Annotated in this window: 33 protein-coding genes; 14 read left to right on the top strand and 19 right to left on the bottom strand. The window is 44.7% G+C overall.

Going from position 1 to position 57,671, the window contains the following annotated elements:
• Window positions 1–9: 9 nt before the first annotated feature.
• The 6 genes from QWZ17_RS11300 to QWZ17_RS11275 all read right to left on the bottom strand — a co-directional run bounded on the left by QWZ17_RS11300 (window position 10) and on the right by QWZ17_RS11275 (window position 19,671).
• The gene (locus tag QWZ17_RS11300) at window positions 10–186 is read right to left on the bottom strand and encodes a hypothetical protein (RefSeq protein ID WP_290305314.1); all 177 of its coding nucleotides are present in this window, start codon (window positions 184–186) and stop codon (window positions 10–12) included.
• Between the two features lie 24 nt (window positions 187–210).
• Window positions 211–4,191 (bottom strand): Pls/PosA family non-ribosomal peptide synthetase, encoded by a 3,981-nt coding sequence (locus QWZ17_RS11295; RefSeq protein ID WP_290305313.1) that lies wholly within the window; start codon window positions 4,189–4,191, stop codon window positions 211–213.
• A gap of 171 nt (window positions 4,192–4,362) precedes the next feature.
• On the bottom strand, window positions 4,363–4,692 hold the full coding sequence (locus QWZ17_RS11290; RefSeq protein WP_290305312.1) for a hypothetical protein: 330 nt from the start codon (window positions 4,690–4,692) through the stop codon (window positions 4,363–4,365).
• A gap of 231 nt (window positions 4,693–4,923) precedes the next feature.
• Complete coding sequence (locus QWZ17_RS11285) at window positions 4,924–6,885, bottom strand: OmpA family protein (protein ID WP_290305311.1); 1,962 nt, start codon at window positions 6,883–6,885, stop codon at window positions 4,924–4,926.
• A 13-nt stretch (window positions 6,886–6,898) separates the two neighbouring features.
• Window positions 6,899–7,900 (bottom strand): PorP/SprF family type IX secretion system membrane protein, encoded by a 1,002-nt coding sequence (locus QWZ17_RS11280; RefSeq protein WP_290305310.1) that lies wholly within the window; start codon window positions 7,898–7,900, stop codon window positions 6,899–6,901.
• A 62-nt stretch (window positions 7,901–7,962) separates the two neighbouring features.
• Window positions 7,963–19,671: a T9SS type B sorting domain-containing protein gene (locus QWZ17_RS11275; protein ID WP_290305309.1), complete on the bottom strand. Its 11,709-nt coding sequence runs from the start codon at window positions 19,669–19,671 to the stop codon at window positions 7,963–7,965.
• 294 nt (window positions 19,672–19,965) lie between these two features.
• Between QWZ17_RS11275 and QWZ17_RS11270 the strand changes: the two genes are divergently transcribed.
• The gene (locus QWZ17_RS11270) at window positions 19,966–22,545 is read left to right on the top strand and encodes an NACHT domain-containing protein (RefSeq protein WP_290305308.1); all 2,580 of its coding nucleotides are present in this window, start codon (window positions 19,966–19,968) and stop codon (window positions 22,543–22,545) included.
• Between the two features lie 151 nt (window positions 22,546–22,696).
• Here QWZ17_RS11270 and QWZ17_RS11265 read toward each other — a convergent pair whose 3' ends face one another.
• A complete protein-coding gene (locus tag QWZ17_RS11265) occupies window positions 22,697–24,457 on the bottom strand; it encodes a PQQ-dependent sugar dehydrogenase (protein ID WP_290305307.1) in 1,761 nt (586 codons plus the stop codon).
• A 442-nt stretch (window positions 24,458–24,899) separates the two neighbouring features.
• Here QWZ17_RS11265 and QWZ17_RS11260 point away from each other — a divergent pair, with 442 nt between their 5' ends.
• The 4 genes from QWZ17_RS11260 to QWZ17_RS11245 all read left to right on the top strand — a co-directional run bounded on the left by QWZ17_RS11260 (window position 24,900) and on the right by QWZ17_RS11245 (window position 30,822).
• Window positions 24,900–26,207, top strand: coding sequence for an amino acid permease (locus tag QWZ17_RS11260; RefSeq protein ID WP_290305306.1), 1,308 nt, complete (start codon window positions 24,900–24,902; stop codon window positions 26,205–26,207).
• Between the two features lie 250 nt (window positions 26,208–26,457).
• Window positions 26,458–29,256 carry an outer membrane beta-barrel family protein gene (locus tag QWZ17_RS11255; protein WP_290305305.1) on the top strand — a complete coding sequence of 933 codons (2,799 nt, stop codon included), beginning with the start codon at window positions 26,458–26,460 and terminating at the stop codon, window positions 29,254–29,256.
• A 4-nt stretch (window positions 29,257–29,260) separates the two neighbouring features.
• Entirely contained in the window at window positions 29,261–30,034 is a 774-nt protein-coding gene (locus QWZ17_RS11250) for a GLPGLI family protein (protein WP_290305304.1), read from the top strand.
• A 128-nt stretch (window positions 30,035–30,162) separates the two neighbouring features.
• Entirely contained in the window at window positions 30,163–30,822 is a 660-nt protein-coding gene (locus QWZ17_RS11245; protein ID WP_290305303.1) for an NAD-dependent epimerase/dehydratase family protein, read from the top strand.
• A gap of 465 nt (window positions 30,823–31,287) precedes the next feature.
• Here QWZ17_RS11245 and QWZ17_RS11240 read toward each other — a convergent pair whose 3' ends face one another.
• The 4 genes from QWZ17_RS11240 to QWZ17_RS11225 are packed head-to-tail and all read right to left on the bottom strand — an operon-like array spanning window position 31,288 to window position 35,414.
• On the bottom strand, window positions 31,288–32,076 hold the full coding sequence (locus tag QWZ17_RS11240) for an SDR family oxidoreductase (RefSeq protein WP_290305302.1): 789 nt from the start codon (window positions 32,074–32,076) through the stop codon (window positions 31,288–31,290).
• 24 nt (window positions 32,077–32,100) lie between these two features.
• Window positions 32,101–33,360 carry an L-fucose:H+ symporter permease gene (gene fucP, locus QWZ17_RS11235; protein ID WP_290305301.1) on the bottom strand — a complete coding sequence of 420 codons (1,260 nt, stop codon included), beginning with the start codon at window positions 33,358–33,360 and terminating at the stop codon, window positions 32,101–32,103.
• A gap of 9 nt (window positions 33,361–33,369) precedes the next feature.
• Window positions 33,370–34,242 (bottom strand): fumarylacetoacetate hydrolase family protein, encoded by an 873-nt coding sequence (locus tag QWZ17_RS11230; protein WP_290305300.1) that lies wholly within the window; start codon window positions 34,240–34,242, stop codon window positions 33,370–33,372.
• On the bottom strand, window positions 34,242–35,414 hold the full coding sequence (locus QWZ17_RS11225) for a glycoside hydrolase family 172 protein (RefSeq protein ID WP_290305299.1): 1,173 nt from the start codon (window positions 35,412–35,414) through the stop codon (window positions 34,242–34,244). The genes QWZ17_RS11230 and QWZ17_RS11225 overlap by 1 nt, the downstream gene beginning before the upstream one ends.
• Before the next feature lie 400 nt (window positions 35,415–35,814).
• Between QWZ17_RS11225 and QWZ17_RS11220 the strand changes: the two genes are divergently transcribed.
• The 3 genes from QWZ17_RS11220 (at window position 35,815) to QWZ17_RS11210 (ending at window position 37,862) form a co-directional block, all read left to right on the top strand.
• Window positions 35,815–36,387 carry a Crp/Fnr family transcriptional regulator gene (locus tag QWZ17_RS11220; RefSeq protein WP_290305298.1) on the top strand — a complete coding sequence of 191 codons (573 nt, stop codon included), beginning with the start codon at window positions 35,815–35,817 and terminating at the stop codon, window positions 36,385–36,387.
• A gap of 181 nt (window positions 36,388–36,568) precedes the next feature.
• Window positions 36,569–37,285, top strand: a complete 717-nt coding sequence (locus tag QWZ17_RS11215; RefSeq protein WP_290305297.1) for a pirin family protein — start codon at window positions 36,569–36,571, stop codon at window positions 37,283–37,285.
• A 262-nt stretch (window positions 37,286–37,547) separates the two neighbouring features.
• The gene (locus QWZ17_RS11210) at window positions 37,548–37,862 is read left to right on the top strand and encodes a hypothetical protein (RefSeq protein WP_290305296.1); all 315 of its coding nucleotides are present in this window, start codon (window positions 37,548–37,550) and stop codon (window positions 37,860–37,862) included.
• Window positions 37,863–37,888: 26 nt separating this feature from the next.
• Here QWZ17_RS11210 and QWZ17_RS29650 read toward each other — a convergent pair whose 3' ends face one another.
• The 5 genes from QWZ17_RS29650 to QWZ17_RS11190 form a co-directional block, all read right to left on the bottom strand.
• Window positions 37,889–38,182, bottom strand: coding sequence for a type II toxin-antitoxin system RelE/ParE family toxin (locus tag QWZ17_RS29650; protein WP_353959485.1), 294 nt, complete (start codon window positions 38,180–38,182; stop codon window positions 37,889–37,891).
• Window positions 38,182–38,421 carry a hypothetical protein gene (locus QWZ17_RS11205; protein WP_290305295.1) on the bottom strand — a complete coding sequence of 80 codons (240 nt, stop codon included), beginning with the start codon at window positions 38,419–38,421 and terminating at the stop codon, window positions 38,182–38,184. The genes QWZ17_RS29650 and QWZ17_RS11205 overlap by 1 nt, the downstream gene beginning before the upstream one ends.
• 131 nt (window positions 38,422–38,552) lie before the next feature.
• A complete protein-coding gene (locus QWZ17_RS11200) occupies window positions 38,553–39,281 on the bottom strand; it encodes an MIP/aquaporin family protein (RefSeq protein ID WP_290305294.1) in 729 nt (242 codons plus the stop codon).
• Window positions 39,282–39,431: 150 nt separating this feature from the next.
• The gene (gene glpK / locus QWZ17_RS11195; RefSeq protein WP_290305293.1) at window positions 39,432–40,934 is read right to left on the bottom strand and encodes a glycerol kinase GlpK; all 1,503 of its coding nucleotides are present in this window, start codon (window positions 40,932–40,934) and stop codon (window positions 39,432–39,434) included.
• Between the two features lie 154 nt (window positions 40,935–41,088).
• Window positions 41,089–42,663, bottom strand: coding sequence for a glycerol-3-phosphate dehydrogenase/oxidase (locus tag QWZ17_RS11190; protein WP_290305292.1), 1,575 nt, complete (start codon window positions 42,661–42,663; stop codon window positions 41,089–41,091).
• A 125-nt stretch (window positions 42,664–42,788) separates the two neighbouring features.
• Here QWZ17_RS11190 and QWZ17_RS11185 point away from each other — a divergent pair, with 125 nt between their 5' ends.
• A complete protein-coding gene (locus tag QWZ17_RS11185) occupies window positions 42,789–43,556 on the top strand; it encodes a DeoR/GlpR family DNA-binding transcription regulator (RefSeq protein ID WP_290305291.1) in 768 nt (255 codons plus the stop codon).
• A gap of 16 nt (window positions 43,557–43,572) precedes the next feature.
• Here QWZ17_RS11185 and QWZ17_RS11180 read toward each other — a convergent pair whose 3' ends face one another.
• Together QWZ17_RS11180 and QWZ17_RS11175 are read right to left on the bottom strand one after the other, a co-directional pair.
• Window positions 43,573–44,184 carry a hypothetical protein gene (locus tag QWZ17_RS11180; RefSeq protein WP_290305290.1) on the bottom strand — a complete coding sequence of 204 codons (612 nt, stop codon included), beginning with the start codon at window positions 44,182–44,184 and terminating at the stop codon, window positions 43,573–43,575.
• Between the two features lie 381 nt (window positions 44,185–44,565).
• Window positions 44,566–47,235 (bottom strand): DUF7133 domain-containing protein, encoded by a 2,670-nt coding sequence (locus QWZ17_RS11175; protein ID WP_290305289.1) that lies wholly within the window; start codon window positions 47,233–47,235, stop codon window positions 44,566–44,568.
• 542 nt (window positions 47,236–47,777) lie between these two features.
• Between QWZ17_RS11175 and QWZ17_RS11170 the strand changes: the two genes are divergently transcribed.
• From QWZ17_RS11170 to QWZ17_RS11150, 5 genes are all read left to right on the top strand, one after another.
• On the top strand, window positions 47,778–50,744 hold the full coding sequence (locus QWZ17_RS11170) for a type I restriction endonuclease subunit R (protein WP_290305288.1): 2,967 nt from the start codon (window positions 47,778–47,780) through the stop codon (window positions 50,742–50,744).
• Window positions 50,737–52,020, top strand: a complete 1,284-nt coding sequence (locus tag QWZ17_RS11165) for a restriction endonuclease subunit S (RefSeq protein ID WP_290305287.1) — start codon at window positions 50,737–50,739, stop codon at window positions 52,018–52,020. The genes QWZ17_RS11170 and QWZ17_RS11165 overlap by 8 nt, the downstream gene beginning before the upstream one ends.
• Before the next feature lie 6 nt (window positions 52,021–52,026).
• Window positions 52,027–53,148 carry an AAA family ATPase gene (locus QWZ17_RS11160; protein ID WP_290305286.1) on the top strand — a complete coding sequence of 374 codons (1,122 nt, stop codon included), beginning with the start codon at window positions 52,027–52,029 and terminating at the stop codon, window positions 53,146–53,148.
• Between the two features lie 10 nt (window positions 53,149–53,158).
• Window positions 53,159–54,787: a type I restriction-modification system subunit M gene (locus tag QWZ17_RS11155; RefSeq protein WP_290305285.1), complete on the top strand. Its 1,629-nt coding sequence runs from the start codon at window positions 53,159–53,161 to the stop codon at window positions 54,785–54,787.
• Window positions 54,788–54,865: 78 nt separating this feature from the next.
• Window positions 54,866–55,882, top strand: a complete 1,017-nt coding sequence (locus QWZ17_RS11150) for a virulence RhuM family protein (RefSeq protein ID WP_290305284.1) — start codon at window positions 54,866–54,868, stop codon at window positions 55,880–55,882.
• Window positions 55,883–56,458: 576 nt separating this feature from the next.
• On the opposite strand, the gene QWZ17_RS11145 is transcribed toward QWZ17_RS11150, so the two are convergent.
• Complete coding sequence (locus QWZ17_RS11145; protein WP_290305283.1) at window positions 56,459–57,037, bottom strand: ankyrin repeat domain-containing protein; 579 nt, start codon at window positions 57,035–57,037, stop codon at window positions 56,459–56,461.
• Window positions 57,038–57,671: the final 634 nt, after the last annotated feature.

The raw sequence follows: 57,671 nt of genomic DNA, 5'->3' as shown, positions 1-57,671 counted from the left end.
AAGCTGAATTTACGAAAACAAACCGTGGGTTATTTCTTCGGTTTCAGAATCGGCATAAAAATAAAGCACTACACTCTGCGGACCATCAGTTATAGTCAATATATCCTCGCGCTTTATATTATTTTCATTAACAAATCTCACCAGGCGGCTATGCAATGCAAATTTCTCCGATTTTAAAATAATCATATTCTTTTATTTATTGTTTTGTAATTAACTCAACGCCCTTATCGGGCTGCCTGTCCACTCGGTTCCCGGTGCAAGCTGCTCGCCTTTCATAATCAATGATAGAGGTTCCAGTTTCACATCATCACCAATTTGGGTATCGTACAAAATAATGCTGCGGGTACCAATGCTGGTACGCGCGCCTATGCTTACGGTGCCTACTTTCATCACCCTGTCTTCAAACAAATGCGTTTGCGGACCACAATCTTCGTTCAACGCGGCATCGTCACCAATGGTAACCATATCATGTTCGGTAATATCGGTAGTATTAAGCCATACGCGTTTGCCTATTTTAACACCAAACAACCTTAAAAACATAGGCAAAAACGGTGTGCCTTTTAAAAACTCTAAAAAGAAAGGAACAGCCAGCGCTTCGTAGGTGCTGGTTACGGCTTCGCTGCGCCAAACCTTATGCGTCCACATTGGTTTTTGTTCTACCTTGTACTTGCCAACAAAAACCCACTTCATAATCACGGTAACCAGCAAGGCCGGCATGCCCATATAATACAGGTAATAAAAAGGCAGTTTGGGCATCTGTGCCAGGATTTGCATGGGCGTACGATCTTTAAGCAAATCGTGAAAATAGGCTATCAACAACACACTACAACAAATGATTACCGTTTCTGGCAAAATGATGCGGATGGTTTCAATAGTACCACGGGCAATTTTGCGCCCCCATGATGGTGTTGTGGTGAGCGATGCCGGATACTCGCCGCTGCTTTGCCTGCGCGGCAACGCGATAGCCGGTGAGCCAAACCAATCACCCAAGGGGTTATCGGCCTGCTGCTCAATGGTAGGTGGTACAGATAGTACCCCAATCAGCATGTTATCGCCCAGGGTATATCCTTGCGGAATTAGCGCGCTGTTGCCCACAAAACTACTGTTACCTATAGTAGTGTTATTTAAGATAAGCCTTTGCGCCCGGATGTCTTCCTCGCCCAAAGTCACCGCATCGGCAATGAATGATTCATTGCCGATGGTAAGCATGGTGTGTGTTACGTTGCTTGCAGTTGATATCTCGGTATTTTTTCCAATTTTGGCTCCTAACATCCTAAAGAAAAACGAAACAAATACGGTAGCGTAAACCGGGTGCAATACAATAAGTGCTACAGAAATCATTTGATCTGATAGCCATTTACGTACGTAAGTGCTGCTATATACCGGGTAAGTACCTGGTTTAATTCCCCATAACAGCAACCTTGATAACAACACCGTTTCAAAAGCATAAATCACGATGTACAACAGCGTAAGTAGCGGTATATGGATAAAATAACTGAAATTATAATCTGGCGCGTTTAAGTCCAAATAGTTCAAGATTTCTATCACGGGCAACAGCGGCAGCAATACCACCACCGGGAAAATAATAAGCAGCAATGAATATAAAACGCCGTAAGTTTTAATTTTCAAAAACTTAGCCTGGAATGGCTGTGGTAATTCTTCGGGTTTGGCATCGTGCGATTTTTCGGCCGGGCTTCCTTTCCAAACTTCATAAGCCTTAATGGTTTTGCCGCTTTGCAGGTGACTCAGATCCTGCAACTCGGTCCAGTCTTCCATAGCCCCGCTGCCCGATATTACCGCGTTGCTGCCTATATAAGCATGAGCACCAATTTTTATACTCGTAAATTTAATGAGGCCATTCTCTACCGTAACGTTATCCAATACCACGCCCGAGCTAAGGCTGGCGTCGCTGTCAATCTGTACCAGGTCATAAGCACCTACGGTTATGGAGCTTATCTGCGCGTCTTTAGCTATGCGCATTCCCAATAGCCTTAAATATAAAGGGTAAATGGGGGTTCCGTTCATGAATTGCGCTGGAGATAATTTCAACAGGTTATCTACCAACCAATATTTAAAATAATACCAGCCCCAAAGCGGGTGTTCGCCCTCTTTAACCCTGCCCAATAACAGCCATTTAGCCGCTATACCCACCATCGATAAAAACGGTGGCACCAGGCAATATAAAAACAAAGCGGTAACTAAAGCTACGGTACGGTTATCCCGCCCGCTTTCTGTACCCGCCACCACGTAATAATAGCCCAGGTAAGGGATAATAATTTGAATGGCAAATAGCCCGTATATAACCAATAAAGAAAAGCCCTGCGCAATGCCGCATAGCCAATACCGCAATGATGATATGGCATGAAAAGGCTCTTTTTTTACATGCGCTTTCTGTTCAATAACCTTTTCGGCAACCTCCCATGTATTGATGAGGTTTTTAACAGGCCTGTTGGTATAAATATCTTTTAACGATGCATGCTGTACGCCGGCCTCCTGCCTCAACCACGATGAAAAACTTGCGGCCAGTAAAGAATGTCCACCCAGATCTGTAAAAAAATCAGATTCGGGCGTGATCTCCCTGCCGGGGAAAATATGGTTTAACCCGGCCATTACCTTCACGGCCAATGGATCGGTAGCATTGATCTTTACTTCTTCCTGTGCTTTAACCTCCAACAACGCCTGTGGCACCGGTAAACCTTTCCTATCTATTTTACCGCTTGATAGGCGTGGTAGTTTATCGAGCACCACAATAACCAAAGGCACCATATAAGGCGGTAATACCTCGGCCAATTTGGTGCGGGCATGGTGTTCCTCCAATACATAACCGGCTTTTAAAGTCACATAACCCACCATTTGATCCTGCCCGGTAGCATCTTTTTTTAACGCCACCGCTGCCGTTGCCACTTCATCTAATTGGTTTAGGCGAGCCTCAATTTCTCCCAGTTCTATCCGGTAACCGCGCAGTTTCACCTGGTCGTCCAGGCGGCCGTGAAAGTCGATACTGCCGTCAGCCTGCATTACTACCGCATCGCCGCTCAGGTAAATACGGTCGCCGGGCAAATCAACTAATGATGACGGTTTGCTCAGAAATTTTTCGGCAGTCAGTTCCGGGCGATTAACGTATCCTTCACATAACCCCGGGCCAGAAATAATCAATTCGCCCTGCTGCCCTACCGGTAACAGGTTAAACTGAGGGTCGATAACCGCAAGATTATAGTTCGGCAGCGGACCGCTAATGGTTATCTTTTCGCCGGGCTTCAGCGCCACCATGGTTGAAGTAACCGTAGTTTCTGTTGGCCCATAGCTGTTATAAAAAACGTTTTTGCCGGGCTTGCTCCACCGGTTTAAAACCGCGGTTGTACAGGCTTCGCCACCGGCATTAACCATACGCAGTAACGGAATATCATCATCAATTACAGCCAATAAGCTGGGTACGGCATGTAAAATGGTGATCTTTTGCTGTCTTAAAGTTTCGCTCAGCTCGTCGATGGATTTTGCCGTAGTAGCATCGGCCACCCAAATTGTAGCACCGGCCAGGTAGCTGATGTAAGTTTCCTCGCACCACATATCAAACGATACGGAGAAACCCTGGTAAACCCTGTCATCAGCCTTAATACCAATCACATTTTGTTCGGAGCGGATCAAGTGGCAAATATTGCGATGCAGTATCGGTATACCCTTTGGCTTGCCGGTACTGCCAGATGTGTATAGCACGTAAGCCCGGTCATTTGCTGTAGGACCAGCCGGCAAAGTAAATTCCTCGTAGTTTTCCTGCATGGCAGGTACAGTAAATACCGGGATTGGAAGATTTGGCACTCCATCACTAAAACAGGCTGAAGCTCCTACCTCCTGCAAAACAATCTGCAGGCGTTCTTCGGGCATTTCACGATCAAGCGGAACATAGGCCGCGCCCGATTTTACAATACCTAAAATTACGGCATGCAATTCTAACCCGCGGGTATGCCAAACGCCAACGGAATGTCCGGGGCCAATCCCTTGGGTTGATATAAAGTAAGCGATATAATCGCTCCATTCATTTAATTGCGCGTAACTTACCTGCTTATTGCCAAAAACAAGCGCGGTTTTATATTGATGTTGAGCAGCGGCATTTCTAAATATATCTGCAACAGTTTCGTTTTTAATAAGTTCCGGCATATCGACGCCGGTTAACAAGCTTTTGGATATCATCATAAATAGGTTGCAGAAAAGTACATTTAAATTTGGATAAGGTTTTATATTTTAACAACTATATCGCCAATATGACCAATTAGTCATGCCGATGGTTTAAGCCGTAAAAAACTAAAACAAAAAAGCCAGTACAATCAAACTTGCCTGGCTTTTACTTATTATCCAAATCCATACCTATTCGTAAAATTTTGCCGCTATGGCTTTAAAAACTAATGCATCTTTATGTTTCACAAGCAGCTTCATCCACCAAAACTGAAATTTGCGGGGATAGGCCACCCGCTCGGTAAAATCGGCCCGATGCAAATCTTCCATGGCCAGTAGCTTATACATCACTTTGCGCGAATGATCAACAACCGCGTGCGAGCGTTGGGTGTAACCCAACATTCGGTTTATCTCGCGGTTGGTTTTGCCAATCAGTATATATTCAAATATCTCCAAATGAAGGTTTGAAAAACCCTTGGTTTTAAGCAGTGGTCTGCTTTGCGAAACTCTGTCGTGATTCATGTTTTTTGTGTTGAGGGATTATTTAATTTGATTAATTATTTCTTCGCGAGAATCAAGAGTCAAGAATCAAGAGTTAAGACTTTTTCCCTGTCGCTCTTTTTTATCTGTTCATCATCATCGTCAATGTTTTGCTCCTGATGCTTTATTTGTCTATATCTTTGATTGTATCTTATTTATAACCTACTTCCAAAAGAGTCTTGATTCCTGATTCTTGACTGTTGATTCTATTTCCTACTCTATTTTTAGTACCTTAAACTCTGTACGCCTGTTTAACTGCCGCCCTTCCGGATTGTCCTTGCCATTGGGTAAAGAGTTTGGCGCTATCGGGCGGCTTTTGCCGTACCCCTTGGCATAAATGCGGCTTTCATCAATACCACTGGCTATAATGTAATCCACACATGATTGGGCGCGGGCCTGCGATAGTTTCAGGTTATATTTATCAGATCCTATTGAATCTGTATGCGCGCTTAGCTCAACCTTTATTTTAGGGTTATCTTTTAATATGGTTACCAGTTCGTTCAGTACTGTTTTTGATTCTTCGCGCAGGGTTGCTTTGTTAAAATCGTAAAGCACGTTTTTGATCACTATAGGTTTATCAACCACAAAGGCTTGCAGGCATATATCAGGGTTATTTAGCGTATCGCCATTCATTTGGCCGCTGCCCGGCGCAGGCAATACTTTGGTGAAATAACCTTGTTTTTCCAAACTGATCTGAATTGGCCTTTTAGATGTAACCGTAAAAGCATAACGGGCAGTGTTATCGGTCACCACGCTTTTCATGATTTGTTTAGTTAAAGAGTCAATAAAGCTCACCTTGACACCTGGCAGCCCTTTGTGCGTATCGCAATCAACCACCAAACCACTCAGAATATGCTTTTTATCCACACCTTCAAACAGATTTAAACAACAATCAGATTCGCGGTCGCTGCTGATGTAAAATTTATTGCTGTCGTCATGATCGGGCAGGTAATACAAATCATCCTTTGCCGAATTCATCGGGTAACCTAAGTTTTTCGGTTCGCTCCAGGTATTATTGTTATTCCAGCTATCGTAAAAATCAAAACCACCTAAGCCAACAAACCCTTTTGAACTGTAAATGAGTCTTTTATTTACCGCATCATAATAGGGAGCCTGCTCATCCTGTGGGGTATTAATGGTAGTGCCCAGGTTGGTAGAGTTAACCGCGTCGCCGCTTGCATCCAAATCACTTACCCAAATATCATCGCCACCCTGGCCTCCCGGTTTATTAGATACAAAGTACAGTTGCTTACCATCGGCAGTAATAAAAGGCTGTATAGAGTTAAAACCGTCGGCATTCACGTTGGTGCCCATTTTTTGGGGGCTCCCCCATTCGCTGCCGGTAAGCTGGCTGTAGTAAATACCGTGTATTATTTTACTGCCATCTTTATACCAGCGGGTAAAATACATCCGCTGCCCATCTGGGCTAAAAGCCGGTGTGCCGTATTCAATGTTCAGTTTACTGGCATCGTTCTTAAAGTCGATAGCTACCGGATCATTCGGCTTATCTTTAGCTATAGTATAAACCCGGTTTAGGTGTTTACGTTCGTTTTTAAGGAAGCGCGACGATGTGAAATAACGATTACCATCCCGCTGAATCATGGCGTAATCAGACCCGTCCGAATCATAGGCCCCCGCCATTTTTTTTACTTCTATCAGCAAAGGGTATTGATACTGCTCTTTAGCGAAACGACAATTTTTAATTTCCTTTTCAGCCATCAGCTTGTACTTGCTATCGCCGGTATAGCTTTGGTTAAATTGCTCAAGCTGCACAATAGCCTCATCAAAATGTTGATTGGCACGCATACACACGCCATACCAAAAACGGGCTAAAGGGTATTCGGCCTCGTAATTTTCATTAATTACATTGTAGTACCAGCCCTCGGCCTCCAGGTAATTTTCATAAAGACGATATGAATCTGCCAGTTGATAGCAGATGTATGCCCTATCTGTCGATTTGATGTTTTTATCGGCCTTACTATCGGCATGGTACGGAATGGCCTGCTTTTTAACCAGGCTTAAGCCTTCGGCAGCTTGTTTATAATAATAAGCTGCCTCGTAGTAGTCTTTATTGTTAAAAGCCTTATCGCCAAAGGCACGCGGACTGGCCTTATACTGGGCCTTTGCCGCAATAATGGAGATAAGCAGGAGTGTGGTAAAAAATATCTTCTTCATGGATTTGGGAGATTTATAACCTTGGACAAACGGGTTCTGGTTCCTGAATCCGTTTGCGGAATACGTAGCTGATTGACAACTCCAACCCACCCTGGCTTGCGGTAGCCCGGCTTAGCGACGAGGTATTGAAGTCATAACTGGCACCAATAATCATACTGTTTACATGGTAGCCAATATTAGCAATAGCGGCATCCTGAAAGCGGTACATACCGCCAAATATTAAACCCTTATCATCGGGCATTTTCAGTTCGGCATAGGCCCCTACGGCTTTTTCCTGGGCTTTTTGCTGGCGCATGTAAATGGCGTGTGGTATTACATCAAAAAGGTCTGACGCTTTTATACGCACACCGCCATGTACGGTATATCGTAACGGCAGCTTGCTCTGGCTGCCGTCAACAGCGAATGGGTCTTTGGAGCGGGCCAGGTGTCCTACACTTACTCCCCCGAATAAGTTGGCATTATGCAGTGGATCACCGTCATAATAAAAGACACCCGCGCCCGCGTCAAAGATGGTGGCATTCGTATTTAAAAAGTTTTCGTTGCTTGGTAAGGTGGGGTCAAAGCCGCTGTTTGGATTATACTGGCTGCCAAACTGGGCTTTTGAGGGATCAAAGCTGCGGTTAATAACACCGGCGTTAATCCCGAAGCTTAATTTTTTATACCCATCATTTGATATCGCTATGGCATACCCAAAAGTACCGTAAGCGGCAAAATAATTGTAGCCTACATCGCCGGCTGCCTGGTTCAATACGTTAAACCCCACACCTACTTTATCGGTAGGGCGATAGTCTAACGAAAGCCCTTCGGTTTGATAAGCGTTGTTGATAGTGGCGTATTGATTTTTAAAATTGGCGTTAACCCGCAAATCACCATTAATAACACCGGTTAAAGCCGGATTAAGGTATATTGGATAGGCATAGTACTGCGAAAAATGCGGATCTATCTGAGCCTTTACGCGGCTGGTAAGCCCCATTTGAAGCACCACCGCCATCATCATCAAAAGTAATTTTTTCATAGTATAGGTTATTTATATTGATGTTGATTATGTGCCCCAATAGCTTGGGGCACATAATACTTTTATCTTAACAGTGTTACGGTTCCCTTCATTTTTATCGGCTGCCCATCGGTTGTTAAGCCGGTTAGGTAGTAAACATATACACCAACAGGCTGGGCGTGCCCTTTATAAGTACCGTCCCATCCGGCCGATTTATTGGTGGTGCGGAACTGTAGTTCGCCCCATTGATCGTAAATAGAGAAGTTTAAACTTTGAATGGTATTACCAAACACCTGCAATAAATCGTTATTGCCGTCCCCATTTGGCGTAAACACATTCGGTACAAAAATTCCGTTACCAAATGGATTATTGGTGGTAGCTGTAGCCTTGGCCGAATTATCGCCCAAACCACATGGGCCTACTGCCCGCACAATAAGGGTTACTGTTTGGTTGGCGCTTAAACCGCTTATTTCATGAGTGGTCCCCGCGCTGCCCGAACTTGGCGTTATAAAGGTGGTACCATTATCAACACTTACCTGGTAACCGGTAGCGCCTGGTACCGCGCCCCATGTAAACGTAACTACCGTATTGCTTGTATTGCTTGCGCTTACAACAGGCGCGGTTAAAGCAGGTAGTATGGTTACTGTTACCACGGTGCGCGTTGTAGATGCACAGCCCCCGGTATTAACCGCCTCGGCATAATAGGTGGTGTTGTTGCTGAGTGCCGGTGTGGTAAAGCTTGCTCCAGTAGCTAAAGGAACACCGCCTGTAGCATTAGCATACCAGTTTATACTGGTATTAGCTGCCGGCGTTACAGATAAGTTAGCTGTTGTACCAGAGCATATGGCAACATTTGCGGCATTTACCTGTGGCGCGGTTGGTGCAGAGGTTACAGTTACAGAAGCACTTGTACGTGTGGCCGACGCGCAACCGGTACTATTAACGGCTTCGGCATAGTAGGTGGCCGATGCTGCCAATGCAGGCGTTACAAAATTAACACCGGTAAACAATGGCGTACCGCCTGTAGTGCTCGCATACCAGTTATAAGTAAAGCCATTTTGCGGGTTAGCAATGCTCAAGGTAGCCTGTCCGCCCTGGCAATCAATAACAGCGTTATTAACCAATACCGGGGCTACCGGCGCGCTGTTTACGTTTACCTGAGCGGTTGCCAGCGCCGAACTGGCGCATGAGCCATTGGCCGCCTCTACATAAAATGTAGTGTTGGTGTTAATTACTCCCGTTGTATAGGTTGTACCGGTAAACAATTTGGTTGTTTTTGCTGCCGATGAATACCAATTGTACGTTAAGGCCGCGTTTGGCGATGCTATAGCAAGTGTTGCCGTGCTGCCCGCGCAAACAGCAACCGTTGCATTGGTTAACGCCGGTGTACCCGGTTGCGGTACTATGGTAACATTTGCAGCCAGCCTTGCCGATGGTTTACAATCCTGAGCATCTGTAGCCTCAACATAGTAGGTTGTATTTTGGGTGATAGCCGGTGTTACAAAACTGGCACCTGTATAAACCGAATTACCACCTGTTGCCGCTGTATAGAAATTATACGTTGTACCAGCCACCGGATTGGTTACATTGATGGTTGTAATACTGTTTTGGCATACGGTTAATCCCGCTGCATCAACTGTTGGCGTTGGCGCGGTTGTATTACCTGTAGTTACCTGTACCGCCGTGCGGGTTGATGACACGCAGCCTCCCGCTATGCTAACTGCCTCAACATAATACGTAGTTGTGGCCGATATTGGCGGCGTAACATAAGTTGCGCCGGTAAATACCGGTGTGCCACCCTGGGCAACGGTATACCAGTTAAAGGTAACACCCTGGGTTGTGCTGGTAGCAATAAGCGTTGCCGAATTGCCCGAACAAACTGTTGGTGTTGTTGAACCTCCCTGTGCTATTACCACCGGAGAAACAGGTAAAGCGTTTACATGTACATCTACCTTAGTTCGGCTGGATGATGCACAGCCCGTGCCGTTCACTGCCTCAACATAGTAGGAAACATCTGCCGATAAGTTAGCAGTAGTAAAGCTGGTTCCTGTAAATATTGGAGTACCACCGGTTGCCGCGGCATACCAGTTATAGGTGAAGCCAGCGGTTGGGTTATCAATACTTAAGGTAGCTTTTGAGCCTGCGCAGGTTTGCACCGGCGCGCCGCCTGCAACAACCGGGGCAGATGGCGGTGGAATAATATTTACCCTTACCTGGGCCAGGTTACTACTGTTACAACCCGAAGTATTAGCAGCCGATACGTAGAAATTGGTACTGGTTAATATCGGACCGGTAACATATGTACTGCCTGTAAACAATACGGTTGTCATCGCCGGCGAATCATACCAGGTATAGGTAATGCCTGCCAGTGGCGATGCTACAGATAAGGTCGCACTCGCGCCTGCACACACCGGCACTGTTGATGCCGTAACGGTAGGATCTGGCGGCAGCGGACTTAAAGTAACTGTAACCGGGGTACGGGCCGATGGGTTACAATTGCCTGCGGTTGCTGCCTCAACATAATAGGTGGTTGTAGCCGTAATGGCAGGCGTTGTAAATTGTGTCCCGGTGAATAGCAATGTACCACCCGTAGCAAAGTTATACCAACGGTAAACCTGATCAGCTTGCGGGTTGGTTATGCTGATGGTAATGGTCGAGCCATCGCAGGCGCTCAAGCCTCCTGCCGGCGCGGTAACCTGTGGTGGCGTTGGTATTGGCAACACAGTGACATCTGTTTTAGTACGTGTGGCGCTCACACAGCCGCTGCTGTTGGCAGCTTCAACATAGTAGCTGATGTTGGCCAGCAAATTATTGGCGGTAAATGTGGTACCTGTAAATATTGGTGTGCCACCAGTAGCTGCGGTATACCAGTTATAAACCAAACCGGCTACCGGGCTGTTTACGCTAACGGTTACGCTGCCACCACTACAAACTTGCGTAGTCGCGGCGCTTAATGTCGGCGCTGTTAAGGCACCACTTACGGTAATATTTACCGGGGTGCGGCCGCCATTATTGATACAACCTGTTGTGGTGTTTGATGCCTCAACATAATAAGTAATATTCTGGCTGATGGCAGGCGTAGTAAAGGTTGCCCCTGTGCCTGCGGCTGCACCACCGCTCGCGGCTGTGTACCAGCTGTAGGTAACGCCGGCTTCCGGTGTTAATACGCTCAACACAGCTGTGCTGTTAGCACAAACCTGTACATCGGCAGCAACAACACCTGGTTTAGATGGCCTTGCATCAACCTTTACAGTGGCCAATGTACGGGCCGGGCTGGTACAGGTACCATTGCTTATTTCGGCATAGTATGTTTGTGTGGTAACAGGGTTTACGGTGTAAGTAGTACCTGTAAATAATAAATTACCGTTGGTAGCGGCATCATACCATTTAACTGTGGCAGTGCCCGCGTTGGTTACGGTTAAGGTGGCGTTATTGCCCGCGCAAATCTCTACGTTATTGCTGGCCAATACCGGGTTAACAGGCGATGGCGTTACGTTGGCCGTAGCAGCTACCCGGTTAGGGTTAACGCAACCATTGGCGCTGCGGCTGCTCTCTACATAATAAGTTGTAGTTGCGTTTAACGCCCCAGTAGTATAGGTTGCACCGGTATGTACCAGGCTACCACCTACCGCTGCCGTATACCATTTGTAAGTTACGTTTGCTTTCGGGTTGCTCACAGTAAATGTGGCTGTGCCCCCCTGGCAAATATTATCTGTTGAAGCGGCAAGTTTTGGCGCGTCAACCTGTTTGGTGGCGTAATAAATGTTGGCCGAATTGAGGGCTGATAAAACACCGCCCAACAAGGTTACTTCTACCCGGTCATAAACCCCTTTAGGCGCAAACCTGATGATGGCGGTTTGTGAGCCGGCCAACAGGCGAATGTGTAGCAAATTACTACTCAGCTTAATGGCGTCGTTATTAGATGTAGCGCCATTGTATGATGCTATTTGCACACCATCAAGCACGCCGGCGGTAAGCAGGCTTATGGGTAATCCCAGCTTAATGGTTACGCTATCGCCCACAGCACCAGGATCGCTGAATATCAGTTGCTGACTAACATTGCCTCCTAATAAACTTACAGCCAATTGTAGCTGACTGGAGCTGGTGGTATCAGCATCAACGGCATTATTAGGGTTAGTAACTGTACAACCTACGCAAATACCTGTAGCGGTAAAGTTTTGTGTGGATGCAAAATCGCACGAAGTTGAGAAAATTGGATTCACCGTAATGGTAACCGGTGTGCGTGTTGGGCTGGTACAGCCTGTTGCGGCAAGTGTACTTTCAACATAGTATACCATACTTGAGGTAAGCGCCGGGGTAGTAAATGTTGCGCCGGTAAAAATAGGCGAGCCGCCACTTGCCGCGGTATACCAATTAAAGGCAGCCCCGGCGGTGCTTGATGTCGCTTTAATTACCGCCGTTTGACCGGAAGTGATCTGGGCATTAGATGGTGTTACAGTTAAAGTTGGTGCAACAGGAGTTGGGTTAACCACAACATCTGTTTTTGCCCTGGTTGAGCTAACACAACTGCCTGCTGCTGCCTCTACATAATAAGATGTATTGGCATTAAGGTTCGGGGTGGTAAATTGTGCCCCGGTAAATATTGGCGTACCGCCGGTAGCAGCAGTGTACCAGTTAAAGGTAACGCCCGGCTGGGTAGATGAGGCCGATAATACAGCTGATGAGCCTGAACAGGTTTGCACCGTAGCCTGTGCAACCTGTGGTACCAATGGGGTAGCGGTTACGTTGGCTGTTACCTGTGTACGGGTAGAGCTTCCGCATGAACCTGCACCTTCGGCTTCAACAAAGTACGATGTTGTTTGGCTTAGCGCGGCTGTAGTATAGCTATTACCGGTATGTACCAATGTACCGCCGGTTGCAGCTGTATACCAATTAAAAGTAACTCCGCTTACAGGTGTTGCGGCAAACGTAGCCGGCGAACCCGAGCATATGGTAACATTTGCTGTTGCAACCACCGGTGCTGCCGGAGTCGGCGTTACTGTAACAGTTACCGGTGTACGGGTAACCTGGGTACAGCCATCAGCTGTTCTGCTGGCTTCGGCGTAGTAGGTTGTTGTGCTATTTAAAACCGGTGTATTAAATGTTGCTCCCGTAAATACAGGGTTGCCACCTGTAGGGGTGGTGTACCATTTTACCGTAACATAGTTTGGTACTGTGGCGGTAAGTGTGGCTTGTGTTCCGGAGCAGGCGGTTACAGCATTGGCCGTAATTACCGGCGCGGCTACTTCCTGCGCGGCATCATAAATATTCAATGTGTTTAAAACACCGGCAACTCCTGAATTAAGCCTAACCTCAATCCTGTCAAAATCGGCACCGGCTTTAAATGCAACCCTAAAACGGCTTGTACCGCTTAGTAATTGGATGCTTAACAACGAACCATTTACATTAAAACGATCGTTATTATAAGTAGCACCGTTATAGGTAGCAAGGCTAATTTGCGATAGCACCCCTACACTGGCCAATGCACCCGGTATACCCAGGTCAACCACTACGGTATCGCCTGCCCGGCCTGTGTTTGCAAAGCGCAATGTTTGTTGCGAATAGCCACCCAATAAACCTACTGGCGTACTCAATTGCGAGAAGGTATTGCTGTTGGCATCAACAGATCCGGTGGCATTATTGATACCGCAAAGTAAACAGAGTGTGCCGCTGGTGGTATTGGTTTGGTCGATAGCCGCGTCGCAAGGTACCGGATTATTGCTGATGGCGTTGATGGTAACGCTTCCAGCTGCACGGGTAGCCGATTTTGAGCCTGTTGCACTCACTACGGCCTCAGCATAATAAGTGGTTGGCGCAAACAATGGCGGCGACGTAAAGGTAGCGCCGGTATAAATGCTGGTGCCACCGGTTGCGGTAGTATACCAGTTAAATATAGTACCGGGAGTTGTTGATGAAGCGGTTAAGGTAGCCGATGTACCCGCGTTTACAGCCTGTGTTGGCGGTGCAACTGCTACATCTGGTATAACCAATGGTGTAACGATAACCGGAACAACGGTTCTGTCTGGTGATACGCAGTTACCCAAAACGGTTTCGGCATAATATGTTGTATTGGCTGATAAAGCCGGCGTGGTAAATGTACTTCCGGTAAATACCGCTGTACCGCCGGTGGCTTGTGTATACCATTTAATAGTGGCATTGGTGGCCGCTGTAGCTTTAAATGTAGCGGTTTGGCCGGTGTTGATGCTGGCACTGGCAGGGATCACCGTTGGTTTTGCCGGTGGATCATCTACCGTAACCACCACCGCGTAACGTGTTGGACTTACGCAGGTACCTCGGCTGTATTCAACGTAATAAGTAGTATTGGCATTCAGGTTCGGTGTAGTATAAGTAGTGCCGGTATGTAATGACGCGCCACCTGTTGGGGTAGCATACCAGTTGAACGTTCCGTTTGCAGGCGATGGTGCAGTAATGGAAACCACGGCAGGGCTACCCTTACAAACCTCAGTTGATGCCGGGTTAAATATTGGTTTTGGATATTGCTGCAATGCATAGTAAACCTGTAATGAGGTAAGGAGATTAGCCACACCAGAGTTAAGCCTGATGCGCAACCTATCGTAAGCCGCGGTTGCCGGAATGAGCACTACGTAACGGTTTGTGCCGCTCAGCAATCTCACCGTGATAAGGTTATTATCTAAAGTGTAAGTATTTGCCACGGTAGCACCGTTTAGCAACGATACCTGGATGGCGCTCAACACACCCACATCGGCCAAACCTACAGGGCTTTGTAAAACCAGCCTGATGGTATCACCGGCAAAACCAGCTTGTTGAAACTGCACAGTTTGCTCACTGTAGCCTCCCAATAAACCGGCGGTTACTGTTAAGGTAGACGCGGTAGTTGTATCGGCATCAGTTGCCAATAACGGGTTGGTAATTCCGCACAGTACGCAAACACCATTTACATCATTGGTTTGCGTGTTGGCAAATGAACAAGGCGCGTTATTGTTTATAGTAACATTAATGGTTACGGCAGTACGGGCGGCCGACTGACAGCCCGCCGCGTTAACACCCGCCACGTAGTAGGTGGTGGTGCTGTATAATAATGGCGTAGTGTAAGTATTCCCTGTAAATACCGGGGTAGCCGCCGCTGCCGAAGTGTACCAATTGTAAGTAACACCGGTTTCCGCGTTGGTAACAGATATCGTAGCGCTTTGGCCTGCCGCAACTGTTAAACTATTGGCCGCCAAAACAGGGTTAGCCGGTTTTGGGCTAACAGTTACCGCCGCCAGCGATCTGCTTGCACTGGTACAGCCGGTTACATTCACCGCCTCTGCATAGTAATTGGTATTGGCATGTAAGGCCGGCGTGGTAAAGTTTACACCAGTGTATAGCACGGTACCACCTGTAGCGGTACTGTACCAGTTATAGGTTTGCCCGGCAACCGGGTTAGCTACTGATAGGATGGTGACATCGCCATCGCAAATGGTTACGGTTGGCGTGCTGATGGTTGGTGCCGATGGTAAGGCACTAACCGTTGCAGTTACTTTGGTGCGGGTCGCGCTTATGCAGGTTCCGCCGGCTACTGCCTCGGCATAAAAACTGGTGGTTGAGTTTAATGCTGCTGTAGTATAACTGTTGCCCGTAAATACCGGGGTGCCGCCGGTTGCAGTGGTATACCAGTTTATGGTTACGCCTGTAACCGGGCTTGCGCTGAATGTTGCTGTTGAGCCAGGGCAAACGGTAGCGTTAGCATTGGCTATAACCGGTGCTGCAGGTGTAGTGGTTACTGTTACAGTTACCGGCGTGCGGGTACCCTGGGTACAACCGTCTGATGTTCTGCTTGCTTCGGCATAATAAGTTGTGGTAGCATTTAAAACAGGCGTATTGAAGGTAGCCCCGGTAAATACCGGCGTACCACCTGTGGCTGTTGTATACCATTTTACGGTAACGTAGTTTGGTACTGTAGCGGTAAGCGTGCTCTGTGTTCCGGCGCAGGTTGATACCGCATTTGCAGTGATCACCGGCGCGGCAACTTCCTGCGCGGCATCGTAAATATTTAAAGTGTTTAATACCCCGGCTACGCCAGAGTTAAGCCTAACCTCTACCCTATCAAAATCGGCAGTGGCTTTAAAGGCTACACGGAACAAACTTGTCCCGCTCAGCAAACGGATGGTTAATAAATTGCCATTAACATTAGTACGGTCATTATTGTAAGTAGCCCCATTGTAAGTAGCCAGGCTAATTTGCGATAATACGCCTACACTGGCCAGGCTGCCGGGAATACCCAGGTCAACAATTACGCTATCACCAACATGAGCCACATTAGCAAACTGAAGTGTCTGTTGCGAATAGCCCCCTAATAAACCTACAGGCGTGCTTAATTGCGAGAAGGTATTGCTGTTGGCATCAATAGCGCCGCCAGGATTACCGATGCCGCAAAGTACACAAAGCAAACCGCTGGTAGTATTGGTTTGGGCAATGGCGGCGTCGCAAGGTACCGGGTTGCTGCCAACCGGGTTTACAGTAACGCTGCCTGCCGCCCTGGTTGCCGATTTGGTGCCGGTAGCGGTAACCACAGCCTCGGCATAGTAAGTAGTATTGCTAAATACCGCCGGCGACGTAAATGTGGCGCCTGTGAATATACTGGTACCACCCGTTGGTGTAGTGTACCAGTTAAATATAGTACCCGGCGTGGTTGATGATGCGGTAATAGTTGCCGATGTACCGGCGTTTACGGCCTGAGTGGGCGGGTTTACAGTTACATCGGGGATAACCACTGGTGTAACCGTTACCGGAACCACGGTTCTATCTGGTGATACGCAGTTACCTAAAACAGTTTCGGCATAATAGGTGGTGTTGGCATTTAAAACCGGGGTAGTAAATGTGCCTCCGGTAAATACAGGCGTACCGCCGGTGGCTTGTGTATACCAGTTAATGGTAGCGTTGGTAACAGCAGTTGCTTTAAATGTAGCGGTTTGCCCACTGTTAATGCTGGCACTGGTTGGTGTAACCACTGGTTTCGCCGGCGGATCATCTACCGTAACGGTAACCGCGTAGCGCGTTGGGCTTACGCAGGTACCTCGGCTATATTCTACATAATAAGTAGTATTGGCATTTAACGCCGGTGTAGTATAAGTAGTACCGGTGTGTAATGACGAACCTCCGGTTGGAGCCGCATACCAGTTAAATGTGCCATTTGCAGGCGATGGCGCGGTAATAGATACCGTAGCAGGGCTGCCCTTACAAACTTCTGTTGATGCAGGGTTAAATATTGGTTTGGGATATTGCTGTACAGCGTAATAAATCTGTAATGATGTAAGCAGATTGGCGATACCGGAGTTAAGCCTGATCTGCAACCTGTCATAAGCCGCGGTAGCAGGGATTAAAACTACATAACGGTTAGTGCCGTTTAGCAATCTCACCGTAATAAGGTTATTATCCAATGTATAAGTGTTAGCTACCGTAGCACCGTTTAACAACGATACCTGTATAGCGCTCAACACACCTGCATCGGCCAGGCCAACCGGGCTTTGTAATACCAGTTTAATAGTATCTTTTGCAAAACCTGCTTGTTGAAACTGGATGGTTTGCTCACTGTATCCGCCCAATAAACCGGCAGTTACTGTTAAGGTTGATGCCGTGGTAGTATCAGCATCAGTCGCCAGCAAAGGATTGGTGATACCGCACAATACGCAAACACCATTTACATCATTAGTTTGCTGATTGGCAAATGTACACGGGGCGTTATTATTAATGGTAACATTAATGGTAACCGCAGTTCTGGCAGCAGATTGGCAACCGGCCGCATTTACAGCCGCTACATAATAAGTAGTGCTGCTATACAATAAAGGGGTAGTATAAGGGTTACCTGTAAACACCGGCGTAGCCGCAGCTGCCGATGTGTACCAGTTATAAGTGTTACCTGCCTGCGCATTACTTACTGTTATAGTAGCAGTTTGGCCGGCGACAATTGTTGAGTTATTGGCACTTAAAACCGGGTTAGCCGGTTTAGGGCTTACCGTTACGGTAGCTTGTGCACGTGTTGCGCTGGCACAACCAGTTACATTTACCGCTTCGGCGTAATAATTTGTGTTGGCATGTAATGCGGGAGTGGTAAAGTTTGCGCCCGTACCTAATATGGTACCGCCTGTTGAAGCGCCATACCAATTATAAGTTTGGCCGGCAACAGGGTTCGCTATTGATAATATGGCTACATCCCCATCGCAAATGGTTACGGCCGGTGCGGTAATGGTTGGCACCACAGGCAGCGGACTAACTGTTGCTGTAACTTTTGTGCGGGTTGGGCTTACACAGGTACCGCCGGCCACAGCTTCGGCATAAAGGCTTGTGGTACTTGCCAAAGCGGCTGTTGTATAGTTGTTGCCGGTAAATATTGGTGTACCGCCGGTTGCAGCGGTATACCAGTTTACGGTAACTCCAGCTACCGGCGTAGCGCTAAAAGTTGCCGTAGCCCCAGGGCAAACAGTCGCGTTGGCATTGACAATAACCGGCGCTGCGGGGATCTGGCTTACGGTAACCACCACCGGGGCCCGCTCAGACTCGTTGGTGCAACCAATGCGACTTGCACCTACATAATAAGTTGTAGCTGCGTTTAAGGCTGGAGTTGTAAATGTGGTGCCTGCACCCGCTATGGCAGTGCCGCCCGTTTGGGTGGTGTACCAGGCAAATGTGGTATTCGGCACCGGGCTTACACTGAAACTTACCGTACTGCCAGCGCAAATAGATGTAGCGTTGGTTGCTACATTACCAATCTTAATTATCGGCCTCGGAATCAGTTTTTCGCCTTCATATAAATTTAGGGTTGATAGCACGTTGGCTGCAACGCTGCCCAGCCTTACCTGTACCCTATCAAATAGTTTAGATGGGGCATAGGTTACAACAACCTTACTAAGGGTTGAACCTACAGATAACAAACCCAGCAATTGCACCTGTAATAAATTGCTGTTCAAAAATACAGCGTCGTTGTTACTGGTATTGCCATTAAAGGTTAACAACGATATGCTGGATAGTACACCCGCGTTTAACAAAGTTGTAGGCACTGCCATAGTGAGCCGAACAGAATCGCCCAGAACAGATGTTTGATTAAAAATGATGGTTTGTTGCGCGTAGGCACCCAAAACGTTTACCCCGGCGTTTAATGTCGACGCGGTATTGATGTTGCCGTCAATAGCATTTTGTGGATTGGCTACCCCCCCAATATCTACCCCCAGGTTTAAAAGCCCTGCGGAAATACCGTGCAATTCGTCAAACGCTGCACTGCATGAGGCGGCGCTGTTATCGGTATAAAAAGCATCGTACACATATATACTGCTTAACACGGCAGCCAGGCCGCCGTTAAGTGTCACCCTAACCCTGTCATAAGTTTGGCCGGGGGTGATAATAACTTCGTACTGATTATTATTACTTACCGCGGTAATCAAAGTGGGCAATGCAACCGGGCTGCCTATGGCCGAACTGCCGTTATAAGCCTGTATAGTAACAGCGCCCAGCACAGTCAAATCTGCCAGGTTATCCGCAGTACCCAACTTTATTGTTACCGGGGTACCGGCAGCTACTTTTGCAGCGCCCGGAAATATAAGCTCCTGGTAAGTTTGCGCTAATACCCCAAGTGTTAAATTTAATGTAGATGAGGTTTGCAGATTTCCGTCGACAGCGTTACCCTGGTTGGTTACAACGCACCCCGCGCAAAGCAAACTCGGGCTGCTGCTTGCCTGGTTAGTTGCAAAATGATGCTGACCAAATATTTTACTTGAAGAAAATAATAGCAAACATAAAATTTTTATGTACCTGCTAAAGAGAGTAGAAGTTCTCATGCAAATGTATTTAAGGTAGGTGCATTTATTACACAGCCTAAAAGTACAGTTGCATCAAGAAATATTATTAATACATCTTATTCACTTATTTCGTGGTCATTAAATACCATTCATATTAAACATGATTGTTCATTCTGTTCATTAAAAAAATTCTTACAACCAGGCGCTATTTTATTTACGTATGTCTTGATAAATACGGTATACGTCGTTTTTATTAGGTAAATTGGATCAAAACATTTTACCATACTTCAAACGTATAATAATAACGTATGATAATGATAAAACCATATAACCATGATAACCTTTTCACCAACACTATTTGAAATTCTTAAAATCAGGGTGCTGGATCGCTCCGATATTAAGAGCATCACCCCCGGTGATTGTAAAGAACTTTCGGCAATGATATTTGCAGGAACAAAACTTACCGTAAGCGAAACCACTCTGAAACGGGTATATGGTTTTGCATTCAGCAAGTTTAAGCCCTCGCTATTTACCATTGAAGTGATGGCCAAATACTGTGGTTATATAGGCTGGGACGATTTCTGCTTAAAACAGGAAAGCCTTGCTGTAAAGACAACTAATACCGATGTGGATTGGAAAATACTGAGCCAAAACGCGGCAAAAATCACCAATTTTACCTTACAGGCCTTAAAGAACCGTACAGGTATTCCCTATAATCAAACTATTGAAAGGAAATTCATTAACGACCACTTTGATGAGTTTTTAACCGGCGATTATACTGGCACCGTTATCATGGCGCCATCTGGCTATGGTAAAACGCTGGCACTTTGCCATTGGGTTGATGAAAAAATTGCTGTTAATGATAATAAAGATATCATACTGTTTTTTAGCAGCAGCGCATTGATGAACGTTTTTTTAAGCGGTCGCGATTTAAACGACTGGTTGCTGGCTTTGCTTGGCTATTCATCCGATGATGACATTGCCGCCTTATTTGATATTAACAAACGGGGCAATGGTAAATTTTATTTTATCATAGACGGACTGGATGAGCACATGTTCAAAATAGAGCAATTCCATCTTTTACTTAATCAACTCACCAATATTTTTTCTTTTTACCAATCACATGACTGGTTTAAACTAATCCTTACCATGCGTTCGGCCAACTGGATGAACAACCGGCACGAGATGGATTTTGACCATGAAAAATGGTTTACCGGTTTTGTAACCGATAATAACCTTGTAACCAACGTGCCGCTGTTTACATTAAATGAAATTAAGGCGCTTTGCCTTAATATAAACCCGGCCATTCAAAACTTTATGGCCATTGATATTGCCAAAAACTTTAATCATCCCCTATACTTTCAGTTTTATTATAAGCAACATAAGGACGATTTTAGTTTTGGCTCGGCAGATCATATCTGCATTCATGACCTTATATCAACGTTTATACTTAATAAAGTATACCTGGGCCATTATGCCACAGAAAAAATTATTTTGCTGCGCACCCTGGTAGGCGAAATGGATTTTACAAAGGATCAATATGAAATTGACAAGCTGAAAGTAAATGACCTGCTTAAACAATACAGCCATGCCTATGCCGAATTGCTGAGCATTGGTTTTTTAAGGGAGATTAACATAAGCAGCAGCTTAATGTTTAAAACAATTATCCAGTTTGGTAACAGTAACTTTTTAGAATATACTATCGCGAAAACCTTACTTTTTGAAAACGAATCGAGCTTTAACCTGCAGCTTGTTCATTCCATAAATGATAAATTCAATAACAACGAGCATAAACTGCCCATTATAAAATGGTGCCTGATGAATGCTGTTAAAAACGGGCAGCAGGAAAGCTTTGCGTTATTGGCTTATACACGCCTTAATCCTAAAGAAAAATTAGATTTAGTGGTATTTATTGGTGATTTGCTGTTAAAAATATCCTCGTCGCCTATTTATTCAGAAACCGTTGCCAACTACTTTAAGGCCGATTGTACCGACGATTTGTTCTATTACTTTTTCGGGCTTGAATACATCAACCTGGATTATAAAAACACTCTGCAAACACTGCTGAAATTTGACCTCGCCAATAGTAAAAAGGCGCTTGTTTATACAGCATTGGCAACCATATCTATCTTCCAGCTTGATCTTAACGGTATGGATGATAATTTAAAAAAGCTGAGAAGTTTCTCGCCCGAAGATTTTCAGCATTTCGATATCAACCCGCTACACTGCTTAGATGCCATTTACCAGTATTTTAAATATGGCATTATCAAAAAAGAGTTTTTCGCGGAGTTAACCCGGTTTTACTTTAACCCGCCAAAACACAAAACCGCTGTTCATACCTTTAAAGGTAACGACCTTATTTACCTGCTTGCCGGTTATTCATTATCCATCACCCAAAAACCAATTAAGGTGTTAAGGTTTATAAACGCCACTCAAAAAACATGTAAAACCTGTTTAGATTCATCGTTTACTTATCGCTTCTTTTTAAAAGTGATGGCTTCAAGCGCATACTTCTTCCTTTACAGCGAAACCGAGATGCTGCGGATGTATGAGTCTTTATCAACTGCCTGTAAGCTCAGAGAAAATTCGGCCACTCCTTTTATGCGGGCGTTTTTGTATTGCGTTAAAATAAAAGCCGCCATTATGCTCAACGATATAGCCAGCATCAACGGCCATTTAACCCAATTTTATCAAATGTGCGATGAATCGGGCAATAAGCTATCCAAACTGTTCATCCATTTTATACTCATCAATTGCGAACAAATCCGGATCATGGACCCGCAACTGTACAGGCAGATATCTTATAACCATACCAAACTGATGCGCGAATGCGGCCTGAGTCCCGAAATATTGGTAAGGCCGCAGGAGGAAGAACCGACAGTATTAAAATTAAATATCAGTACGCCGTATTAAGCGACATTAGATTAGCGCCTTAAATAATGATTAGCACGCTGTAGATACCAGACTTGCGAAGTTTTAAAAACTTCGCAAGTCTTTCGTCATTTATAGGTTTCGGGTTTTCATGAGTTTTCTATTTCATAACACCCCACCTTTTACAGCAGGCTTACTTTACTCCCAAACTTGCCCTAATCGTTTTCACTTCGGATGCCGTAACCAAACTACTGTTATTGCCAAAATTACTGCGGATGTATGTAAGCACGGCAGCGATATCGCCGTCGCTTAAAAAATTATGTTTAGGCATTACGCTATTGTAAGGTTTATTTTTCACCTGCACCGGCCCTTCTAAACCGCTCAATAGCACACGTATTCCAGGCTCTTTTTCCATATATTTCCCGCCCGTTACCCATTCAGATCCGCTTAGCGGCGGGAAAAGGTTACCATCTCCCTTACCATTTTTTTGGTGACAGTTAACACAGTATTTATTGTAGATAAGGGCGCCACCTTTAAGCATACCCGTGGCAATGTTGTTGCGTACCTGGTTAGGTATTTTAAAATTGGGCAGTTGTTTACGTTGCTCCATTTTAGCAAGCTGATTTTTACCAAACCGTGCTTTATCGCCCTCATAAAAAATGCGCCATACCCGTCCTTTTTCTGTATCGCTCACATATAACGAACCATCGGGGCCCATTGATAACCCCATAGGGCGGCACTCGGCGTCGCTTACGCTTACTACCGTGTTTCGCCCGGCAAAACCATCGGCAAATATTTCCCAGTTGCCTGCCGGTTTACCATCTTTAAAAGGAACAAAAGCCACAAAAAAACCAGCCTGCGGATATGGCGACCGGTTGGTTGAACCATGGAAAGCCACAAAAGCCCCATTTTTATATCTTGCAGGAAACTGATTGCCGGTGTAAAACAGTAAATCGTTAGGAGCCCAATGTGCCTGGAAAGCAATCAGAGGTTGCGCGTATTTAGCGCCCTCGCCTGCCTTTTTACCATCGCCGCCATACTCGGGGTTAAGCAGTTTTTTATGCTGAATAGGATCGTAATAATAATACGGCCAGCCTACATCGGTGCCTTGTTTAATTTTCAAAAACTCCTCGGCCGGCGCAACCGCGCTTTGCCAGGCGCTAAACTTTTTGGGGAACAGCAGGCGTAAATCGTCGCGCCCGTGAGCAACCACGTACAGGCAGTTATCGGCGTTATTCCAATCCATAGCTACTACACTGCGCAAACCTGTGGCATAACGGGTGCCATCTCTTTGCTCCTGATTGGGCTTGGCCTCATCAAACTGCCAGATGCCGCCATACTCCTGCAATAGCGGGCAACCCTTAATCCCCGGCGAGCCGGGCACCCTGTTTTGCTGTTGGCAGGCGTTTGATGGCGCTCCAAAAGCCACGTACATATGTCCGCTGTTATCAAAAGCCAACGGTTTGGCATCATGCTCATGCTCGCCATGGATATCGTGCAAAATCAACTCAAGCGGACCATTGGGCACCAAGGTATTGGGGTTTAATTTAGTTCGATAAACATTTACTTCCGAACTAAAATATAAATAGCCTTTATGCACCCGCATGGCTGTGCCGTATGGCCCCTTATCATCATAATTACCAAACTTTACGATAGTATCAGCCCTGCCATCATGATCGGTATCGCGGGCGGCAACATTACCACCTATAGAATCGGGGAAGCGGAGTTTTACATAGATATCGCCGTCGGTATTTACAGCCAGGTGCCGTGCGCGACCCGCCAGGCTGTCAATTACAATAGTAGCCTTAAAATTGCCGGGCAGGTATAGCCCGCCATTATTGACATCGGCTTTAAGGGTTTTATCGGTGCTGATTTTTACTGAAAAGCCAAACGTTATAATCGCAAGCGAGATGACCAACACAGCCGTTAAGGGCTTGCATATAATCCTCTTCATATTTAAAAAAATGTTGTTTTTCATACCGGGGATCATGCCGATTAAATCAGCAGCAATTAGTTGCCGGTAGTAAAAGAAATTTGAGGGGTAAATGTTTAGATATTTTGCGGGAAAAATATGCTAAGTATATCAACCGATAGCTTACAATTATCAAAAAAGCTATGGCATTTATTTTATAAGCTTGCCTGATACATATAGATGGCCCATATAAAAACCACTCACCATGCCGCTAAAAAAATCAACAAAACCAACTGATAATCAGATCAATTTTAACATAAGCGGCCAAAACTATATAAATTTATATAGTTTTGGCCGCTTATAACATTTCATATATGGCCACAACTTAGCTAATGCATAAGAAATTACTACCCAGAGCAAGAAAGAGTAAGACGCCATATTCAATAATAAAAACCCTATCTTATCATCCTCAATTAATTTAACCATGCCCGCTTCAGATAAAAAATTAGGCTTATGGACCAGTACCTCGTTGGTGGTGGGTAATATGATAGGTGCCGGCGTATTTTTAATGCCGGCGGCTATGGCATCGTTCGGCAGCATTGGCTTGTTGGGCTGGGTATTTTCGGCCATTGGCTCCTTTTTCTTAGCAAAAGTTTTCAGTAACATGAGTAAGTTGCTGCCACATGCAACGGGCGGTCCATATGCGTTTACGCGTAGCGGTTTGGGCGATTTTGCCGGCTTTTTGGTAGCCTGGGGATATTTTTTAGCTACCTCATGTGCAAACGCGGCCATTACCATTTCGCTGCTGAGCGCGCTTAGTACATTTTTCCCGGTATTGGGTACCAGTAACCTTGCGGCGGTAATAACCGGGCTGTGCGCCATTTGGCTGCTTACTTACATCAATACACTGGGCGTTGTGGCCAGTGGCAAACTACAATTGATAACTACTATTTTAAAAATTGTGCCACTGCTATTAGTAGCCCTTGGCGGTCTGTTTTTTTTGCAGGCCAAAAACTTTTTACCCTTTAACGGTAGCGGCAAAACAGTTTATGGGGCAATAAGCGCCACAGCGGCCATGACCATGTTTTCGTTTGTGGGCATCGAGGCGGCAACCGTACCCGCAGGCAGCGTAAACAATCCCGAAAAAACAGTACCAAGAGCCACCTTACTGGGTTTGTTGATTGCTACCCTGGTTTACATTTTGGGCAGCGTAAGCGTTATTGGTATTATCCCATTGGCGCAGCTACAACATTCGTTAACACCTTATGCCGATGCGGCGGTAGTAATTTATGGCGGCAATGCCCGGTACTGGGTAAGCGCCGGCGTGGCCATAGCCGCCTTTGGCGCGCTCAACGGCTGGACATTGATGCAGGGGCAAATGCCTTTTGCCGTCGCCAATGACAAACTGTTCCCGCCCATTTTTGGCTGGCAAAATAAAAGAGGGGTGCCATACATTGGCGTTTTACTGAACAGCGTAATGGTATCCTGCTTTATTTATATGAACTATAATAAGGGCATGGTTGAGCAATTCAGGTTTTTGTTGTTGCTATCGCTGCTGTGTATGCTTATCCCCTATCTGCTTTCGGCGGCATCATACCTTATCATCAGGGCAAAAAGTAATGTCAAAGATGGCTGGCTTGGTGCAATATTATTAGGAATAGCAGCTTTTGGTTATGCCCTATGGAACATTGCCGGTAGCGGCAAAGAAGCAGTTTATTACGGCTTTTTACTGCTGATGGCCAGCGTGCCATTTTACGTGTGGATTAGTTATAAGAAAAGCAGGGAGGAATAGTTTGCGGCTTTCCGAATAGCGATTGGCTTAAAAACCCATCGCTATCCTATCTCAAATTATTTACACTTTTACATTGGTCCGCGCTATAATTTTACTTATTTGATATTCAATTAATTACACTAAAGGTTAAATTTACAAATGTTAAATTTCCGCCCCCAAATGTTAAATTTCGTGTTGTAACTGTTAAATCTACGGTTCTGTATTTGAATACTAAGATTTTAGTTATACCTTGGTTTTCATAAACAACCTTATGAAAATCACAATACCTGCACTAATACTACTCTGTTTGAGTACGTTTTCTGTTTTTGGGCAAAGCTCGTATTCAATCAAAGGCTCGGTTGCCGATACCGCGTCAAACTCTAAACTAACCAATGCTACTGTTGCTGTTTTAAATGCCAAAGATTCTATCCTGCAAAAATTTACCAGGGTAAACGAGGGGCATTTTGCCATCAACAATCTCAAAAAAGGTAAATTTATCTTGCTGGTAAGCTATTCTGGCTATGCTGATTTTGTAGAACGCTTCACGCTCGATTCGGCCCACACCACGCATGATTTTGGTCGCATAAAAATGATCCTTAAAACGCAGCTGCTGCAGGAGGTTATCATCAAAGCCAAGGTAGCCGCGGTAAAAATTAAAGGCGATACCACCGAATTTAATGCCAATGCTTTTACTGTACAACCTAATGCTAAGGTAGAGGATCTGCTAAAAGAACTCCCGGGTATACAAGTTGATAAGGATGGTAAAATTACCGCCCAGGGCCAAACCGTAACCAAGGTGTTGGTTGATGGCGAAGAGTTTTTTGGCGACGACCCTACCCTCGTTACCAAAAACCTGCGTGCCGATATGGTTGACAAAGTACAGCTATACGACAAAAAGAGCGACCAGGCCACTTTTACCGGTATTGATGATGGTGTAAAAGATAAAACCATCAACATAAAGCTTAAGGAGGATAAAAAGAACGGCTATTTTGGCAAGCTGGATGCAGAGGGTGGTACCGGTAAATATTACCAGGAACAACTGATGTTTAATCGTTTTAAGGGCCGCCAAAAATTTTCTGTTTACGGCACCATTGGCAATACCGGCAAGGTAGGACTTGGCTGGCGCGATGAAAATAAATACGGAGGCAGCGGGCTTGAATTTGGCGATGATGGCGGCTTATATTTTAATGGCAGCGGCGGTGAAAGCGACCTGGATACCTGGAACGGCAGGTTTGAAGGCGAGGGTATCCCACTTGCCCGCACAGCCGGCGCGCACTATGATACCAAATGGGGCGGCGATAAACAGGCACTAAACGCCAACTTCAAAATAGGATCGTTAGATGTGGACGGAACCAAAAATACACAGACACAAAACACGCTGCCGGGGAATTTCATCAACAGCAACTCCGACCAAACTTTTCATAAATACAGCTTCCGTCAAAAGCTCGATCTGACCTACCAGGTTAAGCTTGATACTACATCGAACCTTAAAATAATGACCGACGGCACGGATAAGGATAGCAAAATTAACAATACTTATAACGCTACCAGCCTGCGCCAAAACGGTACCAAGCTAAACACCAACACCCGTAATGTAACCAATGATGTACATGAAAAAGTATTTCACGCCAGCGCTTTTTATACTAAAAAGTTCAAGAAAACAGGGCGTACATTATCGGTGAACGTTAGCGAGGCCTACAACCAAAGCGATGCTAAGGGTTTCTTAAAATCAAGTACCACATTTTATGATACGCTGGGTGTTGCCACCAACACGCCGCCTATTGATCAGCGTAAAACCACTAAAACAACAAATAACGTATTAAGCACTAATATTACTTATACCGAGCCGTTATCTAAAAAATTCTCGGCTGTAGTTAATTACGGTATCAGTGTTGATAACGGCAGTTCGGACAGGCGCTCCTACAACCAATCGTCGCCGGGTGTTTATAATGTACAAATAGACTCGTTGAGTAACGATTACAAGCTTAACCAGTTAACAAACCAGGCCGGTTTAAACTTTAATTATAAAAGCAAAAAAAGCACATTTAACTTTGGTACAAAGGCCGCCACGGTTGATTTTAAACAGATAGATTTGTTTAACAGCGATAATTCCCGCACCCGTAACTTTGTAAACTGGTTTCCGCAGGCAACTTACCAATATCGCTTTTCGCAAAACCAATCTATCCGCGTAAGCTATAATGGGAACACTACCCAGCCTAATATTGATCAGATTCAGCCGGTAAGGATAAACACCGATCCGTTGAACATCACGGTGGGTAATCCAAACCTAAGGCCGTCATTTACCAATCGGTTCTCTTTATGGTACAACTCTTACAAGGTAATCAGCGAGGAATCGCTTTACATTGGCGGTTCATACAGCAGTACCAGCAACCCAATTGTAAATAACGTGACGACGGATACTACAACAGGTAAGAGTACCTTCCAGTCATCAAACTTAAACAGGCAAACTATTAATATGTATGCCAACTTTTATTACGGCCGTAAATTGCCTTTTGGCGATATTAATATTGGTTTGGGCGGCGATGCCAATGGTAATACTTATTATAACTTATCAAATAGCAAGCTAAACAAAACAACATCGTACACCTATTCGGCCAATTTAAACCTATCAAAATACAAGCGCGATAAGTATGATGTTTACGCTTCGGCCGGCCCTACTTACACGCTTAACTCATCGTCGCTTTTGCCAAACGTAAATAACAATGGTAGCGGCTTTAATGCCAACGGCGGCTTTAACCTGTACCTGCCGGCACATTTTTCGATAGGCAGCGATTGCTCATATCAGTATAACGCCAAAACGCAATCATTCCCCGAAGATTTTAAACGTACCATTTTGAATGCCAATATTGCCAAAGCATTTATGAAGGACCAAAGCCTTAAGATAACTTTAAGCGGTAACGATTTGCTTAACCAAAACAAAGGTTATAACAGGAGCGGATCGGCCGGTATTTTAACGCAGGAAAGATATACAGCCATCAGGCAATATTTCATGATAGGCGTTTCCTGGGATTTTAATCATGTTGGCGGCGGTGTAGCACCTAAAAAATAAAACTATGAAAAACCTTATAATCACTACCTGTATCATTGCCATTTGCAGCAGCGCTGCATTTGCTCAAAACAAGCACTTTACCGTAAACGGAAGCATTGAGTATGAAAAAACGGTAAACATGTTTGCCTTTTTTGAAAAACAGATTAACAAAAACAATGAAGATTTTTTGCGCTCGGCTTTTGATTCTTACAAAAAAAATCGTCCGCAGTTTAAAAAATTGAAAAGCACGCTCACGTTTGCTAACAACAAAACGCTGTATACCCCAATTGAATCTGAGGAACCCGAGAACGATTTCTTTTTTGATAGCCCGGTTACTACCCAGGTAAATACCATAGCCGACGATTTAACTACCGGCCAAAGTATTAACCAAAAAAAGGTGTTTGAAACTACCTTTTTGGTAAAAGACAGCCTGCGCAAAATAAACTGGAAAATTACTACCGAAACCCGCGAAATAGCCGGCTATACCTGTCGCCGGGCCAACGCGGTGGTAATGGATTCTATTTACGTGGTTGCCTTTTACACCGATGATATAGCCGTACCCGGCGGACCGGAAACCTTTACCGGCCTGCCCGGCATGATATTAGGTGTGGCGCTACCACATGAAAATATAACCTGGTTTGCCACCAAAGTAAACGAAATACCCGTTGACGAAAAATCACTTAACCCACCCAAAAAAGGTAAAGTGTTAAACAACCAGCAACTTGGTGCTACCCTAAAAGATGTAATGAAAAACTGGGGCACTTATGCCAACTCCTATTTAAAAGCCTTTAGCCTATAACACAACCTGCACAATTGATTTGCCGCCCCGTTATGTTAAAACATAGCGGGGCATTTTTATTTCGGGGGATTTTCAGCACACAACTATTAGCTTGACGGTATAGTTATACAATTCTTAGATTTGATTATATGAAAATTAAAACCATTATAACGGGCGCTACCGGCATGGTTGGCGAGGGGGTATTGTTGGAATGCCTTAACCATCCTGATGTGGAACAGGTATTGGTTATCAACCGCAGGCCGGGCGGCATAACGCATCCTAAATTACAGGAGATCATTCATCAAGACCTGATGAATCTTGCCCCTATTGAAGCAGAGCTTGCCGGATACAATGCCTGCTTTTTTTGCGCAGGTATTTCATCGGTAGGCATTAGTAAGGAAGAGTATAAACACATTACCTATGATATTACCCTTAACGTTGGTGAAACCCTGGTAAAGCTAAATCCCGACATGACCTTTTGCTACATTACCGGCGCAGGTACCGATAGCAGCGAGCAGGGCAAAGTAGCCTGGGCTCGTGTAAAAGGCGCAACAGAGAACGCTTTATTAAAGATCTTCAAAAACGGGTACATGTTTCGGCCTGGTTTCATGAAGGCTACAGCCGGGCAAAAAAATGTAAAAAGCTACTATAAATATTTTGCCTGGCTGTATCCAATTGGCAGGTTACTTTACCCGGCGGGCTTTTGCACACTTACAGAAGTGGGCCAGGCTATGATTAACGCTGCCATTAAAGGTTATAGCAAGAAGATTGTTGAAGTAAAGGATATTGTTGAACTGGCCAAAGCGTGAGGAATGCCTTGGCTTCTCCACCCAGTTATTCTGAGGAACGAAGAATGACCAACATTTTTCACAAATCGTCATTGCGAGTATGTAAATCCAGGGAGTCTGAAAGTGAAATGACAACGTCAAAAAAATGGGGTCATGCTGAGCCTGTCGAAGCACGCGGGCGAAGGCCTCTGCGCGCGAGTCTTCGACAGGCTCAGACTGACACCCCTCTTTAAAGATTACAACTTGTCATGGGTAGGCACGAAGCAATCTCCAAACTATACAGAGCGAAACTTCAAAGCCGACCTGCGTGTGTAGAGATTGCTTCGTGCCTCGCAATGACGGTTCTATAAATCACATCATTAGCTTTTTCACAGAAGCCCTGATGAATACCCGTAATGATGAGATTTCCGATTCGTACTTATCGATGGCGAAACAATAATATCCTCCATCTGCACATCTGAAATCTAAAATCTGCACATTTACCTACTATGCCCCTGCCAGCGCTCTATCCAAATGCACATATCCACCATCTACGTGAATCAATTGACCTGTGGTATGGCTCGACAATGGGGAGAGCAGGAATGCCGTTGTATTGGCCAACTCTTCTGCAGTGGTCATACGGTTGCCCAGCGGAATTTTTGATTCAATTTCCTGCAACTTGGCTTCAGGATCGGGGAGGGTTTTAATCCAGTTCTCGTAAAGGGGGGTCCAGCATTCGGCAACAACAATGGCATTTACACGGATACCGTATTTCAACAACTCTACCGCCCATTCGCGGGTTAAAGCGTTGCGCCCTCCATTTGATGCCGCGTAGCCGGATGTATGGCCCTGGCCTGTATCGGCTGTTTTAGAAGTAATATTAAGGATAGCGCCTTTTGATTTTTTCAATTCGGGCAGGGCGTAGTGCGCCATCAGGTAATAGTGCACTACGTTTTTATGTAAGGATGCAATGAAGCCTTCGTAAGTCCCATTTTCCAAACCTATACCATCATTTACACCGGCATTATTAACTAAACCATCAATACGACCGTATTGTGCTACCACTGCATTTATAGCGGCTTCACTTGCTTTAGGATCGGTTAACTCGGCCACAACCTGGAAGGCTTTACCGCCGGCAGCTTCAATTTCATGAACTACTTTAAGATTGTCCTCGGCGCTGCGCCCTACTATCACCGGTATAGCACCTTCGGCAGCCAACACTTTAACAATTCCTTCGCCGATGCCCTTCGCGCCGCCTGTTACTATAATTACCTTATCTGTAAGCTGTAAATTCATGGATATATGTATAAAAATATTCTATTAATGAGAAACGCTCATATCTACCTTTTCTTTAACCCGCAGGTTTGTAAGCGCGAAGTAGAGTACGAATAAGAAGCACACAGCCGGCACCAGGTAAGCTACCTGGATATTTGATTGATCTGACACCAAACCAAGTATCGGCGGAAAAACCGCGCCACCAACAATGGCCATGATCACCAATGATGAACCCAGCTTTGTTTTTGACCCAAGGCCACGAATGCTTAAAGAAAATATAGTTGGAAACATGATAGACATAAAAAACTCAACCCCCATTAATGCATATACTGCCAGCTTGCCGTGCAGCACTACCGCCAAAATTATCAGGAAAACGTTGATAACGCTATAGATGGCCAACAGTTTTGCCGGGCGGATATACTTCATTAAAAATGTACCAATAAACCTGCCCGACATGAAACCGGCCAGCGCCACAGATAAAAATACCGATGCCGGTTTTTGTGAAATGCCTGCAACTTTCCCCGCAAACCGGATAAAAAAGCTACTTACACAAACCTGCGCGCCCACGTAAAAAAACTGGGCGATAACACCAAGCACCAGGTTTTTTGTTTTGGATGTACTTTCGGCTTTAGAAGATATGGTGCTTTCTTCTTCTTCCACAATCTCTGGCAATGATGTTTTATAAAGTATGATAGCTAACAATAGCACTACAGCCCCGATAACCAGGAAGGGAATTTGTACAGATGAGGCTTCTTTATTTAAATACCGAGTGAATTGCGATACGCCCATACTTTTTTCCTGATCTGCTGTTAAATTGGTTTCGGATAAAATAAATAAACCTCCTACATATGGAGCTACCGTTGCTGCTAAACCATTAAATGATTGCGCAAAATTTAGCCTGAACGCGGCACTTTCCGGATCGCCAAGAGCAGTCATGTATGGGTTAGCAGCGGTTTCAAGGAAAGCCAATCCGCAGGCGATGATAAACAACGCGGTGAGGAAAAAAGCGTAACTCCTGACTGATGCCGCGGGATAAAACAGAAACGCACCCAACGCGCAAAGTGTTAAACCAACAATAATGCCTCCTTTATAGCCAAATTTTTTCATGAACAGCCCTGCCGGTATAGCCATTACAAAATAGCCTATGTAAGAAGCCGAATCCACGAGGGATGATTGCAAATCTGTTAACTGACACGCTTTTTTTAAATGCGGTATCAAAATAGGGTTTAAGTTTAGCGCAAAACCCCACACAAAAAATAGGGAAGTAATAAGGCCTACAGCAAACAGTTTTTTGTCTTTTGACATGGTATGAATTTATAATTGGTTTAATTGGTTGGTTTTAGGGTTAAAGGCTATTGTATTCACCATGGTGCCGATATTATCTATCGTCATCTCCACTACATCGCCTGCTTGTAAGGTAAATGTTGGGGGTGGTACCAGGCAGGTGCCGGTCATTAAAAAGCATCCGGTGGGGAAACTTAGTTCGGCATATAAAAAATTAACCAGTTCGGTAAAAGTTCGTTTTATGCGCGATACCGTGGTAGCATCTTCATAAACAACTTCATCATTACGTTTAATCACGAGTTTAATGGCCGATGCCGCGTCTATCGGTACAGCGCTTACAAACAAACATGGGCCAAGGGCAGCGCTTTTTTCGTAAATTTTGGCCTGCGGCAGGTATAAGGCATTTTCGCCCTCGATACTGCGTGAGCTCATATCATTACCAATGGTATAGCCTTGTATATTTCCTTTGGAATTGATAAACAAGGTTAATTCCGGCTCGGGTACATTCCATGCAGAATCCTTACGAATGTACACCTCCCGGCCATGGCCGCTTACCCGCTGCGCTGTTGATTTAAAAAACAGCTCCGGCCGTTCGGCATCATAAACCTTATCATATAGGCTTGCCGCTCCCGAAGCTTCCGACTCTTCCATACGGGCATCCCGGCTTTTTAAATAGGTAACACCAGCTGCCCAAACCTCCTGTGAACCTATAGGCGGCAACACTGGTCCGTTCATAAATTCGGCATACACTTCGTCGCTTAACGGAATGGCATCTACCGGAATCTGTTGCAGATATCCCGACAGGTTATCCCGGTTAATAAGTTTGTCCCAATCGTCATCAATAATATAGGCAGCGTCATGAATTACAAGCAGGCTGCCTTTGGCAATTTTATATAGCTTCATCAGTTTACTTCCAGTTCATCGCGTGAGGGTAATTTGGGGAATGGCGTAGTTGGGCCCTGCTGGTACCAAAACACGGTTGAGGCAATATCATCCTGCAAAGGCATGTACCGGCCATCATGCCGCCAGCCCAGGGCTTGTATAGTAACCTTCAGGCTTTTTTCAAAGCGGATAGGGTCAGCAATGTGCCAGCGGTACAGACCAAAGCGCTGGGCCACGTTGTAATGCCCATCGCCCCTGATTACCTGGGCCAGGCCGCTGTAAGCGGTATTAAATTCGGTGTATTCGGTGTTATCCTCCTCCTTGCCGGCGGCGTCTTTGCGATGGGTATCAAAATCATATGATCCGCAAAAATAATCCTCCGTTCCCGTACCGTTTATGGTAGGGAATTTGGTATCGCCATCCATAAAAAACTTAATCTCGCCTTCGCCCCACCAGCCGTTTTTGTTACTGCCGTAAGCCAGGTAAGTACCTACGTACTGGCCCTTGCCCACAATGCTATCAACCAAAACATAGTCTTTTTTATATGGCTGCGGATTGGTGCGCCTGAACTGGGCATGGAAGTAACCGGCATCCTCGGGGATATCTGTAAGTGTATAATCAACCTGGTAGTATAACACCATATCGGCGTCATCGATATTTTCCATAGTGATGCGGCACTTTTTGCGAAAAGGCATCGGCCAGTAACAATTAAAAGCGCTGCCAGGATTAACCGCGACCGCTAAACTTGATAAGGGCGAATACTTGCCCCAGCCCATACAAAAGAAATCGCCCACGGGCACTTCAACCGAAGGCGTGGTTTCATCATCCCAATAAAAACGTAATATGCTGTAGCGCCAGTTTCCGGTTGGAGTCATCCAGATGTGTTGGATGGCACCGCTTTCGTTAATTTCGGCAATGGTGTAGGTGGTGTGTTTTTTAATTACTACGCTGGGGCTTACTTTCCAGGTTTGTCCCAAATCGCGCGAGGGGCCCGCACCCGTACCCATGGTAGCCATGCCTCCCTTACCCTTCTCCCCCGTAAAATTCTCCGGACTGATTGACCTTGTTTTGGCATCGCTGGTACGGTACAAATTACCCAGGCCAACATCCAGGCCATTAAACTTTTTTTGGGCAAACGTGATAGTACACGCCAGCAAAACAAACACACAGCTTAACAAAATAGAATTTTTCATCCTTAAAATTTGAAATAGGTTTTCTGTTAGTAAACACCGGTAATGCAAAATTGGTAAATGCACCGCCGGTTTATTTGCTGCAACGCTTGCTATGCGCCCAATAAGCCCAAAGCCGGTCACAATCATAAAGATAATTTTTTTTATAACATCCCGCTTTATTAGCATAAGCTTCAGGGATATTGGCAGGGCGAAAGCATAACGCAGACGACTCACCCCGACGAGGCTACGCCCGTCTCCCCCTCTCTCCGGCTGCGCCGCATAGAGGGGACTGGAAAGTTTTTTTCCCCTCTATGCGGCGCAGCCGGAGAGAGGGTGGTCCAGCGAAGCGCCGACCGGGTGAGTCGTCTTCGCCCTGCAATCGCCATTGCTTATATATAAAAAAGAAATACGATTTTTGCACATGCCCTACACCCTCATATTAAACAACATTGCCAAACACATTCATTTAACGCCCGATGAGCAGGCCGTATTTACCGGAATGCTACAATCGCGTACTATTAAGCGCAAACAGTTTTTGCTTACCGATGGCGACATTTGCAAACACTCGGCCTTTGTTACCCAGGGATGTTTGCGGGGGTATACGGTTGATAAGAATGCCATTGAACACGTACTGAGCTTTGCCCCGCCCGACTGGTGGATGGCCGATATGTATAGCCTTATTAGCCAAAAGCCTGGCATCCTTAATATTGAGGCGCTGGAAGAAACCCACATACTGCTCCTGAGTAAACACAACCAGGAAGAATTATACAAACAGATTCCCAAGTTTGAACACTTTTTTCGTGTACTCACAGAAAACTCGCTGGTAGCCAGTCAGCAGCGTTTGATAGACGGCTTAAGCCTCACCGCCGAAGACCGTTACAACAACTTTTGCAAACGCTACCCAACGCTCATTAACGTTTTACCCCATAAGCAAATAGCATCATACATAGGCGTAACACCCGAGTTTTTTAGCCGGATGAGAAGCAGAAAGTAGTAGTTTGCAGTGGGCAGTGGGCGGTTTTCAGTTAGCAGTTTTGAGTTTACAAGCATTCAACTTAATCAACCATTCTCCTAATCAACTCAATCAACCATTCACCCAAAAAACTTAACCTACATCAACTTCCCCCGCCAAAAGGTGCCGTACCTTTATATCAACAAACAAAAGGAACAACACCATGGCACAAACCATATTACATAAAGCCGAAACCCGTGGGCATGCAAACCATGGCTGGCTTAACAGCTACCATTCTTTTAGCTTTGGCAGCTACTACAATCCCGAAAGGATGAATTTTGGCGCATTGCGCGTTTTGAACGATGATACTGTTGATGCAGGCATGGGCTTTGGCAAACACCCGCATGATAATATGGAGATCATCAGCATCCCCTTAGAAGGTAACCTGGAACATGCCGATAGCATGGATAATGTGGCCGTTATAAAAAATGGCGATATACAGGCCATGAGCGCCGGCACTGGTATTTACCACAGCGAATACAATCAGGACAAAGACAAACGGGTTAAGTTTTTGCAGATTTGGCTATACCCCAACAAACGTAACGTTACACCAAGGTACGATCAGATCACCCTTAACCTGGCCGACCGCCACAACAAACTGCAACAGGTACTTTCGCCAAGTGCAGATGATGCAGGTGTAATGATTCACCAGGACGCCTGGTTTAACCTGGGCAAGTTTGATGCCGGTGTAAGCACAAGCTACACCATTCAAAAACCCGGCAACGGCGTATACGTTTTTGTATTGAGTGGCGAAGTACAGGTGAACAATCAAACCCTCCAAACCCGCGATGCACTTGGCATTTGGGATACCGAAGGATTTGACATCACTGCCACTACCGATGCAGAATTTTTGCTGATGGATGTGCCGATGAACTTTTGAGATTTGCAGGTGTGCAGATTACAGATGTGCAGATAAAAAAAGAGAATTATTAATTAGCGTCATTGCGAGTTTGTAAATCCAGGGACTCTGAAAGTGAAATGACAACATCAAAAAAATGGGGTCATGCTGAGCCTGTCGAAGCACGCGGGCGAAGGCCTCTGCGCGCGAGTCTTCGACAGGCTCAGACTGACGGCCCTCTTTACTTTTTACAACTTGTCATGGGTAGGTACCTCGCAATGACGTGGTTTAAATAACATAAGATATGAATAATGTAAGTGAAGAAAAGGTACCCATCTTAGTCATCGGTCGTCACCCGGAAATACTGGCTACAGTAGTACGCCTTGTAAACAATAACCCGGCCTGGAACGCCACCGGCTGCATTACCGATGAGGAAGCCATACATCATTTTGATAACCAGCCTTGCAGCCTGGTACTCCTTGGCGGCGGCATCCCACCCGAAAGCGAGCAACAGTTAAGCGACTACTTTTTAAGCCGTAACCCGCAAATTAAAATTGTACAGCACTATGGTGGCGGCAGTGGGTTGTTGGCGGCCGAGATTTATGAGGCGTTGAGGTAACAGAAAGTAAGCCTGTATAGATATTACTATCGAGTATATGGCCTTCGGCTGGAGTGCCTGATTCTAAGGATACGGATTTCTTTTGGCAACACCCGATACGATATGCGATAGCTATCTATTTCAAAAGCGTGAAAACTTCCGTCGTTATTTTTCTTGAGTCTATCAGGTTGATAAAGTTTGGATTTTTGTGGCAGTGATTTAATGTGTAATAATATCCGCTTTTCAATCTTTTCGGCGTAGGTAAGTTGATCGTTATCTTCCAGGTATTGAATAGCGTCTATTAACTGTTTTACAGCTAACTTATTCCATTTAATTTCCATTAAAGCGCTTTACGTCGGTTTTTTAAAAGTTGCTCCACATCATCGTGGCTAACAAAATTTCCGGCTGCAATTTCGGCATCCGCATGCTCTATTTCGGTATTATACTGATTAACAAACTGATCATTAAGCTCGACTGAACTTTTGTCCACATCTGCCTGGTAGTTATAGTGCAAGCTATCTAAAAAAGCCAGCAGCACTTTTTCTTCCTGTTCGTTTTTAGTATTTACCAATACACTCATAAATCAAATTTAATCAAATAATTCTGCAATAGCCAAAATCATAAAATGGTTTTCCCAATTTTTGATGCAGTATGTCACAAATTGAGAAAGTTTTACAGCAATAGGTGTATAAGCGCGGCAGCACCAAAATTCTACCCAACCAACATATACAACCCCGCAGCTATTGATGCACCTAGAATAGGCGCCAAAACAGGAATCCAGGCATAGGCCCAATCACTCGTGCCTTTATTTTTAATGGGGAGTATCATGTGCATGAAACGCGGTCCCAGGTCCCGACAGGGATTGATGGCGTAACCCGTTGTACCGCCCAGTGATAAACCAATTACCCAAACTAATAACGCCACGGGCAAAGCACCTACTGAGCCAAGGCCGATGGGCATTTTTGTGGGTACAATTTGCGCGCCCGTGATATAAAATATAGTGAACAGCAGCACAAAAGCGCCAATAACTTCGCTGGTTATGTTGGATACGTAATTCCGCACAGCAGGGCCGGTGCAAAATACGGCCAATATGGAGGCTGGTTCATTGGTGCGTTTAAAGTGATCATAATACATAGCCCAAACCAGGAACGCGCCCAGCATAGCACCTAAAAATTGTGCAACTATATACATCGGCACCTGTGCCCATGGAAATTTACCCGCTATAGCCAGCGCTATGGTAACCGCCGGGTTAAGGTGTGCGCCGCTGTAAGGCCCCGCAACTACCACCCCAACAAACACAGCCAGGCCCCAGGCTGTGGTAATTACCATCCAACCGCTGTTATTTCCCTTGGTATCTTTTAATATTACGTTGGCTACCACGCCATCACCTAAAAGGATGACTAACATGGTGCCGATGAGTTCGGCAATAAATGGAGACATGATATAAAGTTTTAATTGGTGAGCGTAATTTACTTTAGAAGCTATTTAAAAACAAAATAAAGGGGTACTATAAGTTGAAAAAACTGCACTATGAGAAACTTACGAAGTTTTAAAAACTGCGTAAGTTTGCGTCGAAAATGCTTTACGCTTTTAGCTTTCCCCATTATCTGCCCAATACCTCGCCGTATTTACAGCCCTTTTCCAACCCTCCATATCTGTTTTAATATCCTGTAAATTATCGGCAGGGGTAAACTCCTTTTCAGCTTGCCATAGTTGCTGAATTTCGGCTACATCTTTCCAGAAACCTACGGCTAATCCGGCCAGGTATGCCGCGCCTAAGGCCGTGGTTTCAACAACGTTTGGTCTGATTACCTTACAATTTAACACATCGGCCTGGTACTGCATCAACAGGTCGTTGGCTGTCGCGCCGCCATCTACCCGTAGTTGTTTGATGGGCATGCCCGCATCGGCCTCCATAGCTTTTAATACATCCATAGTTTGGTAGGCGATGGATGCCAGGGCGGCCCTTGCCAGGTGACCCGCTGTGGTACCACGGGTAAGTCCTACTATGGTTCCCCGTGCTTCCGGGTCCCAATAGGGAGCACCCAGGCCGGCGAAGGCGGGTACAAAATACACACCGTCGGTATCTTTAACGCTGGTGGCTAATCGCTCAACATCGGCCGATGTTTGGATAATGCCTAAACCATCGCGCAGCCATTGTACTACCGCGCCGCCGATGAAAATGCTACCTTCAAAGGCATATTGTACCTGCCCGTTAATTTTCCAGGCGATGGTAGTGAGCAGGTTATTTTTCGATTCAATAAATTCGGTGCCGATGTTCATCAGCATAAAACAGCCGGTACCATAGGTATTCTTAACCATGGCCTTGTCAATACACATTTGCCCAAACAAGGCGGCATGCTGATCGCCGGCTATGCCTGCAATGGGGATTTTGCTGGCAAATATGGTGGTAGTCGTTTGGCCATAAACCTCGCTGGATTGCTTTACCTCGGGCAGCATACTTTTGGGGATATCCAGCAGTTGCAGCAACTCATCATCCCATTGCTGGGTACGGATGTTGAACAACATGGTACGACTGGCATTGGTAACATCGGTAACATGCACTTCGCCGCGGGTAAACTTCCAAACCAGCCAGCTATCAACCGTGCCAAAGGCCAGTTTACCGGCCTCGGCTAAAGCCCGTGCCCCTTCTACATTATCCAGTATCCATTTTATTTTTGAACCCGAAAAGTAGGCATCTATCACTAAACCGGTTTTAGAGCGAATCATATCGGCATGCCCATCATGCTTTAATTGATCGCAATAAGCAGCGGTGCGCCTATCCTGCCAAACTATGGCGTTGTAAACAGCTTCGCCGGTTTCGCGGTTCCATACAATGGTGGTTTCACGCTGATTGGTAATACCTATAGCTTTAATGTTTTTACCATTGAGCCCAGCCTTAACCGTAGCTTCGGCGGCAACGCCAGCCTGGGTCGACCAGATTTCATTCGGATCGTGCTCCACCCAGCCCGGTTTGGGGAAATGCTGCTTAAATTCCTTTTGCGAAACCGCTTTAATTTGCCCGGCATGATCAAATATGATTGCCCGCGAACTGGTTGTGCCCTGGTCAAGAGCCAAAATGTATTGTTCCATTATTTAGGTTGGTTAGGTAAATAGTATCAAGTAGTTAGTATCAAGTATCAAGACCGCTGCATAGGCGGTTTAGTATAAGCGCCTTTTTGCAAGTCAATTCTTTGCCTCACCAGAAAATCTTGATACTTGATACTAACTACTTGATACTAATTGGTTATGCTAATATATAATTTGTTGCTACCTTATTAAAGGCGGCTACCTGTTCAGTTTGCCATTGGGCGTCTTTACCCAGTTCGCCGGCCATGAGGCGGGCAACTTCGGGGGCCATGGTTATAGCCAAACGTGCATTTAAAAACAGTACACGGGTGCGGCGGGCCAGTATATCTTCCACGGTACGCGCCATCTCGTTTCGTATAGCCCAAATTACCTCGCCTTTGGTGTATTCATCATCGGGATGCACCCGGTTTGCCCAATCGGCATGTTCATTTGCCAGGGCCAATACCTTGGAGATATCGGCACCGTAAACATACCAATGACTGCTCCTATCCGGATTAGGCTTGCTGCCATGTACCGGCAGGCTGGCGGTAATGCAAGGCTTTTTGGGCAATTTACCCACTTCAATGGCTTTGTTAACCGTATCCTCGCTCATTTTGCGGTAGGTAGTCCACTTGCCCCCGGTTATGGTAACCAGACCCGATGGCGATACAATAAGCTTATGACTGCGTGATATCTCCTTGGTTTTGGAGGATTCATCCTGCGGAGCGGCCAATGGTCTTAACCCAGCAAAAACGCTTAACACATCTTTACGGGTAGGTACCTTTTTCAGATACTTAGCGGCGGTACGTAAAATAAATTCTATTTCGGTATCAAGGGCTACCGGCTCCAGGCTATGCGAGTTAATGGGTGTATCGGTAGTGCCCACCAAAAGTTTATTGTGCCATGGTACTACAAACAGCACCCGCCCATCTTCGGTTTTAGGGATCATGATCGCGTCTTCGCCGGACATAAACTCCCGGTTTAGCACCAAGTGCACACCCTGACTTGGCTTTACCAAAGGCTTTTTATCGGGTACGTCCATTTTAAGCACGTCATCAACAAAAACTCCGGTAGCGTTAATAACCGTTTTGGCTTTCAAGTTATAACTCGTTCCTGTTTCGGCATCAACAGCCTTTACACCTGCAATTTTACCGGTGTCATCTTTTATCAGGCCGGTAACCGCAACATAATTTAAAACCGAGGCCCCTTGTTCCAACGCGGTTTGCGCCAGATTTATGGCCAGGCGCGAATCATCAAACTGCCCATCGTGATATACCACACCGCCATGAAGCCCCTTATCTTCAATCCCCGGCAGGCGCTGTATGATTTCTTTTTTGGAAATGTGCTTGGCCCTGCCAAAACCTAACTTGCCGGCCAGCAAATCATATATGGTTAAGCCAATGGTGTAAAACACACCATCAAACCAACTGTAATTAGGAATAATGAAACTTTCGTTTTTAACCAGGTGCGGGGCGTTTTTTAACAATAATCCGCGTTCGTGCAGGGCTTCGCGCACCAGGCCTATATCTCCCTGTGCCAGGTAGCGCACACCACCGTGTACCAGTTTGGTTGCCCGGCTGGATGTTCCTTTGGCAAAATCGGCCTGCTCCAATAGCAAAACCGATAAACCGCGCGAAGCGCCATCTACCGCCGTGCCCAGGCCCGTTGCCCCACCACCAATAATAATCATATCCCAAACTTTGCCGGTATCCTGTATCGATTGCAAAATTGATTCCCTGCCAAAAACACTCATTTCCTTATGTTATATTTCACTTACATTTCAAATATACAATATCGAAACTTAAAATAACAAATCGAAACTTACATTTTATTTCACATTTGCTTTATGATCGCTTTTTTGCTTAATTTGAGTTGTTTATGAATAAAAATACCGACAGGCATCAAATCATACTAAGGCAACTGGAAAACGACGGCTTTGTAAACGTGCAGGAGCTGGGCAGGCAGCTAAATGTTTCGGAAGTTACCATCCGTAAGGATCTGAAACTTTTGGAGGATAAAAAATTACTGTTCAGAACCCATGGCGGGGCTACCAAAAGCAACCCTTACACCAATGACCGCCCTGTAGCCGAAAAAGAAAAACTAAACGCCGCCGAAAAGCAGCAGATAGGCGCGGCGGCGGCGGCCCTCATCGGCAATAATGATTCTGTTATTATCGCCTCGGGTACTACCATGCTGGCCCTGGCACGGTCTATCAACCCCGGGAAGCATTTAACGGTGATCACATCGGCATTAAATGTAGCTATTGAGCTATCACAGCATCCTAATGTAGAGGTAGTGCAATTAGGCGGTCAGTTGCGCAACTCCTCATCATCGGTAGCGGGCTCCTATGCCGAACTGATGTTACAGGACATGGCATGCAGCATGCTTTTTTTAGGTGTGGATGGCATCGACCCCGAAATTGGCCTCACTACCACCAATTTAATGGAAGCCCGCTTAAACCAACAAATGATTAATGCTGCCCAAACCGTAGTGGTATTGGCCGATAGTACCAAATTTGGCAAACGCGGCCTCGGCAAAATTTGCCCGCTCGATCAGGTGCAACATATCATTACCGATAGTGGCATAAGCCCCGCCATGCTTAAAATGCTGCAGGAAAAAGGAATAGCTGTTACTCTTGTAAAGTAACAGCTATCGCGGCTATCTATCGCTTCAGTGAAATATGTTCATGCACCCATTTAGCTTCGTCTTCGGGGCTCACATTCGCTACGGTGCTATCTACCCTGCTAAAGGTGGCGTGCGCGAAATCATAAGGTTCACTATCGTCAAAAAAGGGGCCAACAACACCTAACATCCAACCGTTGTCTGCCGCCCAGTGAGGCGCGTTAACCCGGTATTTAAATACTTCATAGTGCACCTGGTTGCCCTCCGCATCAAAATCAAATGTTACCCGTTTGATATGCTCCATTTCATCGGGACAGGCATCAAGCTCTGTCGGAAATTCAAGCCAGGTAGCAAGGCTGCTTTCGGCACCCTTTACCAGCGTATAGTACGCTATCGGGAAAATGGCCAGTTTGTTGTGTTCTTTCAAAAGATGAAACACATCATACCGGGTAAGCATATTTTCTGCAAAGGGTAAAACATCATCTAATGACAATGCTTTATCCCCCATTAATTTATCATATAGCGGTTGAAGCCTCCGGTGTTTTACTTCGTCCAGTTTTTTCCTTTGTGCTTTCACCTTTAACAAACGGTAAGCTACAAATAATGCAAGGGCGCAAACAATTACGCCGATAACGATAAAAAATATATTCATTTCAACATCAATAAAAATGTAGCCTCGGTTATAGTTCTCTCAAAAACTGTTTAAAAATAAGAAAACAGGTTATTATCGCCATTGATAAGATTTTCCGCATCTGAAGGACAGCATTACGTGAACAACACGCAGACGACTCACCCCGACGAGGCTACGCCCGTCTGCCCCTCTCTCCGACTGCGTCGCATAGAGGGGCGAAAAAGTTTTTGTTTCTTCTAACCCTCTTTGCGGCTTGCCGGAGAGAGGGTGGTCCAGCGAAGCGTAGACCGGGTGAGTCGTTGCCAGCGTTCAAACGATTATACCATAGGTAGAAGGAACAATGAAGCAATAGCGATTTTTTTTGACCATAATATCTTTCCGGAATCGTTTTTAAACAGACCCTCAATTTTTCTGTTGCGACAAAAACGTAACCAGCGAAGCAAAATCATCATAAGATAAAGCATTGGCCATACCGGTTGGCATCATGGAGGTTTTAAGTTCCTTGCGCGAAATTACATCCGATGCCTTAATGGTAAACACATCGCCGGCAATATTGCGCAGCACTATTTTTTGTGCCGATTCTTCGGTTACGAAGCCCATGTAATTTTTGTTGTTTTTGGCGGTTATCATCACTGTGGCAAAACCCTGCGAAATAGACGCGCTTGGTTTAAGAATAGACTCGGCTATTTGCTGGCGCGTCATGATCGAACCTATCTGCCCCATAAAAGGGCCTTTTAGCTTTTCGCCACGCTTAATACTGTGGCAGGCTATACAGCCCTGCTGTGTAAAAAGCGTAGCCCCCTTAAACGGATCGCCTTTGATTTTGGCCAGCGCCAGCATAATATCTTCTATAGATGATTTACCTATCTGCCCTTTAGTGTTCCTTATCTTCTGCAAATCTATTTTAGCTTCCTTTGGTGCCGGTGCCACTTCCTGACCACCAAAAGCTTTTATATCCATTTGGTTGCGCGCATTCAATTCGCCAAAAAACGGTTTATTTGGTGCAGAGGCCTTATTGCGCAACCCGTTTAAAAAAGTAAATATCTGTGGCGACGATTCCCAAACCACCGCCTTATAATACGGCCCGTGCGAATCTGGCCGGGTGCTCCACCACCATGATCCATCGTACGGCGCTTCTTTTTTATACAGCCTGGCCAGCGTTATCACTATTTGCTTTTTAAGCTTTTCGGTTTTAGCCTGTGGGTATGCTTTAATCAGGCCGTTAACCGCTTCGGCATTATGCATATACCGCAGGGCCCACAGTGCCAGGGTGCTGTTTTTGGTGCCGATGGCATCAACGCAGGCATTTACCGCGTTTAAACTAAGCAAGGCGCGCACAGCAAGGTGTGGCAGTATAATAGCCGAATTTGGCGTAGCATGAGGCCCTTCAACATCTTTAGCAGGTGCAACAAATGATGGCGGTACGCTCGTTTCTAACAATGCCGGGGCGGCTTCAACCCTGCCTAACCTACCAAGCCCAATAATGGCGGCAGCCTGCACACGTGGCGAAGCATCTTTAAGCGCACTGATAAACGGATCAATAGGCACATTTGCCAGGTTTCCTTTTCTATCGGTTAAGGCGCGCAAAGCAAATTCTTTGAGGGCATTATCCTGGGCAAGCTGCACCAATGCGGTTACGCCGTTTGCGCCGGCTATTTGGGCATAGGTAAACAGGCCCGCTACCCTGGCATACAAGGGTAGCGCTGCATTTGAGGCTACCGCCAGCGTAGCCTTCGCGGCCTCATCTGCCGGGCGGGTTAATAACTCCTGCGATGCATATAACCGCGCCACCGCGCTTGGTGTGCTTAGCAGGTTTGCCAATTCGGTAACCGTTGCGGCCGCAAGGTTGGGGAAGGGCTTATACGTCCACCCCGTAGGTACGGCCCGCACCACGTAGCCTTTTGCATCGCTGCCAGAATACCCTGCACCATCCCAGGCCGACATATACAAACGGCCCGAACCATCCACATCCAGATCGGTAATTTGCGGCAGCTCAATAAAACCTTCCTGCTGCTGTTTAAAGCTGGCACCATCGGGCGTAATGCGATGGATGTACAGTTCATTGCGGCCCCAGTCGGCCATCATGGGTACGTGATTGTATTTTTCGGGCCAGGTAGCCTCGTCCATAAACAAAGCACCGGTGCCGGAGCCGCCGCCAAGATCGGCCAGGGCGGGCATTATCTCATCCGTAAAATGCTGAAACAGCACCGGGTAGCCATACTCTGCCGACTGTAAATGGTGCGAAAACCTGATGTTCCAGCCCCCGCCGTCATTGGTATTATCCCGGGTAAAAATATTCATATACGGGTCAATAGCCACATCGTAAATATTACGGGTACCGTGCGAGTATATTTCCATTTCGGTACCATCGGGCCTTACCCGCACAATGCCGCCACCAAGCATGGTCAGCTTTTTGCCCGACCGGTCTACCGCGTCATGAAAGCCAAAATCGCCCACGGCAATGTAAATCCAGCCATCAATCCCCAGGCGGATGCCGTTGGTAGCATGGTCGGTACCGCGCTCGGCCAGCATATTGGGGTTACTCAGATGTTCAATAACCGGTTGGGCCGGGCCATCAGCAATGCCATCATGGTCCTTATCTTCAAAAACAACCAGGTCCATACCCGTTGCCTTTTGTGTTTGGGCCGAAAAAATGGTGTGCAGCACATACACCTTATCGCCCAAAACAAAAATCCCCCTTGGGTTATCCACACGGGCAAACTCGGTATGCCCGTCAATTACGCCATCATTATCCTTATCCACCAACCTTAAAATGCGCCCCTTCCCCGGCGCTTTACCCAACGAGCCCATCATATCCACACCAACATAAACCTCGCCCGTGGGCGCGGCAGCCAAACAAGCCGGACTGGGCGTTAATTCGGGCCCGGCAAAGCGGGTAACCGTTAAACCATCGGGCCACGCCCCCGTTTTGGGTTTAGGTGCCCGGGCATCCCGCAAAACCGAATCGGCAGCAACAGCACCGGCATGGGTGTTTAAATGAGGAACGTTAACATAGCTAACCGCTCCAGGCAAAGCAATAGCAAAAAGCAGGGTGAAAGAAAATTTAAGCATTGGTTGATAAAGGTTAAATTGAAAAGAGCGACAATATAAAACTTATCCCTTAACCAACCACATAGCCCGCAAAAAAGAATCTCCTGGTTGTTAAATTGTTACAGTAGCAGCCAACAACAATTAAAGCGAAATATTAAAGGGCAATCAAAATACCATTCCCCCCTACTACATATATACCGCAAAACAGCTGTCCGGCAATCCCGAACAATTCCACCATACTCCCCCAACAAGCAAAGTTTTTTGAATTTTTACTTTTGAATTTTGAATTTACAATGGCGTTCCCTGCGGGCCGTGCTGTACGTTCATACGCGCACAAGGCATTAGGCGCGGGCCGGTATCCACTTCCATCACTAACGCGGGGGAGGATCAAATAATTACCTTTCAAAGCACCCTCCAAACAATTTTGTTGCAACACAACTCACTATTTATGCATATATTGTTTTTGATATAATACATCTAAATAAATTACCTTCGCACCTTGTTATAAACACAAAAACCGATTGAGAAACGTTAATCTGAAGGTTCATTGAAGCAAGATTTAAATGAGTAAAGAAAATTTAATTGAACAAGATCTGATCAACCAGTTAACTGATCTGAAATATATCCATCGACCTGATATCGTCGACAGGAAAACGCTTGAACAAAATTTCAAATCAAAATTTGAATCACTTAATCGTGTGCGGTTATCAGATAGCGAATTTTTGCGGATAAGGGAAGATATTATTAATCCCGATGCTTTTGCCGCCTCCAAGCTTTTACGCGAAAGGCAATACTTTCAGCGTGAAGATGGTACGCCATTGTATTACACGTTGGTAAATATTAAAGAATGGTGCAAAAACGATTTTGAGGTCATCAGCCAGTTGCGTATCAATACCGAAAATAGCCTGCACCGATACGATATCATTTTATTGATCAATGGCTTACCCGTTGTTCAGATTGAATTAAAGAAACTGGACATTTCGCCACGAAAAGCCATGCAGCAAATTGTGGATTATAAAAATGAACCTGGTAACGGGTACGGTAATTCATTGATGTGTTTTATGCAATTGTTTATTGTAAGCAACCGCAGTAACACCTATTATTTCGCCAATAACAAAAACCAGCATTTTCAATTCAACGCCGACGAGCAATTTTTGCCCATTTACCAATTAGCCGACGAAAAGAACAATAAAATAACACACCTTAAATCATTTGCCGATAAATTTTTAACCAAGTGCACGCTTGGCGAAATGATAAGCAAATACATGGTATTGGTAGAGAGTGAACAAAAACTATTGGTGATGCGGCCGTACCAAATCTATGCGGTGAAGGCCATTGTAGATTGTATCCATCAAAACAGGGGTAATGGCTATATTTGGCACACCACCGGGAGTGGTAAAACATTAACCTCGTTTAAAGCATCCACGCTGTTAAAAGATAATCCCGACATTGAAAAATGTTTGTTTGTAGTCGACCGTAAAGACCTTGACCGGCAAACCCGCGAGGAGTTTAACAAATTCCAGGAAGGCAGTGTAGAAGAAAATACCAATACCGAAACTTTTGTAAGACGACTGCTCTCTACAGACTATGCCGATAAGGTGATTGTAACCACTATTCAAAAATTAGGATTGGCGCTTGACGATAACAACAAACGAAACTATAAAGAACGCCTGGCACCATTGAGTAATAAACGCGTTGTTTTCATTTTTGACGAATGCCACCGCTCGCAGTTTGGCGAGAATCATAAGGTTATAAAAGAGTTTTTTCCAAACGCCCAGCTATTTGGCTTTACCGGCACGCCTATTTTTGACGACAACGCCACTTACAAAACAAGAGAAGATCAATACGAAACTTACAAAACCACCGAAGCGATATTTGAAAAACAGTTGCATGCCTATACCATTACCCATGCTATAGAAGATAAAAACGTGCTGCGTTTTCATGTAGACTATTTTAAAGGTAAAGGCGATCAGCATTCAAAGCCAGGTGAGGCCATTGCGCAACAGGCCGTGGTAGATGCTATTATAAATAAGCATGCCGCCGCCACAAACCAGCGTAAGTTTAATGCTGTACTGGCTACCGCGTCTATTAATGATGCCATTGCCTATTATCGCCTCTTTAAGGATGTTCAGCAACACAAAAAATCCGAAAGTGAGGACTATGCTCCGCTCAATATCGCTTGTGTGTTTTCGCCGCCGGCCGATGGCAACAAAGATATCCAGCAGATACAGGAAGATTTAATACAGGAAAAAGAAGACAACAAACAAAATCCCGAGGAAAAGAAAAAGGCTTTAACAGAAATTGTTGCCGATTATAATAAGCAGTACGGATCAAATCATTCCATTAATGAATTTGATTTGTATTACCAGGATGTGCAAAGGCGCATCAAGGATCAAAAATATAGCAATAAAGATTATCCGCATAAAAACAAGATTGATATAACCATTGTGGTGGATATGCTGCTTACCGGTTTTGATTCCAAATTTTTGAATACGCTTTACGTAGATAAAAACCTGAAATACCATGGCTTGATACAGGCATTTTCGCGTACTAACCGGGTATTGAATGATACCAAGCCTTACGGAAATATACTTGATTTCCGCTCGCAGCGTGACGCGGTAAACCAGGCAATAACCTTATTTTCAGGCGAAGACAGTGGCAAAGCCAAAGAGATCTGGATGGTTGACCCCGCGCCGGTGGTGATAGACAATTATCAAAAAGCGGTAGATGCCTTAGGAGCATTTATGCACGAGTATAACCTATTAAAGGAGCCCGAAGCGGTGTATAACCTGCGGGGTAATGCCGCTAAGATTGCGTTTGTAAAAAACTTTAAGGAAGTACAAAAGCTAAAAACACAGTTAGATCAATACACCGATTTAAACGAAGAGCAAAAGGCTACCATTGAATCCATATTGCCGAAGGATACGCTGCAGGAATTCAGAAGTTCGTACCTGGAAACAGCCCGGCAGTTTAGGGAAATACAACAAAAAGAAGGCGAAAATGCGCCACTCGAAGTACAACAGCTCGATTTTGAATTTGTTCTTTTTGCATCGGCAGTTATTGATTATGATTATATCATGAACCTGATTGCCGAGAATACGCAGAAAAAACCTGCCAAACAAAAAATGAGCAAGGCACAGGTGATAAGCCTGCTTAAATCTAACTCGAACCTGATGGACGAGGAGGCTGATTTAACAGAATACATTAACGGGCTTGACTGGAACAGCGGGCAGGACGTAAACACCCTGCGCCAGGGTTACGAAACATTTAAGGTAGAGAAATACAATAAAGAACTGGCCGATTTAGCCAACAAGCAAGGTTTACAAACCGCGGCGTTAAAAGCTTTTGTAGAAAAAATAGTGAGCAGGATGATATTTGACGGCGAAAACCTGACCGACCTGCTGGAACCTTTAGAATTAAGCTGGAAAGAACGCCGGGTGAAAGAATTAGCCTTAATGGAAGATTTGGTCCCCGTATTAAAAAAATTAGCCGAAGGGCGTGAGATATCAGGATTGGCGGCTTATGAATAGTAATGAGAAATTAGTACCGGAGTTGCGATTTCCAAAGTTTGAAAATGGAGTGGGATGGAACAAAAAAAAATTGATGGATATCGGTGAAATAGTCACTGGCAAAACACCTGATACCCAAGATATGAGTTTATGGGGTGGCGATGTGTTATTTATTACTCCAACCGATATAAAAGATATTAATAAATACCAAGATGATTCTGAACGGACTATTGTCAAACAAAAAAGCACGACGTTACTACCAGCCGGCAGTATTGTTTACACTTGTATTGCCTCAATCGGTAAAATTGCGTTAACAAAAAAAGAAAGTGTAACCAATCAACAAATAAACTCACTAATAGTAAATGATTTGTTTATCAATGAGTTTATTTTTTATGCACTGGTATATGCAACGCCTTACATTAAATCTTTAACAGCATCGTCGACTATTCCCATTATTAATAAATCTGAATTCTCGGGAATTTGCATCCCTATTCCTTTAGATGTAGAAGAACAACAAAAAATCGCATCGTGCCTTTCATCTTTAGATGATTTAATAACTGGTCATATTGATAAGCTCAAAACATTAAAAGAGCATAAAAAAGGCTTGATGCAAGATCTTTTTCCGAAGGAGAGAAAAAAAAAACCGAAGTATAGATTCCCGGAGTTTGAGAGTGATGAGGAATGGATTCAGGTAAATCTAATTGATGTTGTAGATAAAAAAGTCAAATGGGGTTTTACAGGTGGTCCCTTTGGATCTAACTTAAAGGCGAGCGATTATGATAGTAACGGCATAAGAATAATTCAGTTGCAAAATATAGGTGACGGTGAGTTTAAAGACGATTATAAAATCTATACATCGATCGAAAAAGCTGACGAATTGTTGAGTTGCAATATTTATTCAGGAGACATCATACTATCAAAGATGGGCGATCCTGTTGGAAGGGCATGTATGATTCCGGAAAAATTAAAAAGATGTTTGATGGCTTCTGATGGCATACGACTCGTTGTTGATGAAAAAAAACATTCCAAATACTTTGTTTACTCGTTAATAAATTCAAAAACTGTAAGAGCAGACATTGAAAGAAAGGCCACAGGCTCTACGCGTAAACGAATCGGCTTAGATGAATTAAAGCAAATTTTATTGTTAATACCGAAAAACATCAATGAGCAAAGAAAAATTGCCGCTTGTCTGTCAGCGTTAGATGATATGATAATAGAAGAAGCACAGATGATAGAAAAACTGCAATTGCATAAAAAAGGATTAACGCAGGGATTATTTCCTAATAATGCAGAATAACGAGCCATGAGTGATAAAAAAAAGCTATACAAATACAAAACGTTGAAAAACGTAGCGGTGAGATTGAGAGACGATCTGAACGACCATCACTTTGTATTGCTGTTTGCTTATAACGGTACGGGCAAAACCCGGCTCTCGATGGAGTTTAAAGACATTAGCAAAAAACGAAAAAAAGAGCCTGCAACAGATACCTTGTATTACAATGCGTATACCGAAGACCTTTTTCATTGGAACAACGATTTGGAGAATGATACCGAACGACACCTGATCATTAATAAAGATTCAAAATTTTTTGCTGGCTTTAAAGAATTAGCTTTGGATGAAAGCATTTTTAAATTCCTGGAGCGATATGCTGATTTTAATTTTGATATCAATTACGAGGATTGGAATATCACCTTTAAAAAACAGGTAAGGAATCCAAAATTCAGACCTGAAAGTGACGAACCGGAATATATATTACAGGAAAACATTAAGGTATCCAGGGGAGAAGAGAACATCTTTATCTGGTGCATTTTTTTGGCCATATGCCAGTTAGCTATTGATGGCGACCAATCGTACGCCTGGGTAAAAAATATTTATATCGATGATCCCATTTCTTCGTTGGATGATAATAATGCTATTGCCGTTGCAAGTGATTTGGCGCAACTGCTAAAAAGAGGAAAAGATAAAGTAGGTGTTGTGATATCATCGCATCACGCATTATTTTTTAATGTGATGTACAACGAGTTAAGAAGTATTGAACATAAAAGTCATTTTTTGCACAAAACCGGCAACGAAGGTTACATTTTGCAGGCCACTGATGATACGCCTTTTTTCCATCATGTAGCCTTGTTAACCGAATTAAAAAAGGCATCAGATACCGACAAGGTTAATACCTACCACTTTAATATGCTGCGAAGCGTATTAGAAAAAACTTCTACATTTTTTGGCTATGATGAATTTTCCAAATGCATTTACGGTGTGGAAGACGAGGTGCTTTTTTCACGAGCTTTGAATTTGCTGAGCCATGGTAAATATTCCGTTTATCAGCCGCAGGAAATGAATTTAGATAATAAAGACTTATTCAGAAAAATATTGGACGCGTTTTTGGCCAGGCACCAATTTCAATTGCCCGAAATATTTGCTTAAAGAAATATAAATGACACAAAAAGAACAACAGCAACTGGGCAAAACCCTGTGGGATATAGCAGATCATTTACGTGGAGCTATGAACGCCGACGACTTTCGCGATTACATGCTTTCGTTTTTGTTTTTGCGTTATCTATCTGCCAATTACGAAGAGGCTGCCAAAAAAGAATTGGGCAGGGATTACCCCGATGATACGCCACCAGATGTAATGGATACACTAAAGGTGAAAACCCCTTTAGAAATATGGTACAAAGAAAACCCGGACGATATTGCCGACTTCGAAAAGCAAATGCGCAGAAAGGTGCATTATGTTATTCAGCCTAAATTTTTGTGGAATAACATAACCGAATTAGCCCGCACGCAGGATGGCGAGTTGCTCCAGACTTTAGATAAGGGCTTTGAATATATCGAGAACGAATCATTCGATAATTCGTTCCAAGGCTTATTTTCAGAGATCAACCTAAATTCTGAAAAGCTTGGCAAAACCGCTACCGACCGTAATAAAAAGCTATGTAGTATTATTCAACGCATAGCCGATGGCATCGCTAATTTTTCGACCGATACGGATACGCTTGGCGATGCCTACGAATACCTGATCGGTCAGTTTGCAGCAGGATCAGGCAAAAAAGCCGGCGAATTTTATACGCCACAACAAATTTCCACCATCCTTTCAGAAATTGTTACTTTAGACGGGCAAGATCCATCTACCGGCAAAAAAAGCAAGCTGGATAAGGTGCTGGATTTCGCCTGTGGTTCGGGTTCTTTATTATTGAACGTACGGAAACGTATTAAAGATAATGGCGGAAGCATTGGAAAAATTTACGGGCAGGAAAAAAACATTACTACCTACAACCTGGCCCGGATGAATATGCTGTTACACGGCATGAAAGACACCGAATTTGAGATTTTTCACGGGGATACCCTGCTTAACCAATGGGACGAGCTAAATGAGATGAACCCTGCGAAAAAAATCGAATTTGATGCCATAGTGGCCAATCCGCCCTTTAGTTTGCGCTGGGAGCCTAACGATACCCTGGCAGAAGATTTTCGTTTTAAAAGCTATGGGTTAGCTCCAAAGTCGGCTGCCGATTTTGCTTTCTTGCTCCATGGTTTTCATTTCCTTGGTAGTGAAGGCACGATGGCAATTATTCTGCCCCATGGCGTATTGTTTCGTGGCGGCGCGGAAGAACGTATCCGCACCAAACTTTTAAAGGACAACCATATTGATACGGTTATTGGTTTGCCAGCCAATTTGTTTTACTCCACAGGCATCCCGGTTTGTATTTTGGTGTTAAAAAAATGCAAAAAGGATGATGATGTTTTGTTTATAAATGCCGTTGATCACTACGATAAAGGTAAGAGACAAAATACACTGGACGAAAGACATAGAAATGAGATTGTTCAAACCTATCAATTCAGGAGGGAAACAGAACGCTATTCCCGCAAAGTTTCGATGGACGAAATTGAGCAAAATGGTTACAATCTTAATATTTCAAGATATGTGAGTACGGCCAAAGAAGATGTTAGTATCAACTTAGAAGAAGTAAATATCAAACTTACCGCTATAAACGAGCGCATTAAAACTGCAACGGATACACATAATGAGTTTTTGAAGGAGTTGGGATTAAAAACGATATAAAACGTCAGCGACATTCACCTCATTAGTATTTGCGTAGCAAACTTAACTGCGCAAGAAATTTGATAAACAAGCGATAATATGAATGATACTCCTCCATTTAATGACATAATTTTTTACAACACCCCTGCGGGCAAAGTAAAAATTGAAGTAATTTTTAATGAGGAAACATTTTGGCTAACCCAAAAACGCATGGCAGAACTTTTTGGGGTGGAAGTTCCGGCTATTAGTAAACATTTAGCTAATATTTTTGATACGGGCGAATTGGTAAAAGAAGCAACTGTTTCCATTTTGGAAACAGTTCAAAAAGAAGGAGGCAAAAGTGTTAAGCGAAAATTGGAATTTTATAACCTTGATGCTATCATAGCAGTTGGTTACCGGGTAAACAGCTATCAAGCAACACAGTTCCGCGTATGGGCAACTAAAACGCTAAGAGAATATATTATTAAGGGCTTTGTTTTAGACGATGAGCGCTTAAAGCAAGGCAAGCGTTTTAACAAAGATTATTTTGACGAGCTTTTAGACCGCATTAGGGAAATTCGCGCCAGCGAAAGGCGCTTTTACCTTAAAATAACTGATATATATGAACAATGCAGTATTGATTATAACAAGGATACTGATATAACCCAAAAGTTTTTTAAAACTGTTCAAAACAAGCTTCATTTTGCTATATCAGGTAAAACCGCCGCACAAATTATTGCAGAGCGGGCGAGCGCTGAAAAGCCTAATATGGGTTTGCAAACTTTTAAAAATGCTCCTGGCGGAAAAGTATTAAAAGGAGATATAGGAGTAGCCAAAAACTACCTGATAGAAAAGGAAATTAAAGAATTGGAAAGGGTAGTTACCATGTATCTTGATTTTGCAGAATTACAGGCATCCCGGCAAATACCGATGAAGATGGGCGATTGGGTAAGTCGTTTAGATGCATTTCTGCAATTTAATGAATACCAGTTATTAAAAGATGCCGGGAAAGTAAGCCATGAAGTAGCTATGAATTTAGCAGAAAAGGAATACGATAAATTCAGGGTAATACAGGATCAAAACTTTGAAAGTGATTTTGACAAAGAAATCAAAAAAATAAAATCTAAGAAAGGTTAACATACATATCCACAAACCGGTAAAATCAATGCACCATATTTATAGTCGGCGTAAGCTTAGCTGGATTTAATTGAATTTAGAGGTTAATGCTCACCGATAACCTGCCGGCATCAACAACGAACACGCTGAACACGTGCGTTAGCAATTCAGGATTTAGCATATTTCGATACCACAAGGTTCATCTCCCCTCGCAGCTTCGCGTTAGGGATTGAAATGGATACCGGCCAAAGCGCGTAAGGCCTGCAGGCGTATGAATGTAAAGCCCGGCCCGCAGGGAACGCCATAATGGGGAGTAAAGAGCAAGGACTTTGGGACTGTAGGACTTGGAGACAATTGGCGTAAGCGGGAGTTGAAATAAGAGAACAAAATTTCGACTTAAACGAGATTCACCATGCGATTGCCCACCCCTACTTCCGGACTTTACCGACTTCCCGGACTTTCGGACTAAACAAAAAAGCTTAAAAACAAAAAGGCCTTAAAAGGGATGGGGATTAACCCGTCGCGCTTTTAAGGGCTTTTGGTTTTGGGGGATAATTTCGGTTGATAGCCGGGGGAGTGGCTATTTGTGGTCAACCATTAGTAAGGTACGTAAGCGCCGGCAGTAGTGGTGCGCACAGCGGCAGTTACGGTGTATGTATTGTTAAGCAGGGCAAGCAAATCGGCATTGTTTTGGTTTTGGGCGTAGTCGGCCGCGGTTTTGTGCTGTTTGTCTTTAATTTTGGTGCTGGCACCATGTTCAAGCAGGCTTTTTACAATGCTGGTGTTACCGGCGTTTACGGCGGTAATAAGCGCGGTTGCGCCCTGGCTGTTCCGTGTGTTAAGGTTAGGGTAGTAGGTAAGTAACATGTTTGCCATGGTGGCGTTGTTTTGGCTTGCAGCAAGCATTATGGCAGTGTTGCCATCGCGGTCTTTAGCGTCAACATTTAAAGTTTGTTGCAAAAGCATGCATACAGGCCTGTCTTGTTTGCTGCGGATGGCGGCTAATAGTGGGGTATCGCCGTTTTGATCTTTAGCGGTAAGATCGGCCCCGTGGTTTAATAAAAATCTCACGCCGGGGATGTCGTTAGTTTGAATGGCCGTGAAAATGTTTTGGGCAAAAATGGGGGAAGCGCTTGCAAGTAGCAGGCATAAAATGGCAATTTTTTTTGTCATCATATCAGTCAGTTAAAGAGTTATGGCTTTCGCCGTTTAAGTTAGTTACAACAATGTACGGCAAAGATAAACCCACTGGTTTTATGTTTTCAAGCCCTTCGATGGGCCGAAAGTGTAAGGAGTACACCTGGGTTTTCTTATAATTTAAATTTCAATTAACCCAAAAAATAAGTCAGTGAACAAAATGAACGGAAAAATATTAAACGTTTTAGATGTTACAACCCTTAGCTATAGGCACTTAATTATTAGTTTATGCCCATAGTAGTGCGTTTTTCTGATAATATTTTAACAGATGACATTTAAATGACAAAAAGAAGCAATTTCAGACAAACTTTATTATCGCTAAGTACGTAGCTGCTGGATTTTTAGTTCACGGTTGGCAGTTGGCAATTGGCATTGATGAAGAAGTTTGCGGTTTGCAGTTTTCAGGAGAAGAGGCAGTTAACAGTATTCAGTTGGGCAGTTGGCGGATTGCAAGGCTCAGTTCCCAGCCATAGCCGGCGTTCCCCTGTGAACCAGTGAGCGAAGGAATTAAGGAATAGGTTATTAACGCAAAAAGCCCTCATCGATCTGATGAAGGCTTAAGCGATAAGATTTGGCACCGACCTACTCTCCCACGTTTTACCGCAGTACCATC

The sequence above is a fragment of the Mucilaginibacter flavus genome, assembly GCF_030409315.1.
Classification (GTDB): Bacteria; Bacteroidota; Bacteroidia; order Sphingobacteriales; family Sphingobacteriaceae; genus Mucilaginibacter; species Mucilaginibacter flavus.
The sequence above is the reverse complement of the archived record's forward strand: the minus strand, read 5'-3'. Positions and strand labels throughout refer to the sequence as shown.

Bases quoted from the DNA above. Each gene is read 5' to 3' on its own strand.
- QWZ17_RS11300 (WP_290305314.1), bottom strand. From the start codon at position 186: ATGATTATTTTAAAATCGGAGAAATTTGCATTGCATAGCCGCCTGGTG.
- QWZ17_RS11295 (WP_290305313.1), bottom strand. From the start codon at position 4,191: ATGATGATATCCAAAAGCTTGTTAACCGGCGTCGATATGCCGGAACTT.
- QWZ17_RS11290 (WP_290305312.1), bottom strand. From the start codon at position 4,692: ATGAATCACGACAGAGTTTCGCAAAGCAGACCACTGCTTAAAACCAAG.
- QWZ17_RS11285 (WP_290305311.1), bottom strand. From the start codon at position 6,885: ATGAAGAAGATATTTTTTACCACACTCCTGCTTATCTCCATTATTGCG.
- QWZ17_RS11280 (WP_290305310.1), bottom strand. From the start codon at position 7,900: ATGAAAAAATTACTTTTGATGATGATGGCGGTGGTGCTTCAAATGGGG.
- QWZ17_RS11275 (WP_290305309.1), bottom strand. From the start codon at position 19,671: ATGAGAACTTCTACTCTCTTTAGCAGGTACATAAAAATTTTATGTTTG.
- QWZ17_RS11270 (WP_290305308.1), top strand. From the start codon at position 19,966: ATGATAACCTTTTCACCAACACTATTTGAAATTCTTAAAATCAGGGTG.
- QWZ17_RS11265 (WP_290305307.1), bottom strand. From the start codon at position 24,457: ATGAAGAGGATTATATGCAAGCCCTTAACGGCTGTGTTGGTCATCTCG.
- QWZ17_RS11260 (WP_290305306.1), top strand. From the start codon at position 24,900: ATGCCCGCTTCAGATAAAAAATTAGGCTTATGGACCAGTACCTCGTTG.
- QWZ17_RS11255 (WP_290305305.1), top strand. From the start codon at position 26,458: ATGAAAATCACAATACCTGCACTAATACTACTCTGTTTGAGTACGTTT.
- QWZ17_RS11250 (WP_290305304.1), top strand. From the start codon at position 29,261: ATGAAAAACCTTATAATCACTACCTGTATCATTGCCATTTGCAGCAGC.
- QWZ17_RS11245 (WP_290305303.1), top strand. From the start codon at position 30,163: ATGAAAATTAAAACCATTATAACGGGCGCTACCGGCATGGTTGGCGAG.
- QWZ17_RS11240 (WP_290305302.1), bottom strand. From the start codon at position 32,076: ATGAATTTACAGCTTACAGATAAGGTAATTATAGTAACAGGCGGCGCG.
- fucP (WP_290305301.1), bottom strand. From the start codon at position 33,360: ATGTCAAAAGACAAAAAACTGTTTGCTGTAGGCCTTATTACTTCCCTA.
- QWZ17_RS11230 (WP_290305300.1), bottom strand. From the start codon at position 34,242: ATGAAGCTATATAAAATTGCCAAAGGCAGCCTGCTTGTAATTCATGAC.
- QWZ17_RS11225 (WP_290305299.1), bottom strand. From the start codon at position 35,414: ATGAAAAATTCTATTTTGTTAAGCTGTGTGTTTGTTTTGCTGGCGTGT.
- QWZ17_RS11220 (WP_290305298.1), top strand. From the start codon at position 35,815: ATGCCCTACACCCTCATATTAAACAACATTGCCAAACACATTCATTTA.
- QWZ17_RS11215 (WP_290305297.1), top strand. From the start codon at position 36,569: ATGGCACAAACCATATTACATAAAGCCGAAACCCGTGGGCATGCAAAC.
- QWZ17_RS11210 (WP_290305296.1), top strand. From the start codon at position 37,548: ATGAATAATGTAAGTGAAGAAAAGGTACCCATCTTAGTCATCGGTCGT.
- QWZ17_RS29650 (WP_353959485.1), bottom strand. From the start codon at position 38,182: ATGGAAATTAAATGGAATAAGTTAGCTGTAAAACAGTTAATAGACGCT.
- QWZ17_RS11205 (WP_290305295.1), bottom strand. From the start codon at position 38,421: ATGAGTGTATTGGTAAATACTAAAAACGAACAGGAAGAAAAAGTGCTG.
- QWZ17_RS11200 (WP_290305294.1), bottom strand. From the start codon at position 39,281: ATGTCTCCATTTATTGCCGAACTCATCGGCACCATGTTAGTCATCCTT.
- glpK (WP_290305293.1), bottom strand. From the start codon at position 40,934: ATGGAACAATACATTTTGGCTCTTGACCAGGGCACAACCAGTTCGCGG.
- QWZ17_RS11190 (WP_290305292.1), bottom strand. From the start codon at position 42,663: ATGAGTGTTTTTGGCAGGGAATCAATTTTGCAATCGATACAGGATACC.
- QWZ17_RS11185 (WP_290305291.1), top strand. From the start codon at position 42,789: ATGAATAAAAATACCGACAGGCATCAAATCATACTAAGGCAACTGGAA.
- QWZ17_RS11180 (WP_290305290.1), bottom strand. From the start codon at position 44,184: ATGAATATATTTTTTATCGTTATCGGCGTAATTGTTTGCGCCCTTGCA.
- QWZ17_RS11175 (WP_290305289.1), bottom strand. From the start codon at position 47,235: ATGCTTAAATTTTCTTTCACCCTGCTTTTTGCTATTGCTTTGCCTGGA.
- QWZ17_RS11170 (WP_290305288.1), top strand. From the start codon at position 47,778: ATGAGTAAAGAAAATTTAATTGAACAAGATCTGATCAACCAGTTAACT.
- QWZ17_RS11165 (WP_290305287.1), top strand. From the start codon at position 50,737: ATGAATAGTAATGAGAAATTAGTACCGGAGTTGCGATTTCCAAAGTTT.
- QWZ17_RS11160 (WP_290305286.1), top strand. From the start codon at position 52,027: ATGAGTGATAAAAAAAAGCTATACAAATACAAAACGTTGAAAAACGTA.
- QWZ17_RS11155 (WP_290305285.1), top strand. From the start codon at position 53,159: ATGACACAAAAAGAACAACAGCAACTGGGCAAAACCCTGTGGGATATA.
- QWZ17_RS11150 (WP_290305284.1), top strand. From the start codon at position 54,866: ATGAATGATACTCCTCCATTTAATGACATAATTTTTTACAACACCCCT.
- QWZ17_RS11145 (WP_290305283.1), bottom strand. From the start codon at position 57,037: ATGATGACAAAAAAAATTGCCATTTTATGCCTGCTACTTGCAAGCGCT.